The organism is Castellaniella sp. (assembly GCF_049673105.1).
GTDB lineage: Bacteria > Pseudomonadota > Gammaproteobacteria > Burkholderiales > Burkholderiaceae_B > Castellaniella.
The window spans coordinates 56,574-112,965 of the sequence record NZ_JBATXG010000032.1 but is presented as its reverse complement, the minus strand read 5'-3'; the positions used below and the strand labels follow the sequence as shown (position 1 = coordinate 112,965).

The 56,392-nt window shown below is 64.0% G+C and carries 56 protein-coding genes, 1 other RNA gene and 1 riboswitch (1 of these 58 running past the window's edge); of the genes, 22 read left to right on the top strand and 35 right to left on the bottom strand.

Annotation, left to right across the window (positions count from 1 at the left end):
* Positions 1–322, top strand: partial view of a 5-formyltetrahydrofolate cyclo-ligase gene (locus WBF69_RS12300; RefSeq protein WP_424264435.1) — the 3' portion only. Its footprint begins 302 nt before the window's first position; only the last 322 of its 624 coding nucleotides appear in the window; the start codon falls outside the window, past its left edge; it ends in the stop codon at positions 320–322.
* A 22-nt stretch (positions 323–344) separates the two neighbouring features.
* Here the strand turns inward: WBF69_RS12300 and metF are convergent, their stop codons facing one another.
* The 6 genes from metF to WBF69_RS12270 form a co-directional block, all read right to left on the bottom strand.
* Positions 345–1,202, bottom strand: coding sequence for a methylenetetrahydrofolate reductase [NAD(P)H] (gene metF, locus WBF69_RS12295; protein ID WP_424264434.1), 858 nt, complete (start codon positions 1,200–1,202; stop codon positions 345–347).
* A 12-nt stretch (positions 1,203–1,214) separates the two neighbouring features.
* A complete protein-coding gene (locus WBF69_RS12290; RefSeq protein ID WP_424264433.1) occupies positions 1,215–1,550 on the bottom strand; it encodes a phage holin family protein in 336 nt (111 codons plus the stop codon).
* Positions 1,551–1,643: 93 nt separating this feature from the next.
* A complete protein-coding gene (gene ahcY, locus WBF69_RS12285) occupies positions 1,644–3,050 on the bottom strand; it encodes an adenosylhomocysteinase (RefSeq protein ID WP_424264432.1) in 1,407 nt (468 codons plus the stop codon).
* 63 nt (positions 3,051–3,113) lie between these two features.
* A riboswitch (S-adenosyl-L-homocysteine riboswitch) is annotated at positions 3,114–3,211 on the bottom strand.
* 53 nt (positions 3,212–3,264) lie between these two features.
* Positions 3,265–4,701 carry an efflux transporter outer membrane subunit gene (locus WBF69_RS12280; RefSeq protein WP_424264431.1) on the bottom strand — a complete coding sequence of 479 codons (1,437 nt, stop codon included), beginning with the start codon at positions 4,699–4,701 and terminating at the stop codon, positions 3,265–3,267.
* Entirely contained in the window at positions 4,698–7,853 is a 3,156-nt protein-coding gene (locus WBF69_RS12275; RefSeq protein ID WP_424264430.1) for an efflux RND transporter permease subunit, read from the bottom strand. The genes WBF69_RS12280 and WBF69_RS12275 overlap by 4 nt, the downstream gene beginning before the upstream one ends.
* Positions 7,850–8,971: an efflux RND transporter periplasmic adaptor subunit gene (locus WBF69_RS12270; protein WP_424264429.1), complete on the bottom strand. Its 1,122-nt coding sequence runs from the start codon at positions 8,969–8,971 to the stop codon at positions 7,850–7,852. Before WBF69_RS12270 ends, WBF69_RS12275 begins: the two co-directional genes overlap by 4 nt.
* A 183-nt stretch (positions 8,972–9,154) precedes the next feature.
* On the opposite strand from WBF69_RS12270, the gene WBF69_RS12265 reads away from it, so the two are divergent.
* Positions 9,155–9,790 carry a TetR/AcrR family transcriptional regulator gene (locus tag WBF69_RS12265; protein ID WP_424264428.1) on the top strand — a complete coding sequence of 212 codons (636 nt, stop codon included), beginning with the start codon at positions 9,155–9,157 and terminating at the stop codon, positions 9,788–9,790.
* A gap of 79 nt (positions 9,791–9,869) precedes the next feature.
* Here WBF69_RS12265 and metK read toward each other — a convergent pair whose 3' ends face one another.
* Positions 9,870–11,033 carry a methionine adenosyltransferase gene (gene metK / locus WBF69_RS12260; RefSeq protein WP_424264427.1) on the bottom strand — a complete coding sequence of 388 codons (1,164 nt, stop codon included), beginning with the start codon at positions 11,031–11,033 and terminating at the stop codon, positions 9,870–9,872.
* A gap of 229 nt (positions 11,034–11,262) precedes the next feature.
* On the opposite strand from metK, the gene WBF69_RS12255 reads away from it, so the two are divergent.
* The 5 genes from WBF69_RS12255 to xerC are packed head-to-tail and all read left to right on the top strand — an operon-like array spanning position 11,263 to position 15,645.
* Positions 11,263–12,108 carry a lysophospholipid acyltransferase family protein gene (locus WBF69_RS12255; RefSeq protein WP_424264501.1) on the top strand — a complete coding sequence of 282 codons (846 nt, stop codon included), beginning with the start codon at positions 11,263–11,265 and terminating at the stop codon, positions 12,106–12,108.
* Positions 12,109–12,128: 20 nt separating this feature from the next.
* Complete coding sequence (locus WBF69_RS12250; RefSeq protein WP_424264426.1) at positions 12,129–13,019, top strand: lysophospholipid acyltransferase family protein; 891 nt, start codon at positions 12,129–12,131, stop codon at positions 13,017–13,019.
* 42 nt (positions 13,020–13,061) lie between these two features.
* The gene (dapF, locus tag WBF69_RS12245) at positions 13,062–13,967 is read left to right on the top strand and encodes a diaminopimelate epimerase (protein ID WP_424264425.1); all 906 of its coding nucleotides are present in this window, start codon (positions 13,062–13,064) and stop codon (positions 13,965–13,967) included.
* Complete coding sequence (locus WBF69_RS12240) at positions 13,964–14,644, top strand: DUF484 family protein (protein WP_424264424.1); 681 nt, start codon at positions 13,964–13,966, stop codon at positions 14,642–14,644. The genes dapF and WBF69_RS12240 overlap by 4 nt, the downstream gene beginning before the upstream one ends.
* Before the next feature lie 14 nt (positions 14,645–14,658).
* Positions 14,659–15,645 carry a tyrosine recombinase XerC gene (xerC, locus tag WBF69_RS12235; RefSeq protein WP_424264423.1) on the top strand — a complete coding sequence of 329 codons (987 nt, stop codon included), beginning with the start codon at positions 14,659–14,661 and terminating at the stop codon, positions 15,643–15,645.
* Positions 15,646–15,653: 8 nt separating this feature from the next.
* On the opposite strand, the gene WBF69_RS12230 is transcribed toward xerC, so the two are convergent.
* Genes WBF69_RS12230 through WBF69_RS12215 form a run of 4 tightly spaced genes read right to left on the bottom strand, consistent with a single transcriptional unit; the run spans position 15,654 to position 18,484 of the window.
* Positions 15,654–16,631: a metal ABC transporter solute-binding protein, Zn/Mn family gene (locus WBF69_RS12230; protein WP_424264500.1), complete on the bottom strand. Its 978-nt coding sequence runs from the start codon at positions 16,629–16,631 to the stop codon at positions 15,654–15,656.
* A 28-nt stretch (positions 16,632–16,659) separates the two neighbouring features.
* Positions 16,660–17,565 (bottom strand): metal ABC transporter permease, encoded by a 906-nt coding sequence (locus WBF69_RS12225; RefSeq protein ID WP_424264498.1) that lies wholly within the window; start codon positions 17,563–17,565, stop codon positions 16,660–16,662.
* 2 nt (positions 17,566–17,567) lie between these two features.
* Positions 17,568–18,350 carry a metal ABC transporter ATP-binding protein gene (locus tag WBF69_RS12220; RefSeq protein ID WP_424264422.1) on the bottom strand — a complete coding sequence of 261 codons (783 nt, stop codon included), beginning with the start codon at positions 18,348–18,350 and terminating at the stop codon, positions 17,568–17,570.
* Positions 18,341–18,484: a hypothetical protein gene (locus tag WBF69_RS12215; RefSeq protein WP_424264421.1), complete on the bottom strand. Its 144-nt coding sequence runs from the start codon at positions 18,482–18,484 to the stop codon at positions 18,341–18,343. The genes WBF69_RS12220 and WBF69_RS12215 overlap by 10 nt, the downstream gene beginning before the upstream one ends.
* Positions 18,485–18,530: 46 nt before the next feature.
* Here WBF69_RS12215 and WBF69_RS12210 point away from each other — a divergent pair, with 46 nt between their 5' ends.
* Positions 18,531–19,013: a Fur family transcriptional regulator gene (locus WBF69_RS12210; protein ID WP_424264420.1), complete on the top strand. Its 483-nt coding sequence runs from the start codon at positions 18,531–18,533 to the stop codon at positions 19,011–19,013.
* Here the strand turns inward: WBF69_RS12210 and msrA are convergent.
* Entirely contained in the window at positions 18,986–19,513 is a 528-nt protein-coding gene (gene msrA, locus WBF69_RS12205; protein ID WP_424264419.1) for a peptide-methionine (S)-S-oxide reductase MsrA, read from the bottom strand. The genes WBF69_RS12210 and msrA overlap by 28 nt on opposite strands.
* A gap of 62 nt (positions 19,514–19,575) precedes the next feature.
* Complete coding sequence (locus WBF69_RS12200; protein ID WP_424264418.1) at positions 19,576–19,947, bottom strand: c-type cytochrome; 372 nt, start codon at positions 19,945–19,947, stop codon at positions 19,576–19,578.
* A gap of 70 nt (positions 19,948–20,017) precedes the next feature.
* Between WBF69_RS12200 and lgt the strand changes: the two genes are divergently transcribed.
* Positions 20,018–20,812, top strand: a complete 795-nt coding sequence (lgt, locus tag WBF69_RS12195) for a prolipoprotein diacylglyceryl transferase (RefSeq protein WP_424264417.1) — start codon at positions 20,018–20,020, stop codon at positions 20,810–20,812.
* Here the strand turns inward: lgt and WBF69_RS12190 are convergent.
* The 5 genes from WBF69_RS12190 to WBF69_RS12170 all read right to left on the bottom strand — a co-directional run bounded on the left by WBF69_RS12190 (position 20,751) and on the right by WBF69_RS12170 (position 23,125).
* Positions 20,751–21,509: an SIMPL domain-containing protein gene (locus WBF69_RS12190; RefSeq protein WP_424264416.1), complete on the bottom strand. Its 759-nt coding sequence runs from the start codon at positions 21,507–21,509 to the stop codon at positions 20,751–20,753. The genes lgt and WBF69_RS12190 overlap by 62 nt on opposite strands.
* 107 nt (positions 21,510–21,616) lie before the next feature.
* Positions 21,617–21,797: non-coding RNA, 6S RNA (gene ssrS, locus WBF69_RS12185), on the bottom strand.
* A 35-nt stretch (positions 21,798–21,832) separates the two neighbouring features.
* On the bottom strand, positions 21,833–22,132 hold the full coding sequence (locus tag WBF69_RS12180; RefSeq protein ID WP_424264415.1) for a cell division protein ZapA: 300 nt from the start codon (positions 22,130–22,132) through the stop codon (positions 21,833–21,835).
* 3 nt (positions 22,133–22,135) lie between these two features.
* Positions 22,136–22,537, bottom strand: a complete 402-nt coding sequence (locus WBF69_RS12175) for a hypothetical protein (RefSeq protein ID WP_424264414.1) — start codon at positions 22,535–22,537, stop codon at positions 22,136–22,138.
* A 9-nt stretch (positions 22,538–22,546) separates the two neighbouring features.
* Positions 22,547–23,125, bottom strand: coding sequence for an RNA pyrophosphohydrolase (locus WBF69_RS12170; RefSeq protein ID WP_424264413.1), 579 nt, complete (start codon positions 23,123–23,125; stop codon positions 22,547–22,549).
* Between the two features lie 67 nt (positions 23,126–23,192).
* On the opposite strand from WBF69_RS12170, the gene WBF69_RS12165 reads away from it, so the two are divergent.
* From WBF69_RS12165 to WBF69_RS12125, 9 genes are all read left to right on the top strand, one after another.
* Positions 23,193–24,923 carry a proline--tRNA ligase gene (locus tag WBF69_RS12165; protein WP_424264412.1) on the top strand — a complete coding sequence of 577 codons (1,731 nt, stop codon included), beginning with the start codon at positions 23,193–23,195 and terminating at the stop codon, positions 24,921–24,923.
* A gap of 61 nt (positions 24,924–24,984) precedes the next feature.
* Positions 24,985–25,410: a tol-pal system-associated acyl-CoA thioesterase gene (gene ybgC, locus WBF69_RS12160; RefSeq protein ID WP_424264411.1), complete on the top strand. Its 426-nt coding sequence runs from the start codon at positions 24,985–24,987 to the stop codon at positions 25,408–25,410.
* 2 nt (positions 25,411–25,412) lie between these two features.
* The gene (gene tolQ, locus WBF69_RS12155; protein WP_424264410.1) at positions 25,413–26,087 is read left to right on the top strand and encodes a protein TolQ; all 675 of its coding nucleotides are present in this window, start codon (positions 25,413–25,415) and stop codon (positions 26,085–26,087) included.
* Position 26,088: 1 nt separating this feature from the next.
* Positions 26,089–26,523, top strand: coding sequence for an ExbD/TolR family protein (locus WBF69_RS12150; RefSeq protein ID WP_424264409.1), 435 nt, complete (start codon positions 26,089–26,091; stop codon positions 26,521–26,523).
* A 27-nt stretch (positions 26,524–26,550) separates the two neighbouring features.
* The gene (gene tolA, locus WBF69_RS12145; RefSeq protein ID WP_424264408.1) at positions 26,551–27,708 is read left to right on the top strand and encodes a cell envelope integrity protein TolA; all 1,158 of its coding nucleotides are present in this window, start codon (positions 26,551–26,553) and stop codon (positions 27,706–27,708) included.
* A gap of 13 nt (positions 27,709–27,721) precedes the next feature.
* A complete protein-coding gene (gene tolB, locus WBF69_RS12140) occupies positions 27,722–29,029 on the top strand; it encodes a Tol-Pal system beta propeller repeat protein TolB (protein WP_424264407.1) in 1,308 nt (435 codons plus the stop codon).
* Positions 29,030–29,066: 37 nt separating this feature from the next.
* On the top strand, positions 29,067–29,561 hold the full coding sequence (pal, locus tag WBF69_RS12135; RefSeq protein ID WP_424264406.1) for a peptidoglycan-associated lipoprotein Pal: 495 nt from the start codon (positions 29,067–29,069) through the stop codon (positions 29,559–29,561).
* 89 nt (positions 29,562–29,650) lie between these two features.
* On the top strand, positions 29,651–30,337 hold the full coding sequence (ybgF, locus tag WBF69_RS12130; RefSeq protein WP_424264405.1) for a tol-pal system protein YbgF: 687 nt from the start codon (positions 29,651–29,653) through the stop codon (positions 30,335–30,337).
* A complete protein-coding gene (locus WBF69_RS12125; protein WP_424264404.1) occupies positions 30,334–31,167 on the top strand; it encodes an alpha/beta fold hydrolase in 834 nt (277 codons plus the stop codon). Before ybgF ends, WBF69_RS12125 begins: the two co-directional genes overlap by 4 nt.
* 77 nt (positions 31,168–31,244) lie before the next feature.
* Here the strand turns inward: WBF69_RS12125 and WBF69_RS12120 are convergent, their stop codons facing one another.
* A complete protein-coding gene (locus WBF69_RS12120) occupies positions 31,245–31,754 on the bottom strand; it encodes a copper chaperone PCu(A)C (RefSeq protein WP_424264403.1) in 510 nt (169 codons plus the stop codon).
* A gap of 101 nt (positions 31,755–31,855) precedes the next feature.
* Here WBF69_RS12120 and WBF69_RS12115 point away from each other — a divergent pair, with 101 nt between their 5' ends.
* The gene (locus WBF69_RS12115; RefSeq protein ID WP_424264402.1) at positions 31,856–32,305 is read left to right on the top strand and encodes a PaaI family thioesterase; all 450 of its coding nucleotides are present in this window, start codon (positions 31,856–31,858) and stop codon (positions 32,303–32,305) included.
* 44 nt (positions 32,306–32,349) lie between these two features.
* Here WBF69_RS12115 and WBF69_RS12110 read toward each other — a convergent pair whose 3' ends face one another.
* The 7 genes from WBF69_RS12110 to ahpC form a co-directional block, all read right to left on the bottom strand.
* Positions 32,350–33,438, bottom strand: coding sequence for a BMP family ABC transporter substrate-binding protein (locus WBF69_RS12110; protein WP_424264401.1), 1,089 nt, complete (start codon positions 33,436–33,438; stop codon positions 32,350–32,352).
* A gap of 48 nt (positions 33,439–33,486) precedes the next feature.
* Positions 33,487–34,404 (bottom strand): ABC transporter permease, encoded by a 918-nt coding sequence (locus WBF69_RS12105; RefSeq protein ID WP_424264400.1) that lies wholly within the window; start codon positions 34,402–34,404, stop codon positions 33,487–33,489.
* Positions 34,405–34,406: 2 nt separating this feature from the next.
* Complete coding sequence (locus WBF69_RS12100; RefSeq protein WP_424264399.1) at positions 34,407–35,471, bottom strand: ABC transporter permease; 1,065 nt, start codon at positions 35,469–35,471, stop codon at positions 34,407–34,409.
* Positions 35,464–36,999 carry an ABC transporter ATP-binding protein gene (locus WBF69_RS12095; protein WP_424264398.1) on the bottom strand — a complete coding sequence of 512 codons (1,536 nt, stop codon included), beginning with the start codon at positions 36,997–36,999 and terminating at the stop codon, positions 35,464–35,466. The genes WBF69_RS12100 and WBF69_RS12095 overlap by 8 nt, the downstream gene beginning before the upstream one ends.
* 232 nt (positions 37,000–37,231) lie before the next feature.
* Positions 37,232–37,867, bottom strand: a complete 636-nt coding sequence (leuE, locus tag WBF69_RS12090; RefSeq protein ID WP_424264397.1) for a leucine efflux protein LeuE — start codon at positions 37,865–37,867, stop codon at positions 37,232–37,234.
* Between the two features lie 131 nt (positions 37,868–37,998).
* On the bottom strand, positions 37,999–39,573 hold the full coding sequence (gene ahpF, locus WBF69_RS12085) for an alkyl hydroperoxide reductase subunit F (RefSeq protein ID WP_424264396.1): 1,575 nt from the start codon (positions 39,571–39,573) through the stop codon (positions 37,999–38,001).
* Between the two features lie 163 nt (positions 39,574–39,736).
* Positions 39,737–40,300 carry an alkyl hydroperoxide reductase subunit C gene (ahpC, locus tag WBF69_RS12080; RefSeq protein ID WP_424264395.1) on the bottom strand — a complete coding sequence of 188 codons (564 nt, stop codon included), beginning with the start codon at positions 40,298–40,300 and terminating at the stop codon, positions 39,737–39,739.
* A gap of 264 nt (positions 40,301–40,564) precedes the next feature.
* Here ahpC and WBF69_RS12075 point away from each other — a divergent pair, with 264 nt between their 5' ends.
* Positions 40,565–42,175 carry a methyl-accepting chemotaxis protein gene (locus WBF69_RS12075; protein WP_424264394.1) on the top strand — a complete coding sequence of 537 codons (1,611 nt, stop codon included), beginning with the start codon at positions 40,565–40,567 and terminating at the stop codon, positions 42,173–42,175.
* 59 nt (positions 42,176–42,234) lie between these two features.
* On the opposite strand, the gene WBF69_RS12070 is transcribed toward WBF69_RS12075, so the two are convergent.
* Positions 42,235–42,558 (bottom strand): BON domain-containing protein, encoded by a 324-nt coding sequence (locus tag WBF69_RS12070; protein ID WP_424264393.1) that lies wholly within the window; start codon positions 42,556–42,558, stop codon positions 42,235–42,237.
* A gap of 185 nt (positions 42,559–42,743) precedes the next feature.
* Between WBF69_RS12070 and WBF69_RS12065 the strand changes: the two genes are divergently transcribed.
* On the top strand, positions 42,744–43,478 hold the full coding sequence (locus tag WBF69_RS12065; RefSeq protein ID WP_424264392.1) for an N-acetylmuramoyl-L-alanine amidase family protein: 735 nt from the start codon (positions 42,744–42,746) through the stop codon (positions 43,476–43,478).
* A gap of 27 nt (positions 43,479–43,505) precedes the next feature.
* Here the strand turns inward: WBF69_RS12065 and WBF69_RS12060 are convergent, their stop codons facing one another.
* From WBF69_RS12060 to WBF69_RS12025, 8 genes are read right to left on the bottom strand one after another with little or no spacing between them, the layout of a single operon-like run.
* Positions 43,506–44,714 (bottom strand): pectate lyase family protein, encoded by a 1,209-nt coding sequence (locus WBF69_RS12060; RefSeq protein ID WP_424264391.1) that lies wholly within the window; start codon positions 44,712–44,714, stop codon positions 43,506–43,508.
* 9 nt (positions 44,715–44,723) lie between these two features.
* The gene (locus WBF69_RS12055) at positions 44,724–46,643 is read right to left on the bottom strand and encodes a tetratricopeptide repeat protein (RefSeq protein WP_424264390.1); all 1,920 of its coding nucleotides are present in this window, start codon (positions 46,641–46,643) and stop codon (positions 44,724–44,726) included.
* A complete protein-coding gene (locus WBF69_RS12050) occupies positions 46,636–47,799 on the bottom strand; it encodes a sugar ABC transporter (protein ID WP_424264389.1) in 1,164 nt (387 codons plus the stop codon). Before WBF69_RS12050 ends, WBF69_RS12055 begins: the two co-directional genes overlap by 8 nt.
* A complete protein-coding gene (locus WBF69_RS12045; RefSeq protein WP_424264388.1) occupies positions 47,789–48,505 on the bottom strand; it encodes an ATPase in 717 nt (238 codons plus the stop codon). The genes WBF69_RS12050 and WBF69_RS12045 overlap by 11 nt, the downstream gene beginning before the upstream one ends.
* A gap of 47 nt (positions 48,506–48,552) precedes the next feature.
* Entirely contained in the window at positions 48,553–49,893 is a 1,341-nt protein-coding gene (locus WBF69_RS12040; protein WP_424264387.1) for an ABC transporter permease, read from the bottom strand.
* A gap of 8 nt (positions 49,894–49,901) precedes the next feature.
* On the bottom strand, positions 49,902–51,056 hold the full coding sequence (locus tag WBF69_RS12035) for a polysaccharide biosynthesis/export family protein (protein WP_424264386.1): 1,155 nt from the start codon (positions 51,054–51,056) through the stop codon (positions 49,902–49,904).
* A gap of 25 nt (positions 51,057–51,081) precedes the next feature.
* A complete protein-coding gene (locus WBF69_RS12030) occupies positions 51,082–53,136 on the bottom strand; it encodes a glycosyltransferase (protein ID WP_424264385.1) in 2,055 nt (684 codons plus the stop codon).
* Positions 53,133–55,613, bottom strand: a complete 2,481-nt coding sequence (locus WBF69_RS12025) for a hypothetical protein (RefSeq protein WP_424264384.1) — start codon at positions 55,611–55,613, stop codon at positions 53,133–53,135. Before WBF69_RS12025 ends, WBF69_RS12030 begins: the two co-directional genes overlap by 4 nt.
* 476 nt (positions 55,614–56,089) lie before the next feature.
* Between WBF69_RS12025 and WBF69_RS12020 the strand changes: the two genes are divergently transcribed.
* Positions 56,090–56,377, top strand: a complete 288-nt coding sequence (locus WBF69_RS12020) for a co-chaperone GroES (protein ID WP_424264383.1) — start codon at positions 56,090–56,092, stop codon at positions 56,375–56,377.
* The last annotated feature ends 15 nt before the right edge of the window (positions 56,378–56,392 follow it).

Sequence of the window (56,392 nt, the reverse complement as noted above, 5' to 3'; positions counted from 1 at the left end):
GTTTCGTCTGTGGACGCCGGATACCCCGATGCACGCCGGCGCCTACGGCATCCAGGAACCCGACGGCCCCGACGCACCGGCGCCGGACCTGATCCTGGTGCCGACACTGGGTTTCACGCGCCAGGGCGATCGTCTGGGCTACGGCGGCGGCTATTACGACCGCACGCTGGCGGCCCTGAAGACATCCGGTCGAGCGCCGACCGCCATCGGCATCGCCTGGGCCTGCGGGGATCTCAGCAACGACGCCTACTCGCCCGCACCGCACGACGTGCGGCTGGACGCCATCCTGACCGACAAGGGCTGGGCGCTGCCCGTGCCCTAAACGCGGGCCCGCTGAGCCAGCGTCAGGCCCCCAAGCCCAGGTTGTCGCAGATCTGCACGACGGCATCCGCATGGTTCAGCGTGTAGAAATGCACCCCCGGCGCCCCGTTTTCCAGTAAACGGGCGGTCAGGCGGGTGACGACATCAATGCCGAACGCCCGAATCGATGCCTTGTCGTCGCCGAAATCCTGCAGACGCAAGCGCATCCAGCGCGGGATTTCCGCCCCGCACATGGATGAAAACCGCGCCAGCTGGACGTAATTGGTCACCGGCATGATGCCCGGCGTGATGGGAATATCGATGCCCTGGGCGCGGACCCGGTCGACAAAATCAAAGTAAGCGTCCGGGTTGAAGAAATACTGCGTGATCGCGCCATTGGCGCCGGCCCGCACTTTGTTGACGAAATGCTGCAGGTCTTGTTCCGCGCTTTCCGCCTGGGGGTGCATTTCCGGATAGGCGGCCACCTCGATATGAAAGGCGTCGCCGTACTGCTCCCGCACGAAGCGCACCAGCTCGCTGGCGTAATGCAGATCGCCCGTATCGCCCCCCATCCCCGACGGCATATCACCACGCAAGGCGACCAGACGGCGGATGCCCCGCGCCTGATAGTCATCCAGGATCAAGCGCAAATCGGCGCGCGTTACGCCGATGCAGGACAAGTGCGGGGCGACGTCGGCCCCCAGGTTACGCAGCATCTGCACGGCATCGACCGTGCCGGCGCGGGTCGAGCCACCGGCGCCGAATGTCACGCTGACGTAGGCGGGGTTCAACGCCGCCAGCCGCTTGGCGGAACGCACCAGCCGTTCCTGGGCGGCGATATCGCGCGGCGGAAAATATTCCAGACTGAGGACGGGCGCCCCGGACTGAGCAGAATTTGGCATGCTCCAAGATCCTTATTGCAACAAAAGGCTGGCCAGCGCGCCAGACACCAGACTATAGACAATGGCGCCGATAACGGCCCACCAGAAGCCGTCCACCTGAAAACCTTTCAGGATCGACCCGGCCCACCAGAACACCAGGGCATTGAGCACCACCAGGAACAGTCCCAGCGTGACGAAGGTCAGCGGCAAGGTCAGCAGCACCAGCACGGGCTTGACCACCGTATTCAACAAACCCAGCACCAGCGCGGCGATCAGCGCCGAACCAAAGGAAGCCACCGTGATCCCAGGCAGCAGATAGGCGACCACCAACAGGGCCACCGCATTCAATATCCAGACGAGCAACAACATGACGGCACTCCTTCAGTCATCAACGATGGGGCTGCGCATCCGGTCATGCGACTAGCGGGTGCATGACCGGATTTTGCGATGCGCAGGCAGGGATCAATAGCGGTAATGACCGGGCTTGAACGGGCCGGCGACCGGCACGCCGATGTAGTCGGCCTGCTTTTGCGACAGCGTCGTCAGCTTCACACCCAGTTTTTCCAGATGCAGACGGGCGACCTTTTCATCCAGGTGTTTCGGCAGCACATAGACCTGGCCGGTCTTGTACTGATCGCCACGCGTGAACAGCTCGATCTGCGCAATCGTCTGATTGGTAAAGGATGCCGACATCACGAAGGACGGGTGGCCTGTGGCGCAACCCAGATTCACCAGACGGCCCTTGGCCAGCAGGATGATGCGCTTGCCGTCGGGGAAAATGATGTGATCGACCTGGGGTTTGATTTCTTCCCAGGGCAGGTCCTCGACAGAGGCGACGTTGATTTCGCTATCGAAGTGGCCGATGTTGCAGACGATGGCCTGATCCTTCATGCGGTACAGGTGGTCACGGTCGATGACGTGGTAGTTGCCGGTGGCGGTGACAAAAATATCGGCCTGTTCGACGACGTCCTTGTCGTTCAGATCCACGACCCGGTAGCCTTCCATGGATGCCTGCAGCGCGCAGATGGGATCGACTTCCGTCACCCAGACCTGGGCGCGCAAAGCCGCCAGCGCCTGCGCGCAGCCCTTGCCGACGTCGCCGAACCCGCAGACGACGGCAATCTTGCCGGCGACCATGACGTCGGTGGCGCGCTTGATGCCGTCCACCAACGATTCGCGGCAGCCGTACAGGTTGTCGAATTTGGACTTCGTGACCGAATCATTGACGTTGATGGCCGGGATCTTCAGTTCGCCGCGCTGCGACATCTGATACAGACGATGCACCCCTGTGGTGGTTTCCTCGGTCACGCCCTGGATCTGCGCCAGACGGGTGGAATACCAGGTGGGGTCCTTGGCCAGCTGAGCCTTGATGGCGGCAAACAGGACGCGCTCTTCTTCGTTGCCCGGATTGGCAATGGCCGCGGCATCGGTCTCGGCGCGAGCGCCCAGGTGCAGCAGCACCGTGGCATCGCCACCGTCGTCCAGGATCATATTGGCCTGCTCACCCGGCCAGTCGAAGATGCGGTGCGTGTACTGCCAGTAGTCTTCCAGGGATTCGCCCTTGACGGCGAACACCGGCGTGCCGCCCGCGGCAATCGCGGCGGCGGCGTGATCCTGGGTGGAAAAAATATTGCACGAAGCCCAGCGGACTTCTGCGCCCAGCGCCTTGAGGGTTTCGATCAGCACAGCCGTCTGGATGGTCATATGCAGGCTACCGGCGATGCGGGCGCCTTTCAGAGGCTGTGAAGCGGCGAATTCTTCCCGCGTGGCCATCAGGCCGGGCATTTCGGTTTCGGCGATGGCGAGTTCGCGGCGGCCCCAATCGGCCAGGGCGATATCGGCGATGACGTAGTCGTGTGCAGTGCTCATGGTATCCCTGTAGAGCCTGCGCAGCGGGGAGAACGGTTGCCGCCCACCCCTGCCCGCGCAGGGCAACGATGGGCGCCGTTCATAAAGAAGGTTCCTGAGCCTGGCGGCCCGCATCAAGGCCCATGCCGGGCCGCGGGGCCGGTGCAGCGCCCCTCAGGAAAAGGGGGTCATTATACCCGGAGATCCCCTGCAACTCCGATCCCCAGAGCAAGCCTCACCCGCCCATCGCCTGGAACAGACGCGCAGCATCCAGCATCTGTCGCGAACGGATATCCAGGGCATCCAGTTCCGCCAGGTCCGCCTGACGGCCTGCGGCGCGGGCGGACGCCGGCGGCACCGCGCCCAGACTGGCTCGCCGTGCCGCATCGAGCGCCAGACTGCGGGCCGCTTCGGCAGCGGCATCCCCTGCAGCCCGCGCAACGCCAGTCTGTTCCAGCGCCGCCAGCGCATCGGCGACCTCGCGGAACGCGGCCAGCACCGTGCTGCGGTAATCCATCTCGGCAGCCGTATAGGCCTGCAGGCTGGCGCGGCGCTGTGCTTGCAGCGCGCCGCCATGAAACAGCGGCGCGGCCAGCCCGCCTGCCAGGCTCCACAACGCGCCGGCAGGCGATAGCGCTGTCGACCAGTCGTAAGCGCCGCGCCCGATGGCCGCCGTCAGGGTGAAACTGGGAAGCAGATCGGCGCTGGCGGCGCCCGCATCGTGAGCCGCAGCGCGCAAGGCGGCCTGCGCCGCCTGGATGTCGGGCCGCGAAGCCAGCAAAGCGGACGGCACCAGGACGGGGATGCGCGCAGGCAGCGACAGTCGGGCGAATGCAATGGCCTCGGGCGCTTGATCTGGTGTGCGCCCGAGCAGCACAGCCAGGGCATGCCGCAGCGCCAGCACCTGCGCCTGCAAGGCGGGAATCTGAGCCGCCACGGCCTGCGCCTGACGACGCGCATCCAGAACGGCGGCGCGCGGCGCGGCGCCCAGCGCCTGCCGGCGAACGGACTCCGTCTCGTCCTGCAGCAATCCGGTCGCGACAGCTTCCAGAACCTGCAGACGAGCCTGCTGCGCGGACAAGGTCAAGGCACCGGACACCACGTTCGCCGCCAAGGCCTCGCGAGCCGCGTGCCACTGGGCCGTCCGTTGTTCTACCCGGTCCGCCAGCGCCCGATTGCGTTCGCGCATCGACCCGAACAGGTCAAAGGTATAGCGAGCCTGGGCCTGGCCGACAAACGTGTTGTAGATCGACGTCGGCGGCAATTCAGGCAGAGGCGAGGGCAGGTTCAGCAGCAGACCGAGCGCACGCTGTCGCGAGGCCTGGGCGCCCATATCGACCGACGGCAATGCCGTCGCCCCGACCTGCGCCCGCAGGACCTCGCGCGCCGCCGCCAGACGCGCCTGCGCAGCGGCCAGATCGGGATTCGCCGCCCAGGATTCCGCCACGAGCAAGTCCAGCTCAGGCGCGCCAAACTGAGTCCACCACGCCGTCGCGGACGTGTGCGCGGCGACCAGCGCGGGGCCATCGGCCCGCGCTGCGCTGTCCGGCGGCAGGCCGGCGGCGTAGCGCGCCGGCTCGGGCATGAGCGGCGGCTGCCCCGAAGGCCCGAATGCGCAACCCGTCAAACCGACACTGAGCGCCAGCGCCCCTGCCATCCACCCGCCCTTCATGACGCTTCCCCCACGGTGCCGGACGCGCGCGGGGTCGGCGCAGACGTTTCGTCCTCGTCCCGGACCTGGAACATCAGCGCATACAGGGCCGGCAGCACGAAGACCGTCAGCACCGTGGCGCTGGTGATGCCGCCCATCAGGGCGGTCGCCATGGGGCCGAAGAAGTCGCTGCGCAACAGCGGGATCAGCGCCAGCACCGCCGCCGCCGCCGTCAGCACGATGGGACGGAAACGCCGCACGGTCGCATCCACGATGGCATCGAGGCGTCGATGCCCCGCCGCGATGTCCTGCTCGATCTGATCCACCAGAATGACCGAATTGCGCATGATGATGCCGAACATGGCAATCACCCCCAGCAGGGCGACAAAGCCAAACGGTTTGCCAAACAGCAGCAGCGCCAGGACCACGCCGATCAGTCCCAACGGCGCGGTCAGGACGACCAGCACCACACGGGAAAACCGCTGCAGCTGGATCATCAGCAGCGTCAGCACGACCACGATCAGGATGGGCACCTCGACATTGATCGAGGCCTGCGCCTTGACGCTGTTTTCCACCGCGCCGCCGACCTCGATCCGATAGCCGACCGGCAGGCCGGCGCGAATGTCCGTCAAACGCGCGTCTACGGCACGCGTCAGGTCGATCCCTTCGACGCCGGGAGCGACTTCGGCGCGCACGGTGATCGTGGGCTGCCGGTCACGCTCCCAGATGATGGCGTGTTCCAGACCGTCGCGCATCCCGCCCAGCGCCTCCAGAGGCACCGGCCCGCCAGGCGAAGGCAGGGACAGCCGCGCCAAGGCCTGAGGGTCGCTGCGTTCGGACTCCGGCGCCCGCAAATCGATGCGGATCAGGCGGTCGTCCTCGCGGTATTGAGACACAGGCCGGCCCGACAGACTCATGGCCAGAAAATCCGCAATATCGCGCGAACTGACGCCCAGCCGCTGCGCGGCTTGCTGATCGACCTCGAAACGCGACACGCGAGCCGACGGTTCATCCCAATCGAACTGCGTGTTGCGGGCGCGAGGGTCGGCGCGCAGCACGGCGGCCACCTCTTGCGCCGTCTGGCGCACCCTGACAAGCTCATCGCCGCTGACGCGGAATTGCACCGGGTAGCCGACAGGCGGCCCCGACTCCAGACGCGACACCCTGCCGCGCACGGCAGGGAAATCCGTACTCAGGGCCGACTCCAGCCAGGGCTTGAGCGCTTCTCTGTCCTGAATGGAATTTGCGGTCACCACATACTGGGTGAAATTCGGAGACGGCAACTGCTGGTCCAAGGGCAGATAGAAGCGCGGTGCGCCCGTCCCCACGAAACCGACCACGCGCGCGACTTCCGGGCGCTCTTTCAGCAGGGATTCCAGACGCTGCGCCTGCGCCAGCGTCGCCTCGAACGACGCACTTTCGCGCAGACGCATATCCACCAGCAGTTCGGGCCGGGCGGAATCCGGGAAGAATTGTTGCGGCACCAGACGGAACCCCGCCAGCGCGACCACAAACAACAGCAGCGTCGCCGCCACGACGGCGCCGCGACGGCGCACACAGGCATGCAACCAGCGCCGTAGCCGACGATAGAAAGGCGAATCGTAGATGTCTCTCTCGGACTCGCCCATCGCCCCACCGGTCGACGCGGCGGCAGACGCGTGCGGGCGCAGCAGAGCATGACCCAGCAGCGGGATCAGAATGACGGCAGCCAGCCAGGACACCAGCAGCGAGACGGCCGACACCTGAAAGATCGAGCGGGTGTATTCCCCGGTGCTCGAGCGCGCCAGGGCGATCGGCAGAAAGCCCGCCACCGTGACCAGCGTGCCGGTCAGCATAGGAAACGCCGTACTGGTATAGGCAAACGCTGCCGCGCTGACCCGGTCCCAGCCCTGCTCGAGCTTCACGGCCATCATCTCGACCGCGATGATGGCGTCGTCCACCAGCAGGCCCAAGGACAGAATCAGCGTGCCCAGGGACACCTTGTGCAGCCCGATTCCCATCCAGTTCATCACCAGCGCGGTCAGCGCCAGCACCACCGGAATCGAGATCACGACCACCATGCCGGTGCGCAGCCCCAACGACACCAGGCTGACCAGCAGCACAATGGCCACCGCTTCACCGACGGCGCGCAGGAATTCATCGACCGAGCTCGTCACCGCGTCGGGCATGCTGGCGACTTCCGTCAACGACAAGCCCATCGGCAGCCGTGTCTGCAGGCCGTCCACCGCCTTCTGCAAGTGTTTCCCCAGATCCACCACATCATGCCCGGCGGCGGCGGTCACGCCGATGCCCAACACCGGCTGGTCGCCATACCGCATCTGCGTCAAGGGCGGCTCCACCGCGCCGCGCCGGATCTCGGCGATGTCCCCCAGACGTGCCAGACGGTCGCCGACGGGAATCAGCGTGTCGGCCAGATCGTCCAGGCTGTGGAATTGCCCCGTGGGACGCACGAACAGCCGATCCGTGGCGGTCGCCATCACGCCGGGATCGGCCACGGCGTTGCGCGCGGCGATGGCCTGGCCGATCCGCGCGGGCGTCAGGCCGGATTGCGCCATGATGGAATTGGGGATACGGACCTCGATGCGCTCTTCCTGTTCGCCGAAATAATCGACCTTGGACACACCCGGCACCCGCAACAGCACGGTGCGCAGGATGTCGGCCTGTTCGCGCAACTGCGCCGGCGTGTAACCATCGCCCGACAGCGCGTAGATGTTGGTGTACACATCGCCGAATTCATCGTTGAAGAACGGCCCGGCGACCCCGGCGGGCAAGCCGGCGGCCATGTCGCCGATCTTCTTGCGCACTTGGTACCATTCCTGCGGGACCTGGTCGGCGGCCACCGCCTCGCTCATGAAATAGAAGATCGTCGACTGCCCGGGCCGCGAATAGCTGACGGTGTGATCGCGATGCGGCATTTCTTGCAGCTTGCGCTCGATCCGGTCGGTCACCTGCTCGCGCACCTGTTCCGCCGTGGCGCCAGGCCACAAAGTCTGCACCACCATGACGCGGAAGGTGAAAGGCGGATCTTCGGACTGCGCCAGACGCAGACCTGCCAGGGTGCCGGCAACCACCATCACCGCGATCAGGTAAATCACCAGAGAGCGATGCAGAATCGCCCAACGCGACAGATTGAATCCCCCCTCCCAGGCGCGGGGCGCGGACGGCCCGTTCACTGCCCGGCCTCTGTGGGCGCGGCGGGACGAGCACGATAAGGCACCGCCTCGATCCGCTGCCCCTCGACCACCGTGTGCACGCCCTGAGCAAGCACGATCTGTCCCGTTCGAAGACCGCCCGAGAGCGTCACGGTATCCGCGCCATACGCGGCGACTTTCACCCGCTGCGTGGCCAGCACGCCGTCTGCGTCCACGACCCAGACCGCTGGCCGGTCCCCCTGATGGAATAGCGCCGTGGCAGGCAGCGTATAACGGACTTGGGCGGCCTCAGGTTCCAGGAAACGGACCGTCGCCGTCATTCCCGGCCGCAGCGCCGGGTCGGCGGCATCGAGCCGCAGCTTCACCCGGAATCCGAGCGTTGCCGGATCGGCGGCCCGCGCGACTTCCCGCACCTGAGCGCTCAACCGCACCCCCGGCAGCGCCACCGCTTCGACCTCGGCCACCCGGCCAGGTACGATGCCCGCCATCCTGCGGGCGGGCAGATCCACGACGGCTTCCAGACCGTCTCCCCAGGCCAGGGTATAGACGGGCTGCCCCGCCGCGACATTCTGCCCCGCCATCGCCTGCTCGGCAACGATGACGCCATCATGTTCGACCGTCAGCCGCGTATACGCCACCTGGTCGCGCGCCCGCGCCAAGGCCTGGCCGGCCTGCTCGTCCTGCGCCCGCGCCTGAGCCAACTGCCCGCGCGTCTGCTCTGCCTGTGCCTGGGCGATCAGACCCTCGCGCCCCTGAGCCTGATCCCGCCGCCATTGCCGTTCGGCGACGTCCAGCGCGGCGCGCGCCGCCCGCTGCTGGGCCTGAGCCGAGGCCAGGTTTTGACGCCAGGGCCCGGCATCCTGTTCCGCCAGAACCTGGCCGGCGCGCACGGTATCTCCCAGCCCGACATGACGACGCAGGATCAGCCCTGCCTGCCGGAAAGACAAGGGGGTGGATTCAGGCGCCGTAATCAGGCCTGGCGCCGCCCAGGACGCCGCCTGCACGTCCGGCTGAACCTCTACCGTCGGCGCCGGACGCGGCGGCGGCTCGGCGGATTCCCTGGCGCCGCAGGCGGCCAGCGCAACGCAGAGGGTCGCCACAGCCAGGCGAGACAGCGAACGGGCGAGGGGGTCTTTCATGGGCATCCCGGCAAGCGACGTAGGGAGAAATCGGCAGCTTGGCCCGAGCGGACAACACCCCTTAGGCCGAAAGGCAGTTTATTTCAATACATAAATGGATTCAAATGCATTTATGTATTTGAATAGTTGCGATCTGACCCGCGCCTGCGCAGCACCCCGATTTGTTTCTACAATCTGAACACCATGAATGCAAAAATCCGCCTGACCCGCGAGCAAAGCCGGGAACAGACCCGGCAACGATTGCTGGACGCGACGCATACCCTGTTTGCCACACAGGGTTTCGCGGCGACCAGCGTCGAGCAGATCACCCTGCAGGCCGGCTACACCCGTGGCGCGTTCTATTCCAACTTCCAGGACAAGTCAGACATTTTCCTGGCGCTGCTGCGGCGGGAGCATGCCCGCATCATGGAAGAATTACGGGCGCTGCTGGACACGCCCGCCCCCGAAGACCAGGAAGACTCGCCGCCACGGGATCTGCTGGAATCGCGTCTGCTGGCGCACTACGCCCGGATGCACCAGGATTCCCAACTGCTGGCGCTGATGCTGGAAGCGCGACTGCAGGCCGCGCGCGATGAGGCCTTTGCCCCGCACTTTCGCCGCTTCCGGGAAGAACTGCTGGACGCCGTGGAAGGTTATGCCCAGGATTTCGCGCAACGCGCAGGGCTGACGCTATCCATGAGTCCCGAGGATCTGGCCTTTGGGTTCGTGGCGTTATGCGACGGTTGCGCGCTGCACCGACTGGCGGGCAGCCGCCCGGGCGATGAAGACATCGAACGCATTCTGCGCGCCTTCATGAAACGGATGGCCTTCGAATCCTGAACCGGCTGCTGACCATTCAGCGCGCCAGACATGAATCGGCCCGCCTTGCAGGCGGGCCGTCGTCATCAGGATGCCGGTATCAGGCAGCAGCCTTCAGCACCTGGACCTTGTCGGTGGCTTCCCAGCTGAATTCCGGTTCGCTGCGGCCAAAGTGGCCATAGGCGGCGGATTTCGCATAGATGGGGCGCAGCAGGTTCAGCATATTGATGATGCCCTTGGGGCGCAGATCGAAGTGTTCGCGCACCAGGCGGGCGATCTGATCATCGGGGATGACGCCTGTGCCTTCGGTGTAGACCGTGATGTTGATCGGCTCGGCCACACCGATGGCATAGCTGACCTGCACCTGGCACTGACGGGCCAGCCCCGCGGCGACGATGTTTTTCGCCACATAGCGGGCGGCATAGGCGGCCGAACGATCGACCTTGGACGGGTCCTTGCCGGAAAACGCGCCGCCGCCGTGCGGGCAGGCGCCGCCGTAGGTGTCGACGATGATCTTGCGCCCCGTCAGGCCGCAGTCGCCTTGCGGGCCGCCAATGACGAATTTTCCCGTGGGATTGATCAGGAATTTAGTCTTGTCCGTCAGCAGGCCATCGGCGAACACCGGGCGGATGATGTGCTCGATCACGGCGTCATGGATATCCGCCTGGGAAATATCCGGATGGTGCTGGGTGGAGACCACCACGGTATCGACCTCGGCGGGCTTGCCGTCCAGGTAGCGGAAAGTGACCTGGGATTTGGCGTCCGGGCGCAGCCACGGCAGGCGCCCGTCTTTGCGCAGTTCGGCCTGGCGCTGCACGATGCGGTGCGCGTACCAGATCGGGGCCGGCATCAGATCAGGGGTTTCGTCGCAGGCATAGCCGAACATCAGCCCCTGGTCGCCGGCGCCCTGGTTCAGGATTTCTTCCGACGTGCGGTCCACGCCCTGGGCGATGTCGGGGGATTGTTTGTCATAGGCCACCAGTACCGCGCAACCCTTGTAGTCGATGCCGTAGTCGGTGTTGTCATAGCCGATGCGGCGAATCGTATCGCGGGCCACCTGGATGTAATCCACGTTGGCGCGAGACGTGATTTCGCCGGCCAGCACGACCAGACCGGTGTTGCACAGGGTTTCGGCAGCGACCCGGGAAGTGGGGTCCTGTTCGAGCAAGGCGTCGAGAATCGCGTCGGAGATCTGGTCGGCGACCTTGTCGGGATGGCCTTCGGAAACGGATTCCGAGGTAAAGAGAAAATCGTTGTTTGCCACAGCGATACGTCCTGTATGAGCGCCGAACTGACCGGCGCGAGGTTGAACGAAACGCGTTGCACCTCTGGATGTATCGGGGCGCGACGCTTTAGCGGTTTAGACCATGCCGTCTCCAGCACGGGGATCGCTCCGCAAGTTGTCGGGTTAACTCAGCGATCAAAAGGATTTTAAGCGAAAATACGCCATGCCTGCTGAAAACGCCTCGCCCACCAGGGATATCCTGCCTCGCCTGCTGTTGTGCCTCGTTCGTCTGCTGGCCCGACTGCCCTTGTCCTGGCTGCAGTTTCTGGGCCGGCTGATCGGCCTGGCCGTCTACGCTTTTCCGGGACGCTACCGGCGCCGCCTGCAGGCCAACGCCCGCCGCGCCGGCTACGACACGCCCGCGTTCTTCCGCAAGGCCGCCGCCGAATCGGGGGCCATGATCCTGGAAATGCCGAAAGTCTGGTGGCGCACATCCCACTGTCTGGCCCGGACCAGCAGCGATCAGGAATCCATCGTGCGCGACGCGCTGGCCGAGGGCCGGGGAGTGCTGTACCTGACCCCGCACCTGGGCTGTTTTGAGATCACGGCCCGCCACCTGACGCAGCACGGTCCGCTGACGGTGATGTTCCGCCCCTCGCGCAGCGCGCTGCTGGATCCTATCGTGGAATCCGCCCGCGACATGCATAATCTGCGCGCCGTGCCTGCCAACCGCCACGGTGTGCGCGAATTCGTGCGCGCACTGAAACGCGGCGAGGCGGTCGGCATGCTGCCCGACCAGGTTCCCCGCGAAGGCGATGGGCTGTGGCTGCCGGTTTTCGGCGAATACGCTCTGACCATGACGCTGGCGGCCCGCCTGGCCCTGCAGACCGGCGTCGCCATCATCCTGACCGCCGGCGAACGTCTGCCGGGCGGGCGCGGCTGGCGCATCCACTACCTGCGCCTGCCCGACCCTCTGCCACAGGCGCCGGAAGCCCTGGCGCTGGCGATCAACCAAGCCATGGAAACGCTGATTCGGCGCTTCCCAGAACAGTATCTATGGAGCTACAACCGCTATAAATGGCCAGGCGATGCGCCGCCGCGCCCCGACGCCTGACCCCCTACAATGCCCCGATCATGGCTTTTGATAAAAAACCCCTGCTTCAGGCAGTATTCGCGTATTTCGGGCGCTGCTCGACCCCTGTCCGGCTGCGCTGGGGGCGCATCCTGGGCTGGCTGGCGCCTCGACTGTTGAAATCTCGCGCCCACGTCGTGCGCGTCAATCTGGCACGCTGCTTCCCGGACCTGACTCTGGAACAGCAGAAAGCACTGGCCCGGCGCCATTTTCATCTGCTGGCGCAGTCCTTCGTGGATCGCGGTCTGTGCTGGTTCGGTACGCGCGAACGCATCCTGTCCACCATCGATCTGCAGGGCGAACAGCATCTGCAGACCTTATTGGATCAAGGCCGGCGCATTCTGATGTTCGCGCCGCACTTCATCGCGCTGGATGCCGCTGCTACCCGGCTGACCCTGTTTCTGAAGGAATCCGCCACGCTCTACACACGCCAGAGCGATGCCGACGTGGATGAGATTGTGCGCCTGGGCCGCGGACGCTTCAACCAGGTGCACTTGGTCAGCCGCCACGACGGCGTGCGCGGCCTGATCCGCCATCTGCGCAAGGGCATTCCCGTCTATTACCTGCCGGACATGGATTTCGGTCACCAGGGCAGCGCTTTCGTGCCGTTTTTCGGCGTGCCCGCCGCCACCCTGCTGTCGGCGGCCCAGATCGCCGCCACCTGGGACGCAGCGGTGGTGCCCGTCATCAGCCGCCTGGATCCCGAGACCGGGCGTTATCAGGTCATCGTCCGCCCGCCGGTGGACAGTTTCCCTGGGGACGATACCCCCGAAGCCGCCACGGCCCGCCTGAATCGCCTGATCGAAACCGAAATCCGCCCCGATCCCGCGCAATATTATTGGGTGCATCGGCGCTTCAAGACACGCCCCGAAGGCGAGGCCGGGTTTTACTAGGTCAGACCCGCCAGGCCGGGCAACACTTGCACCCCTCGTTTTTTGCAGGATAATCTGTCGATGATCTGGAACTTCACCAAAATGCAGGGCGCCGGCAACGACTTCGTCGTGCTGGACGGCGTGCGTCAACCGCTACAGTTGACGCCGGAACGCGCCCGCGCTCTGGCGGATCGGCATTTCGGCATCGGCGCCGACCAGATCCTGCTGGTCGAAGACCCCCTGGATCCCAATGCCGACTTTCGCTACCGCATCTTCAACGCCGATGGTGGCGAGGTCGAACACTGCGGCAACGGCGCCCGCTGTTTCGTGCGCTTCGTGCACGACCAGGGCCTGTCGCGGCGCAACCCATTGCGGGCGGAAATCGCCACCGGGCTGATCGTGCTGCACGAACTGGACGACGGATCGGTCTCGGTGGACATGGGCAAAACGGCGTTCACGCCCGATCGGCTGGCCTTCGACGCCACCGGACTGGAAACCCGCTCCGTCTGCGCCGACACGCTGTACGGCCTGGACCTGCAGGCCGAAGCCGGCCCGCTCTGGTGTTCCCTGGTGGCGATTTCCAACCCTCACGCCGTCACGCAGGTGGACGACGTAGAGTCCTTCCCCGTCGAGCGCCTCGGCCCGGCTATCGAAGGCCACCGCCGCTTCGCCCACCGGGTGAACGCCGGCTTCATGCAGGTCCTGAACCGCCACCACATCCGCCTGCGCGTCTTCGAACGCGGCGCGGGCGAGACCCTGGCCTGCGGCACCGGCGCCTGCGCGGCTGCCGTCGCCGGCATCCGCCGAGGCCTGCTGGACAGCCCTGTGCAGGTAGACACCCGCGGCGGCGCGCTGCACGTAGAATGGGACGGCCAGACTTTGCGCATGCGCGGTCCGGCTGTCACGGTTTTTCATGGTCAGGTCGACATCGACGCCCTGGTCGCTTCTCGAGAACGGAACCTTACATGACACAGGAAGCCCCCAGCGCTCAGGGCATCGCCGACTACCTGAGCCAGAACCCGCAATTCTTCGAAGACCACGCCGACGTCTTCGCCAAGCTCAGCGTGCCGCACCCACATCAGGCCCGCGCCATTTCCCTGGGCGAACGCCAGATCCTGACGCTGCGCACACGGGTCAAGGAACACGAACAACGCCTGATGCAGTTGCTGCAAAACGCGGGCGGCAACGAACGCATCAACCAATCGCTGATGCAATGGTGCGCCCGCATGCTGGCCGAACCGGATGCGCTGCAAATCCCGGCGCACATCATCCGCAGCCTGAGCGACCAGTTCGACCTGGACGCCATCGCCCTGCGCGTCTGGGATCTGCCTGCCCTGGAAGACAGCGAATTCGCCCAGGACGTGACCCCTGACATCCGACGCGAGGCCGCTGGACTGGATCAACCCTATTGCGGCCCCGTCAAAGGGCAGGCCGCCGCCGACTGGCTGGCCAACAACCCGGCTTCTCTGGCCATCCTGCCGCTGCGCGCGCTGCATGGCGCGGACCCCATCGGCCTGCTGGTTCTGGGCTCCGCCGATCCCCAGCGCTTCACCGCCGACATGGGCACCGCCTTTTTGGCGACGATCGCGTCGCTGGCAGGGGCGGCGCTGGGCCGCTTGAAAGCCCCGGCGCCGGAAGCCGCCTAAGCCCCCGGACGACCATGTCTGCCGATGACACCCGGCGCATCGAATCCTGGCTGAACGAACTGGGTGCGCAGCAGCGCTACTCACCGCACACGATCACTGCCTACCGGCACGATCTGCAGGCGCTGCAGTCCTGTTTTCCGGACCAGCCCCTGGATGCGCTGGCGGAGATCCATATCCGCCAGGCGCTGGGGCGGCTGCACGCGCAGGGCCGACAGCCGCGCAGCCTGGCGCGGACGCTCTCGGCCTGGCGGGCCTATTTCACCTGGCGCGCGCCGAACGCCGACCTGACCCGCAATCCGGCCCAGGGTGTGCGAGCGCCCCGTATCCCGCACAGCTTGCCCAAGGCCTTGTCCGTGGACCAAGCGCAGGCGCTGCTGGATCGATCACAACTGCCGCCGGCGCAAACCCCCATCGACAAGCGCGACATGGCCATGTTCGAAGTCCTGTATTCCAGCGGTTTGCGCCTGTCGGAACTGGTCGGACTGGACTGGCAGCCGCTGCGCGAAACCGGCTACGCCTCGCACAGCTGGATCCAGCTGGCTGAACGCGAAGCCGTTGTCCGGGGCAAAGGCGGCAAGACGCGGGCCGTCCCCCTGGGGCAACATGCCATCGACGCGCTGCAGGCCTGGTTGGCCGTGCGCGGCCCCCTGCTGCCCCCGGACCCGGACGCCGATACCAGGGCGGCGCTGTTTCTCGGCGCCCGAGGTCGGCGCATCAGCCCAAGGGTCGTGCAATTGCAGTTGCAGGCTCTGGCGCAACGCGTCGGTTTGCCCATGCACGTGCACCCGCACAGCCTGCGTCACAGCTTTGCCAGTCATCTGCTGCAATCCGCCCAGGACCTGCGGGCCGTGCAGGAATTGCTGGGTCATGCCAACATTGCCACCACCCAGATCTACACCCGGCTGGATTTCCAGCATCTGGCGGCCAGCTACGATCAGGCGCATCCGCGCGCCCGGCGCAAGACACAGGACGGTAAACCGGATTCCTCCGGCAAAACCTAGCGCAGACGCTAGTCCGCCGCCGGATCCGTCTGCCAGGCGCTCAGCAGTTGCTGCGCATTCCAGCGGAACATCCCCAAATAGGTCGAGGCCTGATGACCTGGTCGATCCAGCGTATCGGCATACAGTGCGCCGCCCAGCGTCACACCGGCCTCGTTCGCCAGTTGCCGCAAAGCCGGAGAATTGCTGCCCTGTTCCAGAAACAGGGCGCCGATGCGCCGTGTGCGGATCTGCGTCAACAAACGCGCCATGGCGCGGGCGGACGGCTCGGCTTCGCCGGACACGCCCACCAGGGACAGAATCTGAATGCCGTACGCGGCCCCCAGATAGCCAAAGGCATCATGCGATGTCGCCAACACGCGGCGATCCGGCGGCACCGCCGCTAGTTGCCGGCGCCATTGGGTGTCTTCTTTGCGCAATTGATGCACATACGCGTCCGCCCGGGCGAAATAGGCCGATTCACGTGCGGGGTCGGCCTGCGCCAGCCCCTGGGCGATATTCTGCGCATACTGCACCCCATTGCTCAGATTCTGCCAGGCGTGGGGGTCGACCGCGCCTGCTTCGTGGCCGTGGCCTTCGTGGCCGTGGTCCTCGTGGCCGTGGTCCTCGTGGCCCTCGTGGTCGTGCTCGGCGGCCTGCGCCTCGGCCTCGGTCAGGTGGCGCGGCGTCACGCCCCGCGATGCCACCACCGTCCGGCCTGTAAACCCTGCGGCATCCAGCAGACGCGGCATCCAGGACTCGAACCCCAGGCCATTGACGACCAGCACCTGGGCATCGCCCAGGGCGCGGGCATCCTGGGGGCTAGGCTCGAAACTATGGGCATCGCGCATCGGCCCGACCAGCACATCCAGGTGGATGTCCTCGCCGCCGATCTGGCGCACCATATCCGCCAGAATTGAAAATGAGGCCACCACCCGCAAGGGCTCAGGCCTTGCCACAGAGGTTTCCTGCGCCTGCGCCGAACCCAGCCCCAGCATCAGGCTCAACAACATCCCGCCCAGCAGGCCCCGTCCAGCGTCAAACATGCTCATCTCCTATGACTTGCAACAAGCGGGCGCGGCGCGCCCTGGCCTGGCGCACGGTCTGCAGCAGACCGCCCTGCGGCCCGATGGCCACCGAGACGAAATGCGCCACACCGGCGGCCAAAATGATGGCGGGCGACGCCGCCACGTCCGCGTAATAAGACACCAGCAAGCCGACGTACGAGGCCAGTGCCCCCAGCATCGCCGCCAGGACCATCTGGGCGCCGACCGAACGCACCCAGAAGCGGGCAGCAGTCGCCGGCAGCATCATGATGCCGACCACCATCAGCGTGCCCAGCACCTGAAAGCCGGCCACCAGATTCAAGACCAGCAGCGCCAGAAACCCCATGTGCGCCCAGGCGCCGATCCGGCCTTCGGCGCGCAGGAACAGGGGGTCCAGGCATTCTGTGACCAGCACCCGGAACATCCCGGCCAGCGCCAGCAGCGTGATGCTGCTGACCAGCGTCACCAGCAGCAGCGCCGCCGTGCTCAACCCCAGCACGGTCCCGAACAGCACATGAATCAGGTCCAGATTGGTGCCTTTCAGGGACACCAGCAGGACACCCAGCCCCAGGGACACCAGATAAAAGGCGGCAAAGCTGGCGTCCTCGCGCAGCGGCGTCAGGCGCGAAATCAGCCCGGCCAGCAACGCCACGACCACCCCCGTGACCAGGCCTCCCACGGTCATGGCGGTCATGGACAGGCCGGCGGTCAGAAAGCCCACCGCCACGCCGGGCAAAATCGCGTGCGCCATGGCATCGCCCATCAGGCTCAGCCGCCGCAGCACCAGGAACACCCCCAGAGGGCCGGCGGCAAAGGCCAGCGCCCAGGACCCCGCCAGGGCCCGGCGCATGAATCCGAATTCAATGAAAGGCTGCGCCAGCAGATCCCATAGCGCCATCATCATGCCGGCCCCCCGGCGCACAGATGGCGCGCCAGATGCAGATTGGCCGTGCTGAGCACCCGTTCGCTGGGACCCCAGTCGACGACCTGGCCGGCCAGCAGCAGGGATTCCGGGAAGTGGCTGCGCACCATGTCCAGATCGTGCAAAACGGCGATGACGGTGCGGCCTTCCTGGTGCCACTGATGCAGCAGAACCAGCAGATCTTCGGTCGTGGCCCGATCCACTGCGGCAAAGGGTTCGTCCAGCAAAATCACCTGGGCGTCGCGCAGCATCAAGCGGGCGAACAAGGCGCGCCGCAACTGCCCGCCCGACAGCGTGTTCACCGCCTGATGGCCGCAGCCCGCCAGGCCGACCGCGCTCAGGGCCGACTCCACGGCATCCCGGCCCGCTGCGTCCAGGCCGCGCCAGGCGCCCATGCGATGCCAGGCGCCCAGGGCCACCAGATCAAAGGTGCTGATGGGAAAATCCAGGTCCAATTCTGCGGACTGCGGCAGGCAGACCAGGCTGCGCCCCAAGGCTGGGTCGATACGGATCTGACCGCGCGCCGGGCTTAAGCGCCCGGTCAGCGCCTTGATGAGCGTGGATTTTCCAGCCCCATTGGGCCCCACCACGGCGGTCAGCGTGCCGATGGCGAAAGCGCCGCAGGCATCACGCACGGCAATCCGATCGCGCCAGCCCAGCCAGACCTGCTGCAGCTCGATGGCGGGCGGCACATCAGCGCCAGCCTCGCCACGCACCCCATGCACGGAGCAAGAGGCCCCTGCCCCATGATCTACCACCATTGCAGCGCCCATCCGGTCAGCACCCAGAGCAGCAACACAGCCCAGGCCACGCGCCGCATGCGACGCCCCGCCGACAACAGCAAGGAAGATCCCCGATAACGCTCGGGGCGGGAAAACGGCAGAAATCGCGGCATGGCGGCGGTCAACAAGCAAGATTCGTTATGTTATAACATAACTATTATGAACACCAAGCCACACTCTCATTCAGACGCCGCCATCGCCCAGAAGCTGCTGACGGCGGAACGACTATGTTCGCAGCGTGGATCCCGGCTGACGCCGCTGCGGCGGCTGGTACTGGAAACCCTGCTGCGGCACACCGGCAGCCTGAAGGCTTATGAACTGCTGGATGCCTTACGGACCGCCCAACCGGGAGCGGCTCCGCCCACGGTCTATCGCGCTCTGGATTTTCTGACTGCGCAGGGCCTGATCCATCGCCTGGACGCCATCAACGCCTGGAGCGCCTGCACCGACGCGGGCGGCGAACCGCATGACCTGCTGATCGTCTGCACCCGCTGCGGCAACGTCGCCGAACTGAGCGATCCGGCGCTGAGCCAGCGCCTGGCCGACTGCGTGGCCCAGGCGGGCTTTGTGCTGGCCGGCCACGAAACCGAACTACGCGCCGTCTGCACCCGCTGTCAGTCCGCTGACAGCAGATGCGCGTAGCGCTGACGGAACTTCGCCATCTTCGGCGCAATGACTGCCCGGCAGTAGCCTTGATCGGGGTTGCGCTCGAAATATTCCTGATGCAGGGATTCCGCGGACCAGAACGTGCCGGCCTGCTCGATCCGCGTACAGATCGGGGCCTCGAAAAACGCCTGAGCCTCGTCCCGCACGGCTTGCGCCGTGCGGCGCTGGGCTTCATCCCGATAAAAAATGACTGAGGCATACTGCGGGCCGATATCGTGACCCTGGCGATCGGGCGTGGTCGGATCGTGCGTGCCGAAAAAGACTTCCAGCAAGGTGCCGCAACTGATCCGTGCCGGATCGAAATCCACCCGCACGACTTCGATGTGGCCGGTGTCCTGGCGGCAGACCTGCTCGTACGTCGGGTGATCGACATGCCCGCCGCAATACCCCGGCTGCACGTCCAGCACGCCAGGCAGCGCGCGAAAGAGCGGTTCCAGGCACCAGAAGCAGCCGCCGCCGAGAATGATCTGTTCCATCTTTTTCCTCTCGATTGAAATCGCCCTACCCGATCAGCATACGCGCTGCGCAAGCAAGCGCATCACGGCGTCGCGGGTTCATCCGGCAAAGACAGGATCCACTGCGCCAGGCGGATGGCATCGGCTTCGGACAGGCGCGTCTGGGCCGGCATGGGAATCGCCCCCCACTGACGGCTGCTGCCCTGGCGCATGGTCTGCGCCAGATACTGAGCCGCCTGAGGCTGATCCCGGAAACGCTGGGCAATGGCCCGAAACGGCGGCCCCACCCGGCGGGCGTCCACCTGATGACATCCCAGGCACTGACGCTGCTGGGCCAGCCCCAATCCAGCGGCAAGCTGATCGCCTGCCGCCCAGGCCGGACCGGCGGCCAGGATCAGCGCGCCCGCCCACAGGCCAGGGCGCGTGATCCAGGTCATGATGTAACGATATGGCATGGTGTGGCGAGCCCCCCATCAAACTGATCACGGTATTATCCTTGATTGTCTTTCTCTGCGGGTGCTGCCCATGCCCTATCCCCACATCGACCCCATCGCACTGCAAATCGGCCCGGTGGCCATCCACTGGTACGGCCTGATGTATCTGGCGGGGTTCGCCCTGGCCTGGCTGCTGGGCCGCTGGCGCATCCAGCACCACCCCAACGACCTGACGCTGCGCGACCTGGAAGACATCATTTTCTACGGCGTGCTGGGTGTGGTCCTGGGCGGACGGCTGGGCTATGCGCTGTTCTACAAGTTCGATGATTACCTGGCCGACCCGCTGGCACTGCTCAAGGTCTGGCAAGGCGGCATGTCCTTTCACGGCGGGCTGATCGGCGTGACCCTGGCCATGTTGATTTTCGCCCGCAAGCGCGGCCAGCCGCTGCTGGCAATCGGCGACTTCATCGCCCCCCTGATCCCCCTGGGCCTGGCAGCCGGGCGCTTGGGCAATTTCATCAACGGCGAGCTGTGGGGCCGCCCGACCGATCTGCCCTGGGGCATGATCTTTCCAGGCGCACAGGACGGCACCCCGCGCCACCCCTCGCAACTGTACGAAATGGGACTGGAAGGGTTCGCGCTTTTTATTCTGGTGTGGTGGTTCGCCCGCAAGCCCCGGCCCCTGGGACAGGTCAGCGCCGTGTTCCTGATGGGCTACGGCATTTTCCGGTTTCTGGTGGAATTCACCCGCGAACCGGATGATTTCCTGGGCTTGCTGGCGGGCGGGCTGTCCATGGGACAGATCCTGTCCATCCCCATGGTGCTCATTGGGCTTTGGCTGTACCTGCGGGCAACAAGACAATCGTCCCCTGAACCGACACACTGATGGTCTGGCTGCCGCCTTCGATGGGGGCAGCGACCTTGTCTGCCGCCATCGCGCTCATCATCATGCGCGGCATCGAGGCGATCGGCGTCTCGCCCGATCCGCCCAGATCAACGGAATGCAGACGATAGGCGTGGAAGCCCAGCGCCTGCGTCAGCGCCTGGGCGCGATCCTGAAAGGCCTTGACCGCCTGCTGCATCAGCTTCTGTTCTTCGGCGGCCTGGCGTTCACGCGACACGGAAAAAACCATGCCGGCAATCGGCATGCGATCCGACAGGCTGGCAGCCAACTGTGACGCCGCCTTGAAATCGCTGGATTTCAGCAGGATTTCCGCCTGCCCCCGCCATTCCGACACGCGACCGTCCCGGTCGCTCATGGGCCAGATGCGGTAGCCGCCACTGCGCACGTCGATGCCGGCGTGACCCTTGGCCTGTTTCATCACGGCATCCAGCTGCGTATTCAACTGATCCGACACCGCGGCCTGCGACGCCCCCGATACTTCGGCTGCCAGCGTGACCTGAACCGTATCCTGCTGCACGTCTGCGCTGGCCTGCGCCGACAGCGTAGCCTGGGGGCGATCCCCGCGCGCATCGGCGGCGGCATCGTGGGTATCGGCATGGGCCAGCGGCGCCAGCGCCAGCGCGGCGCCAAATGCCAGGCCGGTCAGCAAGAGGCGGGAGGAAAAGGAAGAAGACGTCATGAAGTATCCCTGCAGAAAGCGCCGGCAAAACCGGTCGATAGCCTGCAGAATACCCGCGAAGCGCGGACAAACAAAAGCCCGCCGTGTTACCACGGCGGACTATTTGTAAATGCCCCGCCTGTGCCGTCTGGCCGGCATCCCGGAACCTGAGGTTCACGGTGGTCGCCTTCAGTCAGCCTTCGGGCTATCCAATTAAAGGTAGCGCGCCTATCTGTCAATCCGGCAACCGATGCCAATTAGCATTGGTTCAAGGAATGTATGGCCATGTCTCGAACACGGCAGGGACTTAATCAACCGGTCGCCTGGAGCGCCCGGAATTTTCTTTAGCCGGCATCCTCGAGGGAATCGAGCATGCGGTTCATGTTGTCTATTTTACCTCGGAAATCACCCAGGGCGATATGACTGAGAGGACCGTCCGGCGCGCGCAGTGTCAGCAGTTCGTTGGCGATCTGGATCGCTGCCATGACGGCGATGCGTTCGTTGCTGGCGATCTTGCCGGACCCTTTGATGGCCAGCATGCGCTGATCGACCTGGCGCACAGCCGCCAGCAGGGCGTCTTTTTCATGGGGAGGGCACGCCAGCGAATAGTCGCGCCCCAGAATGGATACATCGACACGTTCCATGGATCAGGCCTCCGCGCCGGGCAAGCGTTCTAGGATGAGTTCAATTTGCTGCTGCGCGTCACCGGCCACGACGCGCAGACGATCATAGTCCGTCAGTGTCGTGTCCAGCCGCTGCTGCAGGGTGTCGGAACGCGCCTGATAATCCCGCACTTGGGATTCCAGCGCGCCATGCGCCTGCGCGGTTTCATCCCGCACGGCCTGCAGTTCCTGGTCGTGGCGCGCCACGCGTTCGGACATGCGGGCGAATTCATCGTGTTCGTGCGCCTGTTGAGACTGCAGCGCCTGACATTCCTTTTCCAGCTGCTGGATCCTGGCCTGCAGCGCGCGGCGTTCGGCTTGCAGGCCCTGAGCGAACTGTACGACCGTCTGGATACGTCGGGATAAGGCGTCGAGATCTTCGAGCATACGGTTACCCTAGGAAGAGGACTGGGAGGAATGGCCGTCCGGCAAGACCGGAGGCTGACCGGTCTGTACGGTACCCCGGTGGCCGCGCTGACGCAAATACCGGTTTTCCCGCCCGCGCCGGAACAGCAGGCCGGACAGCTCGTTGAGCGCCAGCGTGTAGACCTCGCGCTTGAATTCGATCACAGCATCCAGCGGCACCCAGTAGGCATTCCAGCGCCAGGCGTCGAATTCAGGCGTATCGGTCGCCCGCAAGGAAACATCGCTGTCCCGCCCGACCATGCGCAGCAGAAACCAGATTTGCTTCTGACCTTTGTAGTGCCCGCGCAATTCGCGGCGCACGTAATGATCGGGCACGGTATAGCGCAACCAGTCTCGCGTACGCCCCAGGATACGGACATGCTCGGCCTGCAGGCCGGTTTCCTCGTGAAGCTCTCGGTACATCGCCTGCACGGGAGTTTCGCCGTGCTTGATGCCGCCCTGCGGGAATTGCCACGCGTGTTCGCGGATGCGTTTACCCCAGAAAACCTCGTTTTTCTGGTTCACGAGAATGATGCCGACATTGGGGCGGTAGCCTTCGCGATCCAACATGGGGCCACCTCAGTTGTGAATTCAATACAATTACCATTGATTATACGTACCCAGCGGGATCCCCACCATGCACGCCAGCAAGTACCACCTGAACACCATGAAAGAAGCGCCCGCCGAGGCCGAAGTCGTCAGTCATCAGCTGATGACGCGGGCCGGCATGATTCGCAAGATCGCCGGCGGCGTCTATACCTACATGCCCCTGGGGCTGAAGGTGCTGCGCAAGATCGAAGCCATCGTCCGCGAGGAAATGAACCGCGCCAACGCCATCGAACTGCTGATGCCGGTCGTGCAGCCGGCCGAGCTCTGGCAGGAATCCGGGCGCTGGGAACAGTACGGCGCGGAACTGCTGCGCATCAAAGATCGCCATCAGCGCGATTTCGTGCTGCAGCCCACGTCGGAAGAAGTCATCACCGACATCGCCCGCAACGAAATCCATAGCTGGCGCCAACTGCCGCTGAACTTCTATCACATCCAGACGAAATTCCGCGACGAGCGCCGCCCCCGTTTCGGGCTGATGCGCGGGCGCGAATTCACCATGAAGGACGCCTATTCCTTCGATCGCGACGAAGCCGGCGCCCTGGCCAGCTACGACATTATGTACGCCGCCTACCAGCGCATCTTCACCCGTCTGGGCCTGACCTTCCGCGCCGTCGCGGCGGACACGGGGTCCATCGGCGGTTCGCGCAGCCACGAATTCCAGGTGATTGCGGACACGGGCGAAGACCTGATCGTCTACAACCCGGATTCCGACTACGCCGCCAACATCGAACTGGCCGACGCCCCGTGCCTGCTGCCCGCCCGCGAACCGGCAACCGAGGCGCTGCTGAAACAAGCCACGCCGGATGCCCCGAAATGCGAGATCGTCGCCGACCAACTGGGTCTGCCCCTGTCGCGCACGGTGAAATCCGTGGTGCTGGCCACCGACCCAGCCGATGGCCCCGCGCGCCTGTGGCTGCTGCTGATCCGTGGCGACCACGAAACCAACGAGATCAAGGTCGGCAAGCTGCCCGGCTTCCAGGACGGCTATCGCCTGGCCACAGAAACCGAGATCCAGGCCGTCTTCCATTGCGCGCCGGGTTATCTGGGCCCGGTCGGTCTGGATGCCGCCGTGACCGTCATCGCCGACCGCACCGTCGCGCACATGGGCGATTTCGTCTGCGGCGCCAACGAGGCCGGATATCACCTGACCGGGGTGAACTGGGGCCGGGATCTGCCCGAACCCGCTCTGGTGACGGACCTGCGCAACGTCGTGGCGGGCGACCCCGACCCCCAGGGCGGCGCCCTGGCCATTCAGCGCGGTATCGAGGTCGGCCATGTGTTCTTCCTGGGCGACAAATATTCCAAAGCCCTGAACGCCACCTTTCTGGCCGCCGACGGCAAACCCGCCGTGCTGCAGATGGGTTGTTACGGCATCGGCATCAGCCGGATCGCAGCCGCCGCCATCGAGCAGAATCACGATGATCGCGGCATGATCTGGCCGCGCGCCCTGGCGCCATTCGAAGTCGTGCTGTGCCCCATTGGCATCGGCAAAAGTGAAACCGTGCGCAACGCCGCGGAATCCCTGTACCAGGACCTGCTCGCCCAAGGGGTCGACGTGATTCTGGACGACCGCGATGCCCGCCCCGGCATCATGTTCGCCGACTGGGAACTGATCGGCGTGCCGCTGAGGGTCACCCTGGGCGACCGCGGTCTGAACGAAGGCGTGGTCGAAATCCAATCACGCCGGGAATCTCAGGCGAACCGGGTGGCGCCAACGGATGCCGTCGCCTACATCCTGGATGCGCTGGCGGCCCTGTAAACCCATTCCGGCACGACGGGGCCGGCCAGCGCCGGCCTCTGTCACACGGCTTAACGAAAAAATGAGCCCGACACCCCCCAACGCTTCCGACAGCCTGTCCATTCGCGTATATTACGAGGACACCGATACCGGTGGGGTCGTGTATTACGCGAACTACCTGAAATTTTTCGAGCGTGGCCGCACCGAATGGCTGCGGGCGCTCGGAGTCGATCAACGCGAACTTGCAGCTCGGGAACAGATGATGTTTGTGGTCAGACATGCGGACATTGCCTATCGGCAACCTGCCCGTCTGGACGACTGCATAGAAATCCGCACCGCCGTCTCTGATCTACGCGCGTCGATCGTGGTGTTTCAGCAGCAAGCACTGCGTGGCGGTGAACTCCTCGTCTCCGCCACGGTCCAAATCTGCACAGTGCATGCCGCGACCTTCAAACCCATCCGTCTGTCCCCCTTCCTGCGGGATCTTTTCAACAGGGCCCTTCATTAACCATGCAAGCCTCTAGCGATTTGTCGCTGCTATCCCTGATCGGCCACGCCAGCCTACCCGTGCAGATCGTCATGCTGATCCTGCTGGGCGCCTCGGTCCTGTCCTGGGCCTATATCTTCAGCAAGCGCGCTGCGCTCAGACGCGCCGACGAACAGACGCGCCGTTTCGAGGACGATTTCTGGGCGGGTGGCGACCTGACCGTCCTGCAACAGGCCATTGCCAGCCGGCGCAACGAACATGGGGCGCTGGCCCGCATCTTCGACGCCGGCATGACCGAATTCGTCAAGGCCCGCCGCTCCACCAGCCGAGGCGACAGCCTGCTGGATGCACCCCGCCGCGCCATGAAAGCCGCCTTCCAGCGTGAAATGGACAGTCTGGAATCCCATCTGAACTTCCTGGCCTCGACGGGTTCGGTCAGTCCCTATATCGGTCTGCTGGGCACCGTCTGGGGGATCATGCACGCGTTCATGGGGCTATCCACGATGCAGCAGGCCACTCTGGCCGCCGTCGCACCGGGGATTGCCGAGGCCTTGATCGCTACCGCCATCGGCCTGTTCGCCGCTATCCCCGCCGTCCTGGCCTATAACCGCTACACCAATCAGATCGACCGCCTGTCGATCCGTTTCGAAAGCTTCATGGAAGAATTCCTGAACATTCTTCAACGTCAGGTGCATTGAAATGACCTCGCTCAGCAGCCGCCGCGCGCGGCGCATGCAAAACGACATCAACGTCGTGCCCTATATCGACGTCATGCTGGTGCTGCTGGTCATCTTCATGGTGACGGCGCCCATGATCACGCCGGGCCAGATCGAATTGCCGTCCGTCGGCACCGCCTCCGAGGTCCCCGTGCAACCCCTCGAAGTCCAGATCGACGCCCAGGGAGCGCTGTCGATGCGCCTGCGCGAAGGCGGCGCTTCGTTCCGTCCGGTGGACAGCGCCAACCTGCTGGCCGAAGTCCGTGCCGCTGCGACGCCCGACACCCCGGTGGTGATTTCAGCGGATGGCAAGGTGCCTTACGAATCCGTCATGAAGGTCATGGACCAGCTACGTAACGGCGGCATCTCCAAACTTGGCCTTCTCGTCAATCAGAACGCTCCGGGTGGCCGGCAATGAGTCTTTCCCACGCAGGATTTCCGTCTCATGGCCTGGTTTGATCGTTCGACCGACCCCGAGGGGCAGCCCGATGGGCGCGATGATCGCCGCGGCCTGATCCTGTCCCTGGCGGCCCATGGCCTGCTGGTGCTGTTGATGGTGGTGGGTTTCTCCTCTGCGCCGGACAATCCCGGTCCGGTCCAGGTTGAACTGTGGGCCAAAGGCACCGTGGCGGAAGCCGCCCCCCCGCAAGAACAAGAAGAACAAACCCCGCCCCCGGTCGAAGAACCCCCGACGCCGGAACCCCCGACACCAGACGACAACGCCCAAAAAGCAGCCGAAGCCCAGGCCGAAGCGGTTCGCCAGGCGGCTGCTCAACAGGCGCAACTGGCCGAGGCCCAAGCACGCGCCGAGGCAGCTGCCAAAGCTCAGGCCGATGCGGAAATTGCGCTCGCCAAGGAACGCAAGGCCCGCGAAGAAGCCGAACGGCTGGCCCAAGAGCAAGCCGCCAAGGCCAAAGCCGAGCAAGAAGCCGCCGCCAAAGCAGCCAAAGAAAAGGCAGCCAAGGAAGCCGCCGACAAGGCAGCCAAGGAAAAAGCCGCCCAGGAAGCCGCCGACAAGGCTGCCGCCGAACAGGCAGCAGCGGAAAAGGCCGCTGCAGACAAAGCAGCAAAAGACAAGGCGGCCAAAGAAAAGGCCGCCCAGGAAAAGGCGGCGGCTGAAAAAGCTGCCGCTGAACAAGCCGCCAAAGACAAGGCAGCCAAGGCCGCGGCGGATAAAGCCGCCGCGGATAAAGCCGCCAAGGAAAAAGCTGCCAAAGAAGCCGCCGCCAAGCGCGAGGCCCTGAAAGCCGCCATGCGGGGCGACGTCTCCGAGGCTGCCGGCATTCCCAGCGGCAACGCCGACCGCAATCAACGCGGCGGTGGCGGCAACGACGGCTACGCCGCCCAGGTCCGGGCCTGTGTGCAGCCCGGTGTCATCTATAACGTCCCGCCGCGCAGCGGTTCGGGCAACCCGACGGCCAGCTTCCGCACACGCTTGTCGTCAAACGGGGCTGTGCAGGACGTCAATCTGACGAGCACATCGGGCGACCCGCGCTTTGACGCGGCCGTCCGCAAGGGCATCCTGGCCTGCTCCCCCTTCCCCAAACCGCCAAGCGGCCGGTATCCATCGTATATTGACGTGGATTACCGCATGTACGACTAAGGAGATCGTTACCATGACCGTATTTACAGCCTCCAGCTTCATCGGGCGCCTGTGGCGGCGCACGACGACAGCAGGCCTGGGTCTGGCGCTGGCCGTCGTAGCGGCCACCAGCGCACAGGCTCAGCTGCGCGTCGATATTTCCGGCGTCGGCGCGACCCAGTACCCGATCGCCATCGCCGATTTCTCGGGCGAGGCCAGCAGCACGTCGGTCCCCGAGGTCATTCGCGCCGACCTGACCCGTTCCGGACAGTTCCGCCTGATCAATGCCGTCGGCGCCAACCTGACGGCGCAAAGCCCCATTGATTACGGCACCTGGCAGTCTCGCGGCGCCGACTACCTGGCCTACGGCACCGTGGCGCAAAATGGCGGCCAGTACACTGTCAGCTACCGGCTGGTGGACAATGTGCGCAAATCCGAACTGGATTCCGCCGTGTTCAGCGGCGGCGAAGCCGAAATGCGCCGGATTTCCCACCGGATTGCCGATCGCATCTACGAAAAGATCACCGGTGTGCGCGGCGTTTTCTCCACCCGGATCGCTTATGTGTTGCAAACCAGCAACGGCTATGAGTTACAAATTGCTGACGCCGACGGACAAAATCCGCAGGTCATGTTGCGCTCGAAACAGTCGATCATCTCGCCGACCTGGTCGCCAGATGGCAGCAAACTGGCTTACGTCAGCTTCGAATCGGGCAAGTCCGTGATCTACGTGCAGACGCTGGCGAACGCCCAGCGCCAGCCGGTGTCCAACTACAAGGGCAATAACAGCGCCCCGGCCTGGTCCCCGGACGGCAGTCATATGGCGATTGTGCTGTCTATGGACGGCATTTCGCAGATATACACCATCAACGCGGATGGATCGAATCTGCGCCGTGTGATGCGCTCTCCTCTGATCGATACCGAGCCCTACTACACCCCCGACGGTCAGTCCCTGGTCTTTACCAGCGACCGTGGCGGCAGCCCGCAAATCTACAAAGTCCCGGTCGCCGGTGGCGATGCTCAACGACTGACCTTCTCGGGCGGTTACAATATTTCACCTAGGGTATCGCCGGATGGACAACAACTGGTGTACGTTACTCGTAGAAACGGTGCTTTCAGAATTGCAAGCTTGGCCTTGAGTTCGGGCTCCGAACAGCTCCTGACGGACGGTCCCGACGATCAGTCCCCCAGCTACGCCCCGAATGGCATGCAAGTGCTCTACAGTTCCATCCAGAACGGGCGCAGTGTGCTGGCGGTGACTTCAGTCGACGGGCGAGTCCGTCAAACGCTGTCGGTGCTCAATGGCAAGGTCCGCGAGCCGGCCTGGGGCCCTTTCACGAACTGATTTTTTCGTGTGACTCTTTCTTCTTAAAGGACATTAAATGAGCTCGCGCATCACCAGGACTCTGACTATAGCCGCCTTGGCCGCCTCCTTGGCCGCTTGCAGCTCCGTGCCGTTGGACCAAAACGGCGCGAATGGCGCCGGCTCGGATTCGGCGTCCGCTGGGCAAATCATGGATCCCTTCAATCCTCAAAGCCCGCTCGCGCAGCAACGCTCGGTCTATTTCGACTTCGACAGCTATACGGTTCCTGAACAGTATCGCAGCGTCGTCGAAATGCACGCCAACTACCTGACCAGCCATCAGGCCCAGAAAGTCCGTGTCGAAGGCAATACCGACGCACGCGGCAGCACCGAATATAATCTGGCTCTGGGCCAGCGCCGTTCGGATGCCGTGGCACGCATGATGAAGCTGCTGGGTGTGAACGCCAACCAGATCGAAGCCATCAGCTACGGTAAAGAGCGTCCCAAGGCCCAGGGCAACACCGAAGCCGATTTCGCTGAAAACCGCCGCGCCGACATCAACTATCAGCACTGATCGTCGTCTGGCCATCACAGCGCCGTAGCGGCTGACGCTACGGCGTTTTCATTTGCGCCGCAGACACTCTGGACGGAAGGAACCAATCCATGCATGCACCGACTCATCGTCTGAATTCCCTGTCAGCCGCCGCGCTGCTCGCTCTGATGCTGGCCGCGCCTGCGGCCCATGCATTTTCCGATGACGAAGCCCGCCGCGCCATCCTGGAACTGCGCACACAGATCCAGCAGATGAAGGACCAGAACCAGCAAGCCAGGCTGCAACTGGCGGATCAGATGGACATGCTGCACCAGGAAATCGCCACGTTGCGCGGGCGCGTGGAAGAACTGAATCAGGCCGGTCGCAATACTGCGGCCGCCGGGCAGCAGCCCAGCAATGCGCCGCAGGCCGCGCAAACCGGCGATCCGCAGCAGCAAGCCGCCTACCAGGCCGCCGCCGACCAATATCGCAACGGTCGCTACAAGGAAGCCGCCAGCAGCTTCGCCACCTTCGTCCAGGCCTACCCGGACAGCCCTCAGATCACTGATGCGCAGTTCTACCTGGGCAGCAGCCAGTATGCCTCCAAGGACTTCAAGTCCTCCATCCAGACCATGCAGGCGCTGGTGAAAGCCCACCCTGATGATGCTCGCGCCCCGGACGCGCTACTGGTCGTGGCCGCCAACCAGATCGAACTGAATGATCTGAAAAGCGCCAAAGCCAGCCTGCAGCGCATCACCAAGGACTATCCCCAAAGCTCCGCAGCGGAAACCGCTAAAAGCCGCTTGAAACTGCTGTGACGTCATCCACCCCCGACTACCCGCATCACCTGCTGCCTCTGCCGGACGGCACGCTGCATTATCTTCAGGCGGGGGATGGTAGCGACACTGTCCTGCTGATCCACGGTTCGCTATGCGACTACCGGTACTGGCGCTGGCAGATGCCGGCGCTGGCGGAACATGCCCGTGTGCTGGCGCCCAGCCTGCGGGGCTGTTGGCCGGCCAACAGCCCGCATCCGCAGGATGGCTATCGGATCGACGCACATGCTCGCGACCTGGTGCAGATGGCCCGGGCGCTGGATATTCAAGGCCTGCACGTCATCGGCCATTCGCGCGGCGCCCAGGTCGCCCTGGCATTCGCCACCCAGGCGCCTGAACTTTGCCGGTCGCTGACCTTGGCCGATCCCGGCTTCCGCTTCGACGACGAGACAGAAACCCCGCCGTTTTATACGCAGGCCGTCCAGCAAATCCAGGCCGGCGATATCGATGCCGCCCTGGAAGGATTCATCGACACGGTCAACGGCGCCAATACCTGGCGCAAAATGGTGGGCTGGTTCAAGGACATGGCCCGCGACAATGCTCCCACGCTGCTCTCGCAGATCCTGGAGGCCAACACGCCGGTCATGCTGCGCGACGCCGCCGCCCTGGGCTGCCCGCTGCTGCTGGTGGGCGGGGCCAACAGCCCCGCCAAATACGGCACGCGTCAAGACCGACTGCAGCAGTTGCACCCCCAGGCTCGCCGGATACGGATCGCCCTGGCGGCCCACGGCATGAACCTGGCCAATCCCAGGGCATTCAACCGGGCTGTTCTGGATTTCATGGACTCTGTCCGTACCACGGTAGCGCGCTGACCCTGGCGGACTCGGACAGGCCTGCGCCCAAGCGCAGGCCTTTGCCTGACAATCTGACCGAACTGGCGCAGCGGAAATCAGTGCTTCATCTGATGGCCGCCAGCCTTGCCCGGCAAGGTATTGGCCGGTTTGAGCTCGCACTGCGCCGTCACGCGCTGCCCATTATCCAGCGCAAAGTCCACCTGCACGTGATCGCCGACCTTCAGGCCATCGCGGGCCTGCTCCAGCATCATGTGATAGCTGCCCGGCTTGAATTCCAGCTGCCCCGCCGCCGGCAGTGCGACCTGATGCACCATGGACATCTTGCTCATGCCGTTTTCTTCTGTGGTCTGATGCAGCATGACATGCCCATAATCCGGCGAATGGGCGCCCGTCAGTTTCACCTGATCGCCCGTATTCTGAAACACCAGGAAGCCGCCCGAAGGCGCCGGGGCGGGCAATTGGCGTATCCAGCAAGCCGATGCCTTCACTGTTGTCGACAGCGGCGCGTCGGCAGCGGGCGCCGCCCCATGATCAGCCGCCCAGGCCGACGTCGCCAGCAACAAACCCGCCGACAGGCCACCTACGATCTTTCCGATATGATTCATCGTCTTACCACCTTTCAAGCCAGCACAAGCGGACCCCCATGGCCCTGCGCGATCACTGGTCCAGCCAGTGTACTATGGGCTTTTCCACGACCTTTTGAGCCATGTCCAATCATGCTGATTTAGCGGATGCGCCCGCTGCGCACATCACACCCGATGGCTTCAGGGACCTGCTGACGCGCCTGCATCCATTCGCAGCGGCGCTAGGCATCGAAGTGCAGGACATCTCATACGGGCAAGCCACATTACGCCTGCCCCCGAACCCGGCCAACCAGCGCCTGGGGGGCATCGTGGCCGGCCCGATGCTGATGGGCCTGGCGGACCTGGCGCTGTATGCCGCCGTGGTCAGCGCGACCGGGGTGCCGGAAGCCGTCACCGCCAGCCTGACCATCAATTTTCTACGCGGCGCCCCCGTCGGCGGCATCATTGCCAACGCGCGGATACTGAAAACCGGTCGTATGACGGCCGGTGAAGTCCTGCTGCTGCCCGAAGCGGGCGGGGAACCCGTCGCCCAGGTCATCAGCACCTGGTCGGTTCCCCGCAAGAAACCTTAATCCTTCCGCCGCCAGGCCGCCCCAGGGCCGCGTGGCGTGGGGGCCTAGTTTTTCGTGAGTTTGCCCACGACGCCTTCGACGTAGTAGTCCATGGCGTTCAGGCCGGCGTCGTCCAGCGCGCCTTCGGCCAGCACGACCTTGCCTTCGTTGCTCTTGATCGGAGCGGCAAAGACGTTCAAGGAGCCATCGGCAATGGCGGCTTCCTTGGCCTTGACGTCGGCCTTCAGCGCGTCATCCACGGCGGGACCGAAGCCTTCGACCGCAACCATGTCTTCCTTGAATCCGCCCCAGACCTGATCCGACTTCCAGGTGCCGTCCAGCATGGCCTTGGCTTCACGGGTGAAGTATGGCCCCCAATGGTGGGTGACGGCGGCCAGCTGCGCCTTGGGACCGAACTTCAGCATGTCGGAATGGTAAGCGATCGCCCATTTGCCGCGTTCTTCGGCGGCCTGCACGGTGGCGGTGGAGTCGGTGTGGTGCGTGACGATATCCGCCCCCTGATCCAGCAGCGCCAGCGCCGCATCACGTTCCTTGCCCGGATCAAACCAGCTGTTGACCATGATGACGCGCACCGTGGCATCGGGTTTCACACTGCGCAGACCCAGGGTGAACGCATTGATGCCCTGCAGGACTTCGGGAATCGGATAGGCGCCGACATAGCCGACGACCCCGGTTTCCGTCTTGTGTCCGGCCAGCACACCCGCCACATAACGCGCCTGGTAGAAGCGCGCATTGGTCGTGGCGACGTTCGGCGCGGTCTTGTAGCCGGTGGAGTGCACGAACTTCACGTCGGGGAATTGCTTGGCGACCTTGATGGTCGGGTTCATGAAGCCAAAGGACGTGGTGAAGATCAGTTTGTTGCCCTGCTGAGCCAGGTCGCGGATGACGCGTTCGGCATCAGCGCCTTCGGGCACGTCTTCGACGTACTGGGTCTTGATCTTGTCACCCAGTTGCTGCTCCATGTATTTGCGGCCCAGATCCTGCTGCCAGGTCCAGCCGGCCTCACCGATGGGGCTGACATAGACGAAACCGATTTTCAGGGGCTCTTGAGCCATGGCGGGGCCGGCGGCGGCCCACAGGCAGGCGGCGGCCGTCACGGCCCCCAAGGTGTGGCGAATAAGACGGGTTTTCATGATGGATGATCTCCGTAAGAGTCAAAGTTCCAGGGGTCTGAGGCAGCATCAGCTGTTGGGGTTGAACCTGCGCCCCAAGGACGCAGGCATATTGATGCGTATCCAGTCTACGTTGCGTGAAATCAGGACCAGCACCAGGATCGTGGCCAGATACGGCAGCATGGACAAGAGCTGCGAAGCGATCGGCACGCCCAGGGCCTGCAGGTGAAAGGTCAGGATGGTGATGCCGCCAAACAGATACGCCCCGACCAGTACGCGCAAGGGCCGCCAGGTGGCGAACGGCGTCAAGGCCAGGGCGATCCAGCCCCGGCCCGCCACCATGTCTTCCACCCACATCGGCGTATAGACCAGGGACATGAAAGCGCCCGCCAGACCGCAGCAGGCCCCGCCAAACAGCAGCGCTGCCAGACGGATACGGCGCACCGGATACCCCAGGGCGTGCGCGGATTCAGGCGATTCGCCCACTGCCCGCAAGACCAGGCCGGTACGCGTCCGGTACAGAAAAAATCCAAGCAGCACCGACAGGGCCAGCGCCCCGTAGACCATCGGGTGGTGCTGAAACAGGGCCGTTCCGACGAACGGGATGTCTCCCAGCAGCGGGATGGACCAGGTCGAGGCCTGGATCGTCGCCCCGACATAGGGCAGACCGATCGAGGCGGACAGACCGACGCCAAACAAGGACAAGGCCAGGCCACAGGCAATCTGATTCGCCCCCATCCAGACCACCAGCCAGGCAAATAACCCCGCCATCAAGGCGCCGGCCAGCGCCCCGCCGACAAACCCCAGGGACGTGCTGCCGGTCTGCACCGCAATGGCAAAGCCCAACGCCGCGGCGACCAGCATCATGCCTTCGGAACCCAGGTTGATGACGCCTGATTTTTCGTTGATCAATAGCCCCAGCGCCGCCAGCATCAAGGGAGTGCCGGCGTTCATGGAGGCCGCAATAAGGGGAGCCAAGGCGTCCATGGTCAGCGTCTCCAGCGCAATCGTTGATGGATCAGGGTATCGCAAGCCAATAGGGAAAACAGCAGAATGCCCTGGAATATCCCGGTGATGGCATTCGGCATGCCCAAGCGCGTCTGGGACAATTCGCCGCCGATGTAAAACAGCGCCATGATGAAGCTGGCGAACACCACCCCGATCGGGTGCAAGCGCCCGACAAAGGCCACGATGATGGCCGCAAAGCCGTAGCCGGGGGATACGGACGGCGTCACCTGGCCGATGGGCCCCATGATTTCACAGGCGCCCGCGACACCGGCCAGCGCACCTGAACCCAGCATGCAACCCCACAGCGCCCGCCGCGAAGAAAACCCGGCATAACGAGCGGCCAAGGGCGCCAGGCCGCCCACCGTCAAGCGATAGCCGGCAAACAAACGGGACAGCAGCAGCCAGGCGAACAAGGCGGCCATCAGCGCCAGCACGAATCCCAAATGCAGGCGCGTGCCTGCCAGGACCGGCAGCAGAAAACTATCGTCGAACAGGCGCGACTGGGGAAAGCCGAACCCATCGGGGTCGCGCATCACGCCATGCACCAGATAGCTGAGCAGCAACTGCGCGACATAGACCAGCATCAGAGACACCAGAATTTCATTGGCGTTATAGCGGTCCCGCAACCAGGCCACCAGAGCCGCCCAGCACGCACCACCCAGCGCCCCGGCGACCAGCGCCAGCGTGATCATCAGCGGGCCGCCGCCCCCGCCCGTCCCATCGTCGAACTGCAGGATGAAGGCGCCGGCAGTGATGGCGCCAACCACCAATTGCCCTTCGGCGCCGATATTGAAGATATTGGATCGAAAGCACAGCGCCAGCCCCACCGCGCACAAGAGCAGCGGCGCGACCTTGACCCCGACTTCCGCCCAGCCTCGCAGGCTGCTGATGGGTTCGATGAAAAAGATCGCCAGCCCCTGCAGGGGGGATTTGCCGACCGCCAGGAACATGAACACCCCGCACAGGGCGGTCAGCGCCAGAGCCAGCAAAGGCGACAGCCACGCCATGCGGCGCGAGGGTTGGGCGCGGGGGACGAGTTCAAGCATGAACGGTCTCCTCGGGGACGACATCAGAGGCCCCTGGCCACAGGCCGCTCATCCATTGGCCGATCTGTTCGCGGTCAGCCTGCTCACGGGCAATGGGCGGGGAAATACGGCCTTTGGCCATGACGATCAGCCGATCGGACAGTTCCAGCAATTCGTCGAGCTCCTCGGAAATCAGCAAGATGGCGCAGCCCGCGTCGCGCAAGGCCAACAGCTCGCTGCGAATCTGCGCCGCCGCGCCCACGTCCACCCCCCAGGTCGGCTGAGCGATGATCAACAACCGGGGCTGACGCACGACCTCGCGGCCCACGATGAATTTCTGCAGATTGCCGCCCGACAGGCTGCTGGCCAGCGCCTGCGGCCCAGCCGCCTTGACCTGGAAACGGTCGATGATGCCGACGGTGATGCGCTGCACGGCACCCGACAGGATCCAGCCATGCCGCACGGTCTGTTCCCCCTGATGCGACAACAGCAGATTGCGGGCCAGAGATAATTCCGGCACCGCGCCGCGCCCCAGACGTTCTTCGGGCACGAACGCCAGGCCGCGCGCGCGCCGCCAGGCTGCCGACTGCTGGCCGATGGGCGCCCCGTCCAGTAGGATCGAGTCCGGCGCAACCCTCAGGTCTTCACCCGACAACACCCCCAGAAGCTCCTGCTGCCCATTGCCGGACACCCCTGCCACCCCCAGGATTTCCCCGGCATGCAGATCGAAGCCGATCCGGGACAAAGGCGTGGCAAAGGGGTGGGCAGCCGGCAGGTCCAGGCCTCGGGCCTGCAGCAGCACCGGTCCGGCGGGGCGCGCCTGACGCTGCTGCACCGGCAGATCGGCGCCAATCATCAAACGCGACAGACTGGCTGCGGTTTCCTGACGGGGGTCGCAGACCCCCGTCACCCGCCCTGCCCGCATGACGGTGCAGCGATGGCACAGGTTGCGGATCTCATCGAGCTTGTGGCTGATGTACAGAATGCTGCAGCCTTCGGCTGCCAGCCGGCGCAATACATCAAAGAGCCGCAGCACCGCCTGCGGGGTCAGCACTGAAGTAGGTTCGTCCAGAATCAGCAAACGCGGCTTGCCCAGCAGGGCGCGCACGATCTCGACGCGCTGGCGTTCACCCACGGACAAGGTGTGCACATGCCGGTTGGGCTGGACATCCAGGCCGTATTGTTCCGCGGTCCGGGCGATACGGCCGGCCAGTTCCCGCAGGTCGGTATCGGACGGCAAACCCAGCGCGATGTTTTCCGCCACCGTCAGGGTATCGAACAGGGAAAAATGCTGGAACACCATGCCCAGCCCCAGCGCTCTGGCCGCCGCCGGGTGGGCGATCTGGACGGGCTGCCCGTCCCATTCGACCGTGCCGGCATCGGGCCGGACCACCCCGTAGATGATTTTCATCAGAGTGGATTTTCCCGCCCCGTTTTCACCCAGCACAGCATGGATTTCGCCAGGCTCGACCGTCAAATCCACCGCGTCGTTGGCGCGGACGGCGGGATAAGTTTTAGTGATGGAGCGTAAGGCCAGTCGCGGCGGCATGCAGGCGTCCTGTTCGAATCGTTCGTGAAACAGCCGGATTCGAAAAATTCTACTCAGGAAGCAGGAAGCGGCCTAAAGGGGACAAACCCCTAGGCGGACCGTACAAACCTGAATGAAGAGAACCGCCAGGCCCGCTACACGGTCGTGTCCGGGGTCCCGGCGCCGGGACATCACGTTTGGTGAATGTCGGATATTAGCCCAGAGTGATAATGCCTGTCATATGGCGCGATGATCAGGACTCAAAAGCCATGCGCCCGGCAAACCACAGAAACAGCGCCCCAACCAGGCCGCTACCCGCGCGCGCCAGCCCCTGACGCCGCCGGAAGGCCCCGGCCAGGCGCGAGCCCCCGAAAATCAGGGACGACAGATACAGCAGGCTGCAAACCTGCAACAAGGCGGCCAGTATCAGGAAGGACAAGGCCGGATGCGCATACGAGGGATCGACGAACTGCACGAAGAACGACAGCAGAAACAGGATCGCCTTGGGATTGAGCAAGCTGAGCAGCAGCGCCTTTCGGAAAGGACTGCCGGGGCCGCCGGACACTGTATGTGTCTGGGCCGGCCCAGGGCGCCACGCCGACAAGAGCAAGCGAATGCCCAGATACGTCAGATAGACCGCACCGGCGGCTTTCAGCGCGATGAACAACATCGGCAGCAGCCGCAGCACCGAGGCGGCGCCGGCGGCCGTCAGAGTCATCAGGATAGAATCGCCGACGAACACGCCAAAGGCCGCCTGATAACCAGCCCGGACCCCTCGCCCCGCGCCAATCGCCAACACGAACAGCGAATTGGGCCCAGGCAGCAGCACAATGACAATGACACCGGCCAGGTAGGTCCAGACATCCAGAACGCCGTATTCAGACAACATGAGAGGCTCGATCAGGGGGGGTCACGCCGGGCATGAACGGCGCAAAACATGATTGTATCGGCGCCCCGAGTCTGATGGAGAAAAAGGCCCTGCAAATTGTGCAGGGCCCTGGATGCACACCAAAGACTCAATCAGGCGGCTGCCGTCGCTTCCGTTTCCACCGAACTGCGGATCAAATGATCAAAGGCGGACAGAGCGGCTTTGGCGCCGTCTCCGGCGGCGATGATGATCTGCTTGTAAGGCACCGTCGTCGCATCGCCGGCGGCAAACACACCCGGCACCGAGGTCTGGCCGCGCGCATCGATCTCGATTTCGCCGCGCTCGGTCAGAGCCACCGCCCCCTTCAGCCACTCGGTATTGGGTACCAGGCCGATCTGGATGAACACGCCTTCCAGCTCGACTTGATGGACATCCCCGCTCTTGCGGCTCTTGTAGCTCAGGCCCGTCACACGCTTGCCGTCGCCATGGATTTCCGTGGTCTGGGCCGACGTCAGAATGACGACATTGGACAGGCTGCGCAATTTGCGCTGCAGAACTTCATCCGCCCGCAAGGCATCGCCGTATTCCACCAGCGTGACGTGGCCCACGATACCGGCCAGGTCGATCGCTGCTTCGACACCCGAGTTGCCGCCGCCAATCACCGCCACCCGCTTGCCCTTGAACAAGGGGCCATCGCAGTGCGGGCAGTAGGCCACACCGCGATTGCGGTATTCGTCTTCGCCCGGCACATTGATCTGGCGCCACCGGGCTCCGGTGGACAGGATCACGCTTTTGGCCTTCAAGACCGCGCCGCTGGCCAATTCGACCTGGATGGATTTGCCCGGCACCAGCTTGGCTGCCCGCTGCAGGTTCATGATGTCGACCTCGTAGGCCTTGACGTGCTGCTCCAGCGCCACGCCGAACTTGGGTCCTTCGGTTTCCAGGACCGACAGGTAGTTTTCGATCGCCATGGTGTCCAGCACCTGGCCGCCGAAACGCTCTGCCACTACGCCGGTGCGGATGCCCTTGCGAGCGGCATAGACAGCCGCCGCGGCGCCCGCCGGGCCGCCGCCGACCACCAGCACATCAAATTCTTCGCGGGCGTTCAGGGCTTCGACCTTGGCATCGTCATTACCGACATCCAGCTTGGCCAGGATTTCCTCGACCCCGGCACGGCCCTGATGAAACAGCTCGCCGTTCAGAAACACCGCCGGCACGGACAGGATTTCGCGCTTCTGCACTTCTTCCTGGAACAGGGCGCCATCGATGGCCACGTGGCGGATGCGCGGATTGATGACCGACATCACGTTCAGCGCCTGCACCACGTCGGGGCAGTTCTGGCACGACAGGGAAAAATACGTTTCGAACTGATAGTCGCCCGGCAGGCTGCGGATCTGCTCGATCACATCGTCATCCAGCTTGGGCGGATGGCCGCCGACCTGCAACAGCGCCAACACCAGCGAGGTGAATTCGTGCCCCAGCGGCATGCCGGCGAAACGCACGCCGATGTCGCTGCCGGCCCGGGCGATTTCAAACGAAGGGCTGCGGCCATCCGGGGCGGCGACCTCCGACAGCGACAGCTTATCGGACAGGCCGACGATTTCTTCCAGAAAGACACGCAATTCCTGCGCCTGGGTGCTGCCATCCAGGGAGGCGCGCAGCTCGACGGGTGCAGTCACCCGCTCGAGATAAGTTCCTAATTGGCCTTTGAGGTTCGCATCCAGCATATTCACACCTTTTTGGAAAAAACATCCCCATGGCAAAACCATGGTGGCATTGCCCGAATAAAAGTACGGGGAAAAATGGGCGGCCCGCCCAGAGACGGGCCGCTGTCGCAGCATGCGATGCTCGGACGGCTATCGCCGCCCTGCATCGATCAGCTGACGGGGATCAGATCTTGCCGACCAGATCCAGGGACGGGGTCAGGGTCTTGGCGCCTTCTTCCCACTTGGCCGGGCAAACTTCGCCGGGGTGAGCAGCGATGTACTGAGCAGCCTTGACCTTGCGCAGCAGTTCGGACGCGTCGCGACCGATGCCGTTGTCATGGATTTCCAGGACCTTGATTTCGCCAGCCGGGTTGACCACGAAAGTACCGCGCAGGGCGATGCCTTCTTCTTCGATCAGCACGTCGAAGTTCTTCGACAGCGTGTGGGTCGGGTCGCCGATCATCGGGTAGTTGACCTTCTTGATGGCGTCGGACGTGTCGTGCCAGGCCTTGTGGGCGAAGTGCGTGTCGGTGGACACGGAGTAGACCTCGACGCCCATCTTCTGGAACTCGGCGTAATGATCGGCCAGGTCTTCCAGTTCGGTCGGGCACACGAAGGTGAAGTCGGCGGGGTAGAACACGAAAACCGCCCATTTGCCCGCGACGGTCTGGTCGCTGACCTCGACGAACTTGCCATTGTGATAGGCAGTGGCTTTAAAGGGCTTGATCGTGGTGTTGATCAGAGACATGTGTGCTCCTTATTCAGTGGTTCGGTAAGTGGCCTCAGTGGCAACGGGATCCAGTGTAGGCAATCTCTATCAATAAGTAAAATTGATAGATTTTATTGATACGATTGAAATTGACTATCACCAGTCCCACTGAATCGATTATGCAATATCCGCATACTCAACGGATTCTCTATATGTAAGAATCCAGATAACATTCATCTCGAAAGAAATTAACCTATTGATATATATAGATTATTTTACACCTCAAGCAACCCGGAGTGATCCATGCTCAAAAATCTGCCTGTCACGCAGCGGATACATGACTTTCCCGATCATGAAACCCTGCTGTCTGCCACCGACACGAAAGGGCGGATCACCTATGCCAACGCCGCTTTTGTGCGCGTCAGCGGCTTCGAATACGCAGAACTGCTGGGCAAGGCCCACAACATCGTGCGCCACCCCGACGTGCCGCCTGCCGCCTACCAGGACCTGTGGGACACCCTGAAACAGGGGCGATCCTGGACCGCCGTGCTGAAGAACCGCTGCAAGAACGGCGACACCTATTGGGTGCGGGCCAACGTGGCGCCGGTCTATCACCACGGCGTCCTGAGCGGCTACATCTCGGTGCGCACCAAGCCCAGCATACCGGAAATCCAGGCCGCCGAACGCATCTTCCAGGACTTCGCCCAGGGCCGTCAAAAGGTCCGCTTTCACCACGGACTGCTCTTTGACACCGGCTGGCGGCGCTGGCGCAACCGCCTGCGCACCGTCTCGCTGCGCCAGCGGATGGCCCTGACACTGGGCGGCCTCTGGGGGGCCTGGTCGCTGTCCACGGCGGCGGCAGGCCTGACCGGGCAAGGCTGGCTGATCGCCAGCGCCGCCGGGCTGGGTCTGACCGCCCTGGCGGGCCATCTGCTGGAACGCCGTCTGATCCGGCCCCTGCGCGCCATTCAGCAGCAAGCCATCCAGGCGGCCAGCGGCCAGCGCGTGGACGACTGGCGCCTGACACGCCTGGACGAAATCGCGTCCATCCAGAAAGCCATCAAGCAAAGCAGCCTGAATCTGTGCTCCTTCGTCGATGACGTGCAAAACCAGTTGCAGGGGCTACGTCATGCTTCGGCGGAAATCGCGCAGGGCAGCCAGCATCTCAGCACCCAGACCGAATCCGCCGCCAACCGCCTGCACGCCACCGCCTGCGACATGGAACGCCTGGGCAACCTGATCGAGGAAAACCACAACCATGCCCAGACCGCCGTCTCTCTGGCGCAGGCATCCAGCGCATCGGCGGGCCGGGCGGCGCGGATCGTCCAGGAAGCCGCCACCCAGATCGAACAGATGGATACTGCCAGCAAACGCATCGGCGACATCGTGGGCGTGATCGACAGCATCGCGTTTCAAACGAACATCCTGGCGCTGAATGCAGCCGTGGAAGCGGCTCGCGCCGGCGAACAGGGACGCGGTTTCGCCGTGGTCGCCGGCGAGGTCCGCGCCCTGGCCCAGCGATCCGCCGGCGCCGCCAAGGAAATCAATCAACTGATCGACGAAGTCGTGCAGATCGCCCAAAGCGGCGTATCCCGCACACGGCAGGCTGCCGCAGCGATGGGCGACGTGCTGGACCACAACCAGCAGGTCAGCGACCTGATCGGACAGGTCCATGCCGCCGGCCAGGAACAATCCGAAGACCTGCTGCGCATCCGGCAGACCTTCATTCAGCTGGGCGACCTGACCCAAGGCAACGCCGCCATGGCGGAAGAATCCTCGACTTCGGTGCTGACCATGAATGCGCAGACGCACAATCTGGCTCAGGCGGCAGGCGTCTTTCGCCAGGAAGCCTCCCAGACAGCGTCCGCACCATCCAACCCTGTGCGCCACGGGCTTCCCCGGCTCGCTGCGTGATCAGCCACCAGAACAGCAGGTGTCGAACATCACTGACATGCGGACTGCCGTCCGGGCAGTCAGGGCGCCACGACGATATTGTTGTGGACTTCCTTGACACCGTGAACCGCACTGGCAACCTGGCCGGCGCGGTCTTTTTCCGTCTGAGTCTTGGTGAAGCCTGACAGCTGGACAATTCCGCCCTGAATGGTCTTCACATTGATGTTGGCCGCCGCGCCCGCCCCTAAATTCTCGGCGATGTTCGCCTTGACCCGAGTGGTCACGACAGACCCATCGACATATTCGCCCACGGATTCCTGATGATTGGCGACGGAGCACCCCGCCAAGGTGGCGACGCTCAGTCCCAGGGCTGCGGCCAGCGCGATCTTGTGTGTCATTCCCATGGTTATTCTCCTTCTGTCAGCACGGACCGCGTCCGTGCGCAAGCATGACTGTTTCAATGATGAGAAGTCTCTCTACGGTACACCGGCGCCATCGCATCTCGCACCTCAAGCTGTAACAAATGCCCGGACGGCTAATATAGGGATAGCCACTGGGATTCTCTTGTCCCCCGAGGATCACTCCCTTGATGCCGACCCGCACATTCCGTAGACGCCTTGCCCACGCTTTGGTCGCTATTTTGCCAGCCCTAAGCTGCCTCTGGCCGGCGCACGCAGCGCACGTGCTGATGGATGCAGGCCACGGCTCGGAACGACCGGGCGCGATGGGCGCCAGCGGTCGTGCCGAGTATCTGTACAACCGGGATCTGGCCACCGCCATCGTCCACGCGCTCGCGGCGCTGGGCGACCGGACCACGCGGGTCGAAGGCGTCGGCGCAGACATCCCTCCTGCCCAGCGCACGGCGGTGGCTCCGGACGCGGACCTGCTCATCTCGATCCACCACGATTCCGTGCAAGCGCAGTATCTCCAGGCGGGCCGCCAGGCAGAATTCGCCGGCTATTCGATCTTTGTTTCACACCTGAACCCATACCCGGAGCGCAGCCTGGCATGCGCCCAGCGCATCGGCGAACGCCTGCAGGCGGCGGGTGAACACCCATCCGGATACCACGCCGAGCCGATCAAAGGTGAGAACCGCCCCTTTGTCGACCGCCGCCTGGGCATCCACCGCTATGACGGTCTGGCAGTGCTGCGGACCGCCCCCATGCCCGCCGTCCTGATCGAGGCGGGCGTCATCATCAATCCCGGCGAAGAAGCCCGCCTCGGAAGAGCGGAGACGATCACGCGGCTGGCCCAGGCCATCGCCTGGGGGGCGCATGCGTGTTTGATGAATCGGCCCATCGAAAATCACGTCCTCGAGCATTGATGCGCATCGGCGTGAGCCGCGTGCGCGTCAGTCCGGACACGCCATGCCTGTGCGCGATGCGGGCAGCGGGATATCCCCGGACGTGTTGCCTGCAAACTTTCGTATCTTCTCGGCCAGGGCCTGTGTCGGCTTTTCATAAGCGTAGCAATACGGAGGCGTAGGAACCGCTGCGGGATGGTAGTCCTGCAGCACCGGCTTCGCATCGCCAAGATACAGATTGTCTTTCACGCGCAGAAAGGCCTTGTAGTCGCGGATATAGCCATACCGGGTCTTCCGTTTCTCGTAGGCCTTGCGGTCCGACTCGCCGTTCGGCAACGCGCTGCGTTCAGGCGCGATGGGGATATGGCGGCAGTAATTCACATCGATGCCTTCCACCGTGGGGAAGAACGCAGGCTCCGTGCACTTGCGCTGGGCATCGTTGCTGAAGATATTGCCCTCGACCAGGGCCTTGGCCTCCAGGCTGAAGCTCATGCCATAGAAATCCCAGTTTTCCACCAGATTGTTGAACAGGTGAAACGTGCCGAACTGCGCCCTGGGGTTGCGCTGCACGGTGTTGTAGAAATAGTTGTGGTGCAGCGTCACGCGCGCGATCGAATCGCGCGCATAGTTCCGGAACAGATTCTTCGAGGTAATGTTATTGAGCAACATCACCTTGTTCGAGTGGTGGAACTTCGTCCATGAGATCGTCACGTCGGTCGAGCCGTTCTTCACATTGAGCAGGCGATCGGACATCCGCGACAAATCCATGTGGTCCACCCAGACGTCGCGGCTGTCGTTGGCCACGTTCACGGCCTGCGTCAGCCGGCTCAGACGCCCGTCTATCGTCAGATGCGTCAGGATGACGTTCCGGCTGCCATACACGCCCAGGCCATCGTCGATCAGGGTCACCCGCTTGCCGCGACCGTCTATGGTCGTGTTGGACGGCACGCGCAGCTGCGAATCCAGGACGATGGTCATGTCGGACGCAAAGCGTATCCACGCCCGCCCTTTGCGGGCTTGCTGCAGCGCAGCGCGCAGCGTGCCAGGTCCCGCATCCCGGTCGGACGTGACCACGATGAACTCGCCCCCCAGCCCGCCCGTGGCCTGGGCGCCATAGCCTTCGCGCTGTTGCAACAAAGCGGAAACGAAAGGACAGCGTTCATCCGGCGCCGCGCAGCGCTCGCCGGCCACCGCCTGGTCGCCGCACAGCGCGGCCAGCATCAGCAGCCAGATCATCGCATACCGTCGCGTACGCATCGAAGCCGCCTATGCTTGCGCGGACCGGTCCGCGGACGTCACATGGCGCCAAATGCCGCCGCTCAGGCGCAGATTCTCCGGTTCGCTGGCCAAGTGTTCCCGCAGATGTTCGAAATACGCCGCCTGCCAGCGCTGCGAGTAGGTTTGGGCATCCTCGCCCGGATTGGGCGAGGGCAGCATCTCCAACGTGTAGGACATGCGTCCGCTCTCCCAGCGGGGCACGTAGAACACCGACGGCACGTTCAGGCGATACGCCAGATGGGACGCGAAACCGGAGTACGTCACGTCCTGTCCTTCGAAGGTCGTGCGCGGCGCGGCGGGATTGATTGCCCCATCGACGGCCAGACACAGCACGTAGCCCTCGTTGATCGCACGCATGCAGGCCTTGGCAACCTGGGCCTCGGTCTGGTCGGCGGTAGAAATCAGTGCCTCGGAATAACTGCTCTGGGCGATGCTGGGCGCCGTCGCCAACCAGCGGGACGGGATACCCACCAGCTCCATGGCCATCAAGCCGGCGTACATGGGGCCCACGTGCGCCGTGGCGACCACGACACCACGCCCAGCCGCCAGCAGCGGCGCAAAAAACCGCTCGCCGGTATCGAGTTCGCCCAGCAAATACATGGCCTCTTCGGCGCGCTCCTCGCGGCATTCGAGCCAGTCGAGCAGCAGGTGGTCGATCATATGCCCCCAGCGCGCCCGGCGCTCCCAGGACGCGCGATCGGTGGACGTATCGCCGCGCAGCGACCAGGCCCAATCCAGCCGCGCCTGCGGAATGGGCGCGGTATCCAGTTTTTCTTCCATGCGGGCCAGAGCTTCCTGGAACGTGTCTGGCAGCCGCGCGCTGCGCGTGGCGATGTATCGCGAGAACAGCGCCTCCGCCTCTTCCTGGCGGCCCGCCTGCGTGAGCGCGCCGATGGCGGCCCGCTGCCACAGCAGCTTGTCGGGGGACTTCTCGACCAGTCGCATCCACTGATCAGCCGCATCGCCATATTGCAGGGTGTGTCGCAGCGCACGGGCATACAGGGCGCGCGTCTGTTCCAGTTCCGGCGCCAGTTCCAGGGCCTGCGCCAGCGGCGCCACCGCATCCTGGTAACGACCGGCGCGCAGCAGCGTTTCGCCATACAGCGTCAGCAGCCGCACATCCGCCGGCGCCATCTGCAAGCCGGCTTCGAAATGCGTCACCGCATGCGCCTTGCGATCGGCTTCCTCCCCGCGCCGCAGATAGGCAAGCCCCAGCGACGAACGCAGCCCCGCGCTGTCATGGCCCGCGCGCAGCGCGGCATCGCCCAACCCGATCGCTGCCGCCGTGCGGCCATCTTCCAGCAGGGCGCGCACGGCCATCATGGCGACGCGTGCGTTCGGCAGTTCGTCAGGATGCAGCGCCGTCGCAATACCTGCCGCCTCGGCCACATCGCCGTTACGCGCAAAAGCCATCATCCAGACGTATGCTTCATCGGGTTCCTGATGGGCCAGGGCAAGCGTCGCGCGAGCAGATTCCGCCGCCTCGACCAGCCGGCCCGCCTGCACGCGCAACTGAATCCGCGCGGCGTGCAGGGCCGCGTTGCCGGGTTCCATGCCGGCGGCGGCATCCGCCTCGGCAATCGCCCTATCCCACTGCCCCATACGCCCGAAAAGACTGGCGAGCAGGCGGCGCTCTTCGGTGCGCGCGGGATAAACGACCATCAGCACGCCCAGGGCGGCAATCGCAGGCTCGAATCGACCCTCGCGCACCCAGGGCGACACCAGCAATCGCCGGACGTCGCGCCAGCCGTCCGGGGCCCGTCGCAACGCTGGTTCGAGCGCGGCCATGTCGCGCCCAGGGTCGGTCGCGATGCAGATCCGCCCGATGATGTCGCGCAAGCGAGCGGTAGCGTCCTGCGGATCGGCGCCAGCCACAGGCCGGCGGCTTTCCATAGCTGTGTCAACCATGACGTAGTCCTCTCAACAAAGCCATCGCCACGCGAACGATGAACATGAGTACAAAGCCCAGCGCCAGCGCCTGCAACAACAGGAGACCCGTGCGCGGGCTGCTGGGCCGGTCCGTGGGAACCGGTTGCGCGATGATGGACAGATACCGCTGCAGGCGCAAAGCATCCGTCATGGCCTGTTGGTACGATTGCTGCGCCAGGGTCAGGTTGGAATCCGCGAACACCTGGGCGTTGCGCAGCGCCTCGTACGACTTGAGCTGCTTGGCTTCCGCGTTGTCATCTCCGCTCAAGCGATAACGCACAGACGCGAGCCGCTTTTTCAAGGCGGCGACTTGCATCTTGGCGGGCTTGAGCATGAAGTGGTTTTTGTTGCCCAGAGACTGGATTTTGTCCAGCCTGATCTGCGCGGTGCTCAGTTCCCCTTCCAGTTGTCTGGACAGATCCAACAGCATCGACACCGTGGCGGCGGGATCGACGTTCCCATGCTCCGTGCGCCACGCGGTCAGCGTATCCCTGGCCGCGAGCGCCTTCTGTTCTGCCAGCCTGACCGACTCTTCGCTCACGGTCAGCTTGTCGGCGACACCCTTCTCGTTCATGGTGTTGACGAATTTCTCGGCCAGTTCAATCAACGCCCTGGATAGCGTGGCTGCGTCTTCCGGGGAAAATGCGCTGACCTGCAGCACGTCGATCTGCTCCAAGGCGTTGAACGAGACACGCACCGAGGCCTGGTAGGCGCGATACAGCTCGTCCTCGCTGGCATCCTCTGGCAGGCGATTGAGCGGGTCCCAACCGGTATTGGTCAGGTAACGACGCAAGTCGACTTTCTCGTCGAGCTGGCGCATGCTGTCGCGCGACTTCAAGAAGTCGGCGACCGCCCACCCGTCCACGAATCCGCCCAGCATGCCGCCTGAATTCCCCGTGGTGAGCAGGCTGGCCGCCGCCCCCGCGCCGCCTGGCTGGCCGGATGCCGACTGCACAAAGAACCGCGACTCCGCCTCATAGCGCGGCGTGGCAAAGAAACAGACATAGACCAGAGCAAGCGCCACCGGCGCGACGACGATCAGGGCGTTGATCCAGCGCTGGCGGCGGCGCGCGCGCAGCACCGACTGCCGCTCGTGGCGACGGCGTTCGATCTCCGACCCGCCTTCAGAACCCAAGCTGGCCCTCGTCGAAGCCGCCTCCGGACTCGTCTGCGTGTGTTCCGGAATCGTTCCGCGATCGTCGGGGGGGGAACCTGATGAGGCACTGGTCGAGGTCGTCGTCGATGTGGAGCGCGCTGTGTTCATAAATCAAGCCTTTGAAACAATAGTCCGCCAACTGGTTCTGGCGATAACTAGAGAAAATGAGCGTCCGACTCACCAACCGTTCTTCGAATAAGGCAAGCCAGAGGCGCGTGAATCGGCAGGGTTCGAAGGGCATGCTGCCTTCGATCACGTAGACATCGAACGCCGGCGCCAGCGCCAGCGCGAACGAAAACTCCTGCCGCACGTAGAGCGGCCAATGCTCCATGGGCTGGGCCAGGCATTTGGGATCGCTGAGCAGATCCGCAACCAGCTCGTACGTCGCATCCGCGTCGGTCTCGTATATCTCGCTGACGAAATCAATCATGCTCAGGCCGGTCGCTTTGCCGCGGATGAAGCCCTGGCGACCAATCGCCCACGACACCTTGCCAGCGTGCCGGACAAAGCCCTGACGCGGCGGACGCAAGCAGCACAAGACATCCAGCAGATGGCGATGCATTTCCGGGACGGGCGACAGCAAAGCGTAGCGCCCGACCGCGATATCCAGACTGGCATCGGCCAGCAGCGCTTGCCTGCGACCGAAGACATATGGCTCGTCGGTCACGCCATTGAGTTGGATCATCTTCCTGGGGTCTGTTAACACGACAAGAAACCTCGCTCAGTTCTGCCTCACATCGGCTGAATATGGGACCTGGCCAAACGCTCGGCGATCAGGGCAACCACCATCAGGAATACCAGCGACGTCAGGAAATAGCCCAGGCTGGCATCTTGCGACTGGTATGCAGGGAAATAAGCCGAATGCAGCAGCTGCATGCCATGCGCGAACGGCGACCAGAGCACCCACGGACGCAATTGCTCGGGCAATTGTTCCGATACAAAAAAGACGGACGCGAAGATCTGAAAAAACCGCTCGATAATCGGCGCGAGCCGCAGAAAGAAACGCCAGAACGTCGCGATCGTCCCGAACAGCAAGCCCATCGCCGCACCGCAACATCCCATCAACACGACGAAAAGAATGAACCCGCCCCAGCTGATCGGCAAAGTAATCAGACCTAGCGCGTGACCTGCACTGATCAGCACCGCAAACACCACCAGATAGACCGACACATAGATCAGCGACTGCACCAGGGCGCACAACAAGGGTGTCACGCCCTGGAAGTTCAGCAGACTGCGGGCCGACACATAGGCCGTGCTGCTGCGAAAGGCGATCTGCCGGAACATGATCCAGGTCGTCGCACCCAACAGCGCAAACGTCTGCACATCCATGCCCATGATGTAATGCGTCCCCAGCAAGATATACAGCGACGAAATCAAGGTCAGGAGCACCACGGGGCCGACCAGCGCCCACACCAGAGCGATGCGGCTCTCGCCTTGCATCACACGCAGCTGATAGATGAACATCGCCATCAGCGTGCGCCCGACCGGCGGGCCCCTGTCGGCAAAATCCGGCGGACGCCCTGCGTGCAAGACGCGCAGACGGTCCCGCAGGATCGCCAGATCGCCTGCTTCGTCCTGCTCCACCTCGATTTCCAGCGCAATATCGTGGCGTGACGCATGGCGTCGCGCCTCGCGCGCCTCGTCCTGCTTGCGTCGCGCTACGCGCCGCGCATGCGCGGCGGCCAGGCGCTCATCCTCGGCCACCAGCTTGGCCGGCATATAGCCCGGATCGAATACCGCCAGGCCTGCGCGGATGTCCTGTTCCAGAAGACGCACGATGATGCGCAGGCGCCGCCGGGAAAAATCAGCCAGGCTTTCATCGACCACGCTGCGTACGATCTCCGCCTCCAGCTCCGCCTGGACAGCCTCGTACACTGCCCGCCGGGCTGCCACGGAATCATGCGGCGCACCCTGCAAGCGGGCCAGCAAGGGCTTGAACAGCACAGCCGGCGCGGCCTGGGCTTCGAACAGCGCGGCAGGATCCAGCCGCCAGTCGGTGACACCGGCGCCTACCGTGTAGTGACCGCCCTTTCGGCGCGACCGCCAGCCTTGGATCCGATCCTCGTTGCTCATCGATATGGCTATTGGGCCAGCGACGGCGAACTGGCGCCCGCATCGCTGTCGATAGCCTTCGTCGCGCTGAAGCCCGCGCTCATCGTGAAGCGGAAGGCCGACAGGACTTTCTGCACCTGCGTGAACGGCGCGTCTGAAATGTAGATCGCCTGGCCTTCGCGCACCGTGAACTCGCGCGCCAGCGCCACCTGTTCCGGACGGGTCAGGTCAAACTGGTAGACCACGGGCAGTTTGTCCGGTTTGCCGTCCACCCCTGCTTTGGCGGGCGTGAACAGGAACACGGAACGCGGGTCCGCCAGCTTGTCGTCCAGCCCCCTGGAATCGGCCAGGGCATCCAGCACGCTGTAATTGCGTTTGCTGATGGCCACGCGCCCTTGAGTGCCGGCGGCCCCCAGCACGGTCAGAAACTCCTTGGATTCATAGGCGGTAATCACATCGCCGGCCCGCAACAGGATGTCGTTGTTCTGATTTCGGTAGATATCCGACAGCCGCACCGACGCCACCTGTTTGTTGCGGCGCAGGCTGATGATCATCTGCTCGGGGTTCTCCTGCACGGGTGCTGCCTGCGCCAAGGCGCTGCTCAGGCGCTGGGAGGTCTGCGTGATCGGATACATGCCGGGCTTGGTCAGGTTGCCCTGCACCGTCACCATCTGCCCACGCTCGGAGGCCACGCGCGTCACGCTGATGTCGGCGCCCACGACCAAGGTGCTCAGGCGCGCCATCACCGCGTCATGCAACTGCCCCAGAGTCAGGCCCTCGGCCTGAAACTTGCCGATGATGGGGAACGTGACATGGCCCGAACGGTCGATTTCCTGGTTGCCCAGATCGCTCGCGCCGGATGGGTCCACCGCGAATACGCCCAGACCGCCGCGTTCCCACACCTTGATGTTGATGCCATCGCCGGGTACCAGGCGGTCGAATCCCGCTTGCGTCAGATCGCGATAGCGTGCGGGAAAATTGGCCACCTCGGGCACATGGCTTTGCTGCGCGAGTTCGCGCGACACGGGCATCACGATGACGTCCTTGTTATCGTGAGCCCCTGTCATTTCACTCAGCATGGGGCCGGACCGCGGCAGTTGACACCCCGTGAGCGTCAGCACGGTCAGCAACATAAGCAGGGTCGCGGGGCGCCGCACGTTCAGGGCCGGGGCTTTCATGTACATAAGATCCTTCCGCTTAAAAGAGCCATCACGCCCGCATCAGGCCCCTCTCCGGCGCCATATCGATATGACCATCGTTCGCGGACAGGGCGGGTATGCACAGACTCAGGAATTTGGCAAGCATCGCCTCGAGCGAGAACAGTTTCTGCGCCCGGCGGCGGCTACGCACCCCGACGTCCTCGTTGCTGTGCGCCTTCTTCACTATCGATGTGAGTTTTTCGCATGCCTCATGCAGATCCGGATGCACGACATCGCTCAGCAGATGGCCCGTCTCGTTTTCCACGAAACACTCGCCCGCGCCGCCGGCGGGCGTCGAGACCACCGGGACCCCCAGCAACTGCGCTTCGATCAGGACGTTCGGCAAGCCTTCATAGCGCGACAGCAGCACACTGGCGTCCATCTGCGAATACCAATAACCGACATGATTCGACAAGCCCACCAGCAACAGCCGGTCGGTCACGCGCAGCTCTTGCGCCAGCGCCTCGATGTTCTCTCGCAGGCGTCCATCGCCCACGATGACAAAGCGCGCATGCGGGTGTTCCTTCAGGTACAGCGCGGCCAGCTTGATCCATAACTGCGGTCGTTTGTCGGGTTCCAGCCGGAACACGCCGCCGATGGTTTCCGTGGCATCGCCCGTGCTGGCGTGAAAGGCTGCCCACATGGCCTCGTCGGCAGCCGACGCGTCGGTCGCCAGCTCGGGCACACCGTTGTACAGGATGTGAAAACGCTCGATCGGAATGTCCAGCCATTCCGCATAGGCTTGCGCCGCCTTGCGGCTGTTGCTGACGAAGACCACCCCCGGCACCTGGGCCAGGGCCTGGTATAGCTCCGGATACTCCGCGCGGAAGCGATCCTTGCGGATGTTCGGCGGCAAGCCGCGGAACACCAGATGGATGGTCGGCGTGCCCGCCAACAACGCTGCCAGTGCGCCGAACAGGCAGGTGCCGTCCTGCCACAGGCTCACCACATCGAACGGCTTGGCCCGCAGCACCGGCGCAAGCCGCGTCACGCCATAGTGGACAGGCGGGGGCAACTGTTCCAGCAAACGGGGCAGGCTGCCTTCCGGAACGGCCTGGTGAGACACAGAAACAGCCGGCAAGCGGTTGATCTCCGTGACAGGAATGTGCGCCTTGGTCAGAACGGGCAGGAAAAAATCGTCCTGCCGCTTGGGCGAACCTGTCGGCTCGGTGTGCTGCTTGACCAGCACTTCGACTTTCTTGGGCCGCATGGGGGTTTCGGCGGATCGCCGCTTGCGCGATTTAGCCATGCGGGTCAACTCGCCGGCCAGACGCGTCAACTGCCGTTCGGCGCCGCCGGGGCCCAGGCTGCCGGTGACCAGCGCCACGGAAACCGACTTGCCCATCGCATGTTCCGCGATCTTCCGGTCGCGAAAATGCAGGATCGCATGTTTCATCGACACGATCCGGACATCTTTCCCCGCCAGCTCCTCTTCGGATTCGAAACGCTGGTAGAACGCATAGTCGCTGGCCAGCCCCTCGGCAAGTTCGGCCGCCTTGCTGCCGGGCGCCAAGTGCTTGACCACCGGCGCGATCACCTCGAACGCGTCAGCCAGCAAGCCGCGTTTACGCAGGCGTTTGGCAAACTCGGCACGCATATTGCGATCGGTATGCTGCGATATCAAGCGACGGAACAAGGCATCGGACTGTTCATGTGCGCGGATATCGCCCAGCAGCTTCGCCCGAGCGAACAAGCGGCTGGCATCGTGCGTCGCATCGGGCAGATGATGATCGACCAACGACAGTGCTTCTTCCAGGCGCCTTTCCTTCACCAGGCGCGTGGCGCAATAGCGGACGATCTGCAAATCATCCGGACACTCCTGCAGCAAGGTCGCCCATTGCTCGGCCATGCCTTCGTTCAAGCCCGCCGACTCCTGCAAGCGAAGCAGCAGAAAGCGGACCTTCGAGTCCTCCATGTGCTCTGCGGCCAGCACCTTCGCTCTCGTCAGATTGTCCTGTGCGATTTGAACCCGCCCCGACTCTGCGACGATGTCGGCCAACTGCGCTTGAACCTGTTGAAGAGTGAACGTGGCGTCTGCTTGCTCGGTACTCCGTAGCCGCTTCATGCCACCTTTCTCCGATTGAGCTTCTCAATCCACACCGAGCAGCGCTCGATGTAACGATCGAACTGCACCGGGTTGTCGGAACGTTCCCGCAGCTTTTTCCAGTATGGCAAGGCCTGCTCGAAACGGCGCAGGCGCATGGCGCCCACGGCAGCCAAACGCAGGCCGATGGGATCATCAGGCACAAGCCTCACGATGCGCTCGCCCAGTGCCAGGCGCTCGGTCGTGCTCGACGATTCCAGCGCGCGCGCTTCGGCATACAAATAGGCCAGGATGCGCCGCTTTTCGTGAGCCACTTCCGTCATCTCGGGCCACGACTGGGCGACGCGATCCAACAGGTTCCAGGCAGCCTGATGATCCCCTTGAGACAGAATCTGGCGGGCGCTGCGGATCGCGCGCGGGCCCAGCCTGCCGAGCTGGCGCTCCGCTTCGTTTCGAGCGTTCTGGTCGGCAGACGGATGGGCGAGCACGGCCTGATACGCGTCGATGGCTTCGCCGAACCAGCCGCCGTTAAACGCGGCGCGCGCGAAATGCAGCTTGGCGCTGAACGGCGCGGACTCGCCGTCCGCAGCCAGCCCCAGATGCCGCATCGCGGTCTGCTTGTCCCCCAGCGCATCGGCGGCGCGGCCACGCATGGCGTGCAGTTCGGGGAATTCCACATGGGTGTCGATCGCAAGGTTGGTCAGATCGATCACTTCCTGATGATTGCCGGCCACCAACGCGGCGCGAACGCCCAGGCGCATCGCGCGTTCAAACGCCCGTTGCGCCCGCACACCGGCCAGCGCATCGGGATTGAGCAAACGGTGCGCGCAGATGCGCTCAGCCGCCTCGCGCAGGCGCCCTTCCTCCAGCGCGCGATTGCCTTCCTCGGCCCAGGTCGACGATTGCGTCCGCAGCCATGCGCCGATTTCCTCCTGCCCGCTTTTAACGAGGCCGCAAGACACCGCCAGCGTGGCCGCGGCCATGATGCAGCCTCGCCACGAGGCTTCCTTGACCAGTTCCAGGACGTCGGCATCCTCCAGCAAGGGATGCTCCGCCGCCAGCTCGCGCAGCGCGTCGCGATCGCCCGCCAGCAGCCGGTCCCGCCACAACACGGCGAAGCCCCGGCCATAGCCGGGGATCGCCGCGCGGACTTCATGAACCCAGCGCAGGACCGCTTCCATATCGCCGGCTGCCTGCAGCAACGACAACACCGTATCCGCGGCTTCCGCCGCCGTCGCATCCTGAGGCGAGGAGATGCGGAACAACTGCTTCCACATGCCCAGACTTTCGTCCACATAGCCCAGATGGCCCGCAGACACCGCCGCGATCCGGACGATTGCCGGCGTCTCGATCTCGTCGCCCAGCAGGCCGGCCGCCAACGAGTACGCCACGTCATGGTGGCCCAGTTTGAACTCGTTTCGCATCAGGATCTGCTCGGCCTTGCTGCCCGATGCCTGAGCGCCGTCCAGGCTGTCGAGCAGCGCCATCGAGCCCTCGTAATCACCCAGTTCCCCCTGGATGCGTGCGAACAACAGCACATGTTCGGGCAATCCGGGGTAGCGGCGCAGCACGTCGCGCACGCGGCTCGAAGCATCTCGCAAAGCACCGGAATCCCAGAGTTTTTCAATCTGCTCGGCGCTCTCGTCGGCAGCCAGCTTGGGCACGACGGGCTGCGGGGTGTGCTCACCCATCCGCGGACGCATGAAGTTCTTGTACCAGTCCGTGTACAGACGTTCGGCAAACACCGGGGTGTAGTGCGTCAGATCGAACCCGCTGTCCTCCATGGCGTCAGGCTGGCCGATCTTGTTCATCAGCGGCGTCGGGTCGTAGCACGGCACGCCGATACGCTGAGCGGCGGCGGCCACGGCGGCGATCAATTGCGCCCGCTGTTCAATGGGCACGTTATCCGGCGTCGTGGCGTTGACGTGCGTGACAAACACCACCTTGTCCCTGTCCAGCAGCTCGACGAGCTGGCGCATGTCCTGTTCGATCTCCTCGTCCGTCTCATCGCGTTTGACGACGCGAGCGAGCAAATCACGATCATCTGCATTGAGACTGTTGAAGACCGGATCCTGGTCCAGAATGGCGCGGCGCTCAGCCAAGCGTTTGGTGTTGGCCATGGACCAGAACTGACGGGTACGCGCCCGATCAGCAAAGAACTCACTGAAATAGCGGACCAGATAGTTGGACTGGATGGGAAAGCCGTCAATGGTCAGCAGCTTGCGCGACGACAGCTCGACCATGTACAGGTCAGCAGGCTGGTGCGTACCTCGACGCGCTTGTCCGCCACTCGAAGGTCGAAAGACCAGGCGCTGGACGTCGGCGGGAATATCGGTCTGACTGAACATGAATCGCGCCTGCTGCAGCGCTTCGGCAGCCGTGTGCACGAAACCGTAGTTGCGGCCAAGTTGCAGCTTGATCGGGTAGCGCCCTGCAGCATCGCGCAACGGCGTGTGAATGCGGCAGGTTCCTATCGGAGCGATGGTAAAAGCAGTCATTCGGGAGCTCTCCTGTAGTGATGAATACCGGGCCTGAACGTAGAGAGTCCAGTACAAGAGGTCGCCCGCAGGCATATAAATCGATATGAGATCGAAATGCGTTTTCCATATACGGGCGGTTCTATGGCAAAAAGTGATGCCGGCTCGCTACCAAGCCATGTCTTTCGGGTAGCAGGCCCATGCATCTTGGGGGGAAACCCGCAGCAAACCTATTTCTAAAAATTATCGTTGCTGTTGAAATGAATCAGGGACAACCCCTAAGCCCCACGGGAAATCCCTAAAAGAATTACATCCATGACAAGAATGTAATGGCCCAGCGGCCATCAGCGGCCCGCCTATCCAAGCAAATGTAACCACATGCCCCTGTTCCCTTGAAATAGGGAAAATCGTCCCTATAATTAGCACTCGATGGGGTTGAGTGCTAACAACACAGCGCCACCCCGCATCCCTCAATTTCTATGTACAGGAGTTTCTCCATGGCACTGCGTCCTTTGCACGATCGCGTGATCGTCAAGCGTCTGGACAACGAGCGCACCACTGCCTCAGGTATCGTCATCCCCGAGAGCGCCGCTGAAAAACCCGACCAGGGCGAAGTCCTGGCCGTTGGCCCGGGCAAGAAAACCGAAGACGGCAAAGTGATCGCCGTTGACGTCAAAGTCGGCGACAAGGTTCTGTTCGGCAAGTACGCCGGCCAGTCCGTCAAGGTCGATGGCGAGGAAGTGCTCGTCATCCGCGAGGAAGAAATCCTCGCCGTGATCCAGTAAGCCACCTCACCGCTC

Bases quoted from the DNA above. Each gene is read 5' to 3' on its own strand.
- metF (WP_424264434.1), bottom strand. From the start codon at position 1,202: ATGCCAAATTCTGCTCAGTCCGGGGCGCCCGTCCTCAGTCTGGAATAT.
- WBF69_RS12290 (WP_424264433.1), bottom strand. From the start codon at position 1,550: ATGTTGTTGCTCGTCTGGATATTGAATGCGGTGGCCCTGTTGGTGGTC.
- ahcY (WP_424264432.1), bottom strand. From the start codon at position 3,050: ATGAGCACTGCACACGACTACGTCATCGCCGATATCGCCCTGGCCGAT.
- WBF69_RS12280 (WP_424264431.1), bottom strand. From the start codon at position 4,701: ATGAAGGGCGGGTGGATGGCAGGGGCGCTGGCGCTCAGTGTCGGTTTG.
- WBF69_RS12270 (WP_424264429.1), bottom strand. From the start codon at position 8,971: ATGAAAGACCCCCTCGCCCGTTCGCTGTCTCGCCTGGCTGTGGCGACC.
- WBF69_RS12265 (WP_424264428.1), top strand. From the start codon at position 9,155: ATGAATGCAAAAATCCGCCTGACCCGCGAGCAAAGCCGGGAACAGACC.
- WBF69_RS12250 (WP_424264426.1), top strand. From the start codon at position 12,129: ATGGCTTTTGATAAAAAACCCCTGCTTCAGGCAGTATTCGCGTATTTC.
- WBF69_RS12240 (WP_424264424.1), top strand. From the start codon at position 13,964: ATGACACAGGAAGCCCCCAGCGCTCAGGGCATCGCCGACTACCTGAGC.
- xerC (WP_424264423.1), top strand. From the start codon at position 14,659: ATGTCTGCCGATGACACCCGGCGCATCGAATCCTGGCTGAACGAACTG.
- WBF69_RS12225 (WP_424264498.1), bottom strand. From the start codon at position 17,565: ATGGCGCTATGGGATCTGCTGGCGCAGCCTTTCATTGAATTCGGATTC.
- WBF69_RS12220 (WP_424264422.1), bottom strand. From the start codon at position 18,350: ATGGTGGTAGATCATGGGGCAGGGGCCTCTTGCTCCGTGCATGGGGTG.
- WBF69_RS12215 (WP_424264421.1), bottom strand. From the start codon at position 18,484: ATGCCGCGATTTCTGCCGTTTTCCCGCCCCGAGCGTTATCGGGGATCT.
- WBF69_RS12210 (WP_424264420.1), top strand. From the start codon at position 18,531: ATGAACACCAAGCCACACTCTCATTCAGACGCCGCCATCGCCCAGAAG.
- msrA (WP_424264419.1), bottom strand. From the start codon at position 19,513: ATGGAACAGATCATTCTCGGCGGCGGCTGCTTCTGGTGCCTGGAACCG.
- WBF69_RS12200 (WP_424264418.1), bottom strand. From the start codon at position 19,947: ATGCCATATCGTTACATCATGACCTGGATCACGCGCCCTGGCCTGTGG.
- lgt (WP_424264417.1), top strand. From the start codon at position 20,018: ATGCCCTATCCCCACATCGACCCCATCGCACTGCAAATCGGCCCGGTG.
- WBF69_RS12190 (WP_424264416.1), bottom strand. From the start codon at position 21,509: ATGACGTCTTCTTCCTTTTCCTCCCGCCTCTTGCTGACCGGCCTGGCA.
- WBF69_RS12180 (WP_424264415.1), bottom strand. From the start codon at position 22,132: ATGGAACGTGTCGATGTATCCATTCTGGGGCGCGACTATTCGCTGGCG.
- WBF69_RS12175 (WP_424264414.1), bottom strand. From the start codon at position 22,537: ATGCTCGAAGATCTCGACGCCTTATCCCGACGTATCCAGACGGTCGTA.
- WBF69_RS12170 (WP_424264413.1), bottom strand. From the start codon at position 23,125: ATGTTGGATCGCGAAGGCTACCGCCCCAATGTCGGCATCATTCTCGTG.
- WBF69_RS12165 (WP_424264412.1), top strand. From the start codon at position 23,193: ATGCACGCCAGCAAGTACCACCTGAACACCATGAAAGAAGCGCCCGCC.
- ybgC (WP_424264411.1), top strand. From the start codon at position 24,985: ATGAGCCCGACACCCCCCAACGCTTCCGACAGCCTGTCCATTCGCGTA.
- tolQ (WP_424264410.1), top strand. From the start codon at position 25,413: ATGCAAGCCTCTAGCGATTTGTCGCTGCTATCCCTGATCGGCCACGCC.
- WBF69_RS12150 (WP_424264409.1), top strand. From the start codon at position 26,089: ATGACCTCGCTCAGCAGCCGCCGCGCGCGGCGCATGCAAAACGACATC.
- tolA (WP_424264408.1), top strand. From the start codon at position 26,551: ATGGCCTGGTTTGATCGTTCGACCGACCCCGAGGGGCAGCCCGATGGG.
- tolB (WP_424264407.1), top strand. From the start codon at position 27,722: ATGACCGTATTTACAGCCTCCAGCTTCATCGGGCGCCTGTGGCGGCGC.
- pal (WP_424264406.1), top strand. From the start codon at position 29,067: ATGAGCTCGCGCATCACCAGGACTCTGACTATAGCCGCCTTGGCCGCC.
- ybgF (WP_424264405.1), top strand. From the start codon at position 29,651: ATGCATGCACCGACTCATCGTCTGAATTCCCTGTCAGCCGCCGCGCTG.
- WBF69_RS12120 (WP_424264403.1), bottom strand. From the start codon at position 31,754: ATGAATCATATCGGAAAGATCGTAGGTGGCCTGTCGGCGGGTTTGTTG.
- WBF69_RS12115 (WP_424264402.1), top strand. From the start codon at position 31,856: ATGTCCAATCATGCTGATTTAGCGGATGCGCCCGCTGCGCACATCACA.
- WBF69_RS12110 (WP_424264401.1), bottom strand. From the start codon at position 33,438: ATGAAAACCCGTCTTATTCGCCACACCTTGGGGGCCGTGACGGCCGCC.
- WBF69_RS12105 (WP_424264400.1), bottom strand. From the start codon at position 34,404: ATGGACGCCTTGGCTCCCCTTATTGCGGCCTCCATGAACGCCGGCACT.
- WBF69_RS12100 (WP_424264399.1), bottom strand. From the start codon at position 35,471: ATGCTTGAACTCGTCCCCCGCGCCCAACCCTCGCGCCGCATGGCGTGG.
- WBF69_RS12095 (WP_424264398.1), bottom strand. From the start codon at position 36,999: ATGCCGCCGCGACTGGCCTTACGCTCCATCACTAAAACTTATCCCGCC.
- leuE (WP_424264397.1), bottom strand. From the start codon at position 37,867: ATGTTGTCTGAATACGGCGTTCTGGATGTCTGGACCTACCTGGCCGGT.
- ahpF (WP_424264396.1), bottom strand. From the start codon at position 39,573: ATGCTGGATGCGAACCTCAAAGGCCAATTAGGAACTTATCTCGAGCGG.
- ahpC (WP_424264395.1), bottom strand. From the start codon at position 40,300: ATGTCTCTGATCAACACCACGATCAAGCCCTTTAAAGCCACTGCCTAT.
- WBF69_RS12075 (WP_424264394.1), top strand. From the start codon at position 40,565: ATGCTCAAAAATCTGCCTGTCACGCAGCGGATACATGACTTTCCCGAT.
- WBF69_RS12070 (WP_424264393.1), bottom strand. From the start codon at position 42,558: ATGGGAATGACACACAAGATCGCGCTGGCCGCAGCCCTGGGACTGAGC.
- WBF69_RS12065 (WP_424264392.1), top strand. From the start codon at position 42,744: ATGCCGACCCGCACATTCCGTAGACGCCTTGCCCACGCTTTGGTCGCT.
- WBF69_RS12060 (WP_424264391.1), bottom strand. From the start codon at position 44,714: ATGCGTACGCGACGGTATGCGATGATCTGGCTGCTGATGCTGGCCGCG.
- WBF69_RS12055 (WP_424264390.1), bottom strand. From the start codon at position 46,643: ATGGTTGACACAGCTATGGAAAGCCGCCGGCCTGTGGCTGGCGCCGAT.
- WBF69_RS12045 (WP_424264388.1), bottom strand. From the start codon at position 48,505: ATGATCCAACTCAATGGCGTGACCGACGAGCCATATGTCTTCGGTCGC.
- WBF69_RS12040 (WP_424264387.1), bottom strand. From the start codon at position 49,893: ATGAGCAACGAGGATCGGATCCAAGGCTGGCGGTCGCGCCGAAAGGGC.
- WBF69_RS12035 (WP_424264386.1), bottom strand. From the start codon at position 51,056: ATGTACATGAAAGCCCCGGCCCTGAACGTGCGGCGCCCCGCGACCCTG.
- WBF69_RS12030 (WP_424264385.1), bottom strand. From the start codon at position 53,136: ATGAAGCGGCTACGGAGTACCGAGCAAGCAGACGCCACGTTCACTCTT.
- WBF69_RS12025 (WP_424264384.1), bottom strand. From the start codon at position 55,613: ATGACTGCTTTTACCATCGCTCCGATAGGAACCTGCCGCATTCACACG.
- WBF69_RS12020 (WP_424264383.1), top strand. From the start codon at position 56,090: ATGGCACTGCGTCCTTTGCACGATCGCGTGATCGTCAAGCGTCTGGAC.